Raw genomic sequence first — 55,674 nt, forward strand, 5'->3', positions numbered from 1 at the left:
CTTCCCAGCGCGGGGGGACACAAAAACGGATCCGTTTTGGCAACCCATACTCGGTTCAGGGTAAGGGAATTACATTCGACAACCCGCAACTTCAAGAAGTAGATTTTGGCGCCACGGTTAGATAGCGTGTGGGCTCACGGTACAATGTGGTGCGAATGCAAGCCAATGAGTGAACTCCCGGAGATATCGACTTTCGACAGTTCAATTCGATTCTTGATTCCCGTGGCCGATGGCGAGCCCACGAAGGCAACACCGTTCCAAGGCTTCTCCGTGAGCCTATGCCATAACGCGCGGCTCATTCGCGCGGCGTCGTTCCTTCCGTCTTCCATCTATGATCTAACCGAGGATGGTCTGCGGACCTTCGCGCCCCGGCGAATCTGCGGGGTAAATCCGATCAACTGGTTTCCGATGTCTCCACGGGCGATCCGTTCCGCGCCGTTGCCCGCTTATCTACCTTTCAACATCCTTTTGGTTGGCGAGATGCACGCTGCCGCCGACTTTCGTACCTGGGTGCAATCCTGCGCCATCACTCCCCTCGTCGTCGCAGATAAAGAGGGTGATTTGGCCTTATCGGACCTCACGATCAATGCGTTACAAGCCTATTGCCTACGCGCCTGCGATCGCCTGCCGCAATCGATCGACCCGGACCACGTTCGTGACGCCAGAGAAGCGCTCCAAGGATGGTCGCCTCCTCCTTCACGTCGTCTCAAATATAACATCCGAGGGCATGCGACCGTCGTCCCCAACTTGATGGCCCTGTCGGCCTTTGGGTTTGCAGATATGGTGGAAGGCCCCTTTGACGACATAGGCAACGGGATTGACCCATATGTCGAGCAAGTCGTGGCAACTACGAACAGCATCTACGCGGAGCGAGAAAAATCCGATGCTGGAGGTGCTAGCGACGCCTATCGCAGCTTCCCCGACCTGAACCTGTTTGCGCCGGCAATGTTCTCCCACGTGGCGACGATGGCTCCTCCCGCTGACATGGTGGGGCCGGAAAAGCAGCGGTTCTTAACGGTTAGGAACGCCCTTGTACGCCAAACTGGCTACGGGTACACCGCGAAAACACCGCATCAGGCAGAGGCTCTGTTCGGTGCGTCGCTGGAGGAGATAAAAGCAGGGCGAGCCAAACCGTCACCCCACCCGCTCTCGCGACTTCGCCAACTGGAGCTCGCCCTCGCGACCGAGGCGATCGCCGCCCTTTCAGCCTCGGATCTCTCGGCAACCATTCGTCTTCCAAACGCCATCAACACGACATCGGGGGCGGTACGGCAGTTCGCAGCGCATTATCGTAGCGACGGGGACGGATCAAAAAAGCGGCTACGAGCCTTTCAGCAGCTACAGGCAGCACTCGCCTCGGCCTTCCCCGCACGCTTTCTGCCGCTCGTGAAATCATCAAAAGACGGAGTTCGCATTGTTGCCGACGCGCATGTGGAATGGCTCGATGTCGATGGCCTTCCGCTTTGCCTGAGGAAGAACGTCTCAAGAATTCCTGTCACACCCGGGAACCTGTTCATCGACCAGCTGGCGCCGCTTCCTCTGATCAGGCTAATCCCCGAAAGTTTCCGCCGGATCCTCGTCATCAGTGCACTGAAACGCGAAGACCCAATTCGGCCGATGTTCGAAATCGCCTTTGATGCCTTCGGCAAGCACTGGCACGAAACGCTTCAAGTCAATTTCGTGGAGGTCTCAAATGCCCACGAGCTCGTTTCCGCCCTGAATGAGTTCGAAGGCCCCCTAGTAATCTTTGATGGACATGGCAGTCATCCAAAGGACGGGGTTGGGGTGTTGCACCTCAAGGACCAGGAGATTGACGTCTGGCAATTGCGCGACCGCGTTCCGCAACCGCCGCCGATCGTCATTTTGAGCGCCTGTGATACCCACGCGGCCGATAGAAACCATGCGACGGTCGCAAACGGTTTCCTGGCTTTGGGATGCCGATCCGTCCTCAGCTCTGTCTTTCCCCTCGACGCACGCGCGGCCGCTGCATTCGCTGCGCGATTGGTCTTCCGGATTTCCGACTTCATCCCGGCCGCGGTGGAGACATTCGGCCGGGCGCTGACCTGGACCGAGATCGTCTCGGGCATGTTGAGAATGCAGGTCCTGACGGACTTTTTGCGATTGCTTCAGCACAGAGAAATAATCGACGAGGCGACCTACGTGGCGGTCCATCAGAAAGGCAATTTTTCCATCAATGGCGGATCAAGTCGCCCGTTCGAGGATGTGCTCGATCTGCTCGAAGAGGACGGCCGCAGGAGAGAGCTACTGAAAACTTGCCTCGACACGGCGATCGCTAATTCGAGCGCGCTCGCCTACCTGAATCTCGGGCGTCCCGAAACAATCTTGCTGGACACGATAGAGAGGATGGCGAGAGACGATGACCATATCGTGGAAAGCGTTGCGTGAGCGCGGCTGCCGGCCGGGTCTTCATCAAAACAGTTCAGGGAAAAAGAGATGGTTGAGCTTCTAAGAACCGAAATCGATACCGAACATCGATACCGTCTCACCTCAACCGACCGAGGCTATCTCCTGTCATGCGCTCAGCGCGGAGAGATCGGTTTGATGATCGGACCATCGGAATGGCTCTATCGAACGAGAGAAGCTGCAGAGAAGGGGCTTACCCTCATCATGCTCATGAACGCCTGGTGGAGCGCCATGACACACGGTTATCCTGCCGGCGATCTTCCGAGCCGCTGCGAGATTGCAGGGGCCGAGCATGCCGAGGCGGTGGCGCGCCTCGACGACCAGCCCCTGGTCGGACGCGAGGTCAAAGATCTGCGAGAGTTAGAAGACGCGACTTTCAGCTAAGCCCACGCAGCGTTTGACAGACGGGCGACACTTTAGGAACGGCAGGTCCATGCGCGGGAAAGCAATCGAGTTCATCACGATCGAAGATGTCCGTCAGCTCATTGTGGACGGCGTGAGCGAGAGCCTCAACATCGAATTCAAACTGGATATCCCGGTGAGCCCGGAGGAGCAGAAGGCCCGGCGAGCGAAGGACCCGTCGCTTTCCGTTCCTCGCGGCTGGCAGGGCTCCGGGAGCATTTCGAATTTTGGACGCGATGCACTTGCCGAAGAGATTGTTGCCTTTGCCAATGCCGACGGCGGAACGCTCATTCTCGGAATGGAGGAGACCGAGGCAGCGCCGCCGAGAGCTTCGAGGCTGAACTTGCTTCCGAATGTCTTTGACCTCGAGAGGCGCCTGCGTGATGCGTTCAACGATTGCATCGAGCCCAGGCTTCCCTACCTTGCCGTACGCTCCCTGGTGACCGAGAATGATGGCTCGGGGATCGTGCTTATCGAAACCTCACCCTCATCGCTTGGTCCTCATTGGGTGAAGAAAAGCAGAAAACCGACCATTCGCAGAGAAGATCGATGTGATACTCTTTCAATGCCGGAGCTTCACGACATGTTGCTCAGACGCGCAAGATCGCTGGACGAGGCTGCCGCACGGCTGGTTGAGGAACGGAGTCGATTCCAGAAGCACTTCGCAGACCACCTCGTTCATCTGAAGCCTGCGAATTTTCTCGGCGGCCCGAATGACACCGGCGTTCCGGTATGGCTGAAGCAGACCGGTCAGGCGGCTTTAGGCCTGCAGGTCACAATCGTTCCACACTTTGGAATCGGTCTCCCACGGCTCGAAAGCTTCAATGGTCTGGTTCCCGATCCCGGTGCCATCGGCATTCTACAGGGCTCAGAGCGGCGACCTACGCATTGGATCGAGACCTACACCTACGTCGAAGGTTCGGGGCGCAAAATCCTCGGCGGGATGACGTCGCGCCAGGAGGGAGGGTTCGACAAGACCGTAACAGTCATGCGCGACGGTCTAGTCACAGTGTCCTTCGTTCAGGTCCGTCCGACGTCATACTGCACATGCACAGCGGATCTCGTTATCACTGCCGCGGGTTTCGCCGTCGGGCTATTCGACCGCTTGAGGCGCAAGAGCAGTTACCCTGCAGCGCCCGCCGACGTGAGCGTTGACATCCACACGATGGGCGAAGTCGGTATTGGCCGGTTCGATGGGTTCAATGGCGGGGCAGTGTTTGGCCGCTTGGCCTCCCGAACGGTGTTCCCGATTTACACTTTGGGCGACTCCCAGGATATTTCGGTGTTGTTGAACGAAATTAGTGGTGACTTGATGAACGCCGGCGGAGTGGACGCCACTTCCATCAACCCGGTAGCCTGGCTCGATGAAAGCTGACCAAGTGGAGCATGCGGGGACGTTCTTAAGTGAGGTGTAGAGGTGGCGGGTAATGTTTTGACGGTTCGAGAGACCGGCAGCGATGGGTCGCAGGGCCGGGAGATATCGATCACCGACGTAGAGTTTGCGCCGCTCGCTTTTGAGGCTCTGCGGGACGCAAAGCTCCACCAGCGTTTGGACATCCCGCTGAGAGGCCGCGGTCGGGTCCATTCGACCCAGGGTCTTGATATCCACCACGGAAAGATTGCGACTTTCAGCACGATCCTGGAGAGCCGCTTTACATCGAAAGCCATCGGACTTGTGCAGGGCGGATGGCTGCCTTCGGCTTTAGCACATATCGCAGATACAGTCGTGTTACCCGACCGCTGCGTGGTCGCCCAGCTCGCCTCAAGATTGAAGGATGGGATTACGAGAAACGGATCCGAACCGGACTTCATCGACCTCTTCGCAGCCAATCCTGTTCGAATCAACCCCTTACTTTTTGTGCTTGAGGGGGACCAGGGAAGCAATCCAACGCCCGACCAACTCCGCCGGCACTTGGCTGAAGCACGCACGAAGCTGCGGTCGGCCTTGCCGAACTGCGAGATAGTTGCCGGAGATGACCAAGGTCTTCGTGGCGTACTGGGGCTCATCGAAGACACTCGCGAGGGAGCGCAGCGCAAGCAGACATTCCTTCTTGAGATAAATCAATACGTCAAATCACCCGTGAGCCGCCAACGCCGCGACGTTGTTTGGAATCGCGTTGTTGATGCAGCGGCGCGTCACGGTCTTCCGACCGCTTCCCTCGTCGTCTTGGCTGCACTGAGTGCGGTCGTCTCGCCGCAAAAGAACAATCCCGCTAAAGGCCTGCTTAAGTTTGGCCAGGAGTACGCTTTGGCGGATGTCTACAACGCGCTCGCCGACATTCGGGCGCTGGAGATCCTGACAGCTCTCTTCGGGTTTTTTCCGCACGAACATCTTATGCTTTGCACTGCGGACAGGGACATGGCGCTGTTCTGGGTGGGCTTGGCGGCCTCGAACTTTCGAGCTCAAGACGGGCGCTGCACGTATGACATCAACCCGACACTACTACTTCCGAATATTTCGGCCACTCATTGGGGTTCGGTCTTCGGAACGAGCAACTAGTGCCTCAACATTCGCATGAACTCGCATAGGAAGGCAATCTTATCCGAGGTGATCGATCGATGGGCGAGCCTTTGGTTCGGCTCGGTCCTCGCGCGTCACGAGCAGAATCTTTAAACGGAATCAAATTTCTGCGCACGAAATTGACTTTTCGTGCGCTTGAACTATATTCTATGCGTTAACCAATTGAGGAGTGCAGAGAATGGCGTTCAGAGCTGATGAAGCCGCCATCAATGGTTTCGAACGAGCGAAAAGCTATCTGGTGTCGAGAAATTTCACTCCCGCTGAACGCTCGCGGAGCGAGCGTACGCTACTGGATATCATCGATGAGTGTGGACCAGTTGTTGAAGGCTATCCGACATGGCATCCATTGGTATCGCGTCACGATGAGCACAATCCTGAGACTTATCCCAGTGATCGTTGTGGCTATCAGGGGCTTGATCACACGGTCTATTTCGCGCACGGCTTTTTAACTTGCCCATATGTAAACGGCGAGAAAGTTGTCGCATCCGCTGACAGTCTCCCGCACCATCCTCGTGCAAAGATCACCGCTGAGATTCTTGACGTTCCCTTCTACAATACCGGTACCCAAGCGGTTCTTGTTCGCTGTGAATGGGATGCAATGCTTGAGCCGGGGAAGCTGGTGCCGAAATCGCTTGCTGTCCCGCTTATGCTTGAGCAGGAAATGCCGGTTTGGCGATGGTCATCCCGGGCGGAGAACTGGGAAACGATGCGGCCTTATCTTCTCGGCGCTCCACATGGAAGCAGATCATCGCTCTTCGTCAGCCAAGATACAGCACTGGCAATGAAAAAAATTTATCTCGCGATGGTTGAGAGTGGAATGTTCGGTCCCGTGAAGATGAGTTAATTGTGAAGCGAGCTCCGGCCTTGAATTCTGCGTAGACGACAACCGGCTTTGTCAGCTACTCATCAAACGATATGGATTGTTCGAAATGGCGCCAAAGCTGAAACCCGCAGGCTCCTCTCTTCGAGATAAAGTAGCTGGCCTCTTGAAGTGCATCCACGCTGACGTGGAGCTCGAAAAAGGTCTCGCAGTGACCACTGCAGACGTCTTCTTCATTGATGAAAGCAGTCAGCTTTTTCCGAAGAAAATCGCCGTTGAGTGCAAAGACTGGAAGAAAGGTCTCGCCTCTTCTGACATCGCGGAAATTTATAATCTCTACAGGCCGTCGCTCGACAGCGGTGAAATCGATAATTTATTGATCATCGGGGACAAGGAGCTTTCACAACAGCCATCAAGGTCGACTTCAGCATTGCGTGATGTGACGTACGTCTCATTTGAGCGGTTTGTCACGACGCTGATGAATTTTAGCTATGTTCTTCAGGACAACATTGCGGCTTATCACAATCACGATTCTTCGAAGAACTTCATCCACACCAACGTAAAAGGGCAAAACAAGAGCTTGGAGCAAGCAGCTCTCGATTGGCTCGCATCAGACGAGAATATCCTGCTCACTTACGGTGGATACGGCGTCGGGAAGACCAGTTTTAGCCTGTATTTCTGTAAATTGATGACCGAACGGCACCGATCGGGGGAATTCGATAGGATACCAATCCGACTGACGCTTGGGGACCTGTTCACCAAACAGGACCTCAAAGGTGTCATATGCTCAGCGTTGACCGGCGCCGATGGAGGCGCCGCCGTCCAAAACTTTTCCTACAATCTCTTCCTTCAGATGAACCGTGAGGGATATTTCCTTCTGATCTTGGACGGCTTCGACGAGATGCGCCACGCCATGACGCTCGACGATTTCAAGTTCATATTCGAGGATATGGCCCTTCTTTTCGAAGGCAATTCCAAAACTATTATACTTGGCAGACCCGACTCTTTCTTCTCGGCGGAGGAAGAAAATGCTGTCATCGACGCGATCTTAACGAATGTGCTCGGTGACTTGCGCCGCCTTCGAAAAGTGGAAGTTGACCTGTTGCGCAGGGACCAAGTAGCCACTTACCTCGACAACTTTCTTGCACGGAAAGCCGCTGATCCAAACATCAACCGCCTAAGGCAATTCAAAGACAGGGCGCTCGAAGACGAGCTCGACATTCTGTCGAGACCGGTCCAGTTGAATATGTTCACGACAATCATGAGCAGTGCCGCGGCGCCGGAGGGCAAATTCAGCCGATATGATCTCTATTTTCAATTCATTTACCGTTTTGTCCATCGTGAGCATTCGAAGGCGAGCCGCAAGCTAACTGTCGATCAGCTGGGCGATTCGTCCATCGGATACAGCGACCCCCGTACAATATTCATGCAGAGGTTGGCGTGGTGGCTTCTAACCGAGAAAAAGGAAAACCGTTTTAGAGCCAATGAAGTACCGGCCGATTTCGTCCCACAATCAATACGAAATTCGCGCAGCAGCGACGCCGCACTCAGAGAGATCATCGTCGGATCTGTGGTGGAGCACGTTGGCGAGCCCTCGGTACTTGGGACGAAAGGGCCGCGGATCTACTATTTCCCCCACAAGAGCTACGTCGAATTCCTGGTCGCAGAATTCTTCTGTCGAGAAAAATTCAGCATCGAAATGTACACTACCTTCTTCCGCTACATGAATAGCGAGATTCTGTCGTTCATTGCGGAAGGTCCAGCAGAGGCAGTTTCGAACATGCGCGCCGGGCTTGAGCACGCTAAAGGCACGATCAGTTCAGAAGTCCTCATGATTACCGCGCGGGACCCGGCGATCGAGCAGGAAGAGAAGACACTGGCGGAGGGCAATACCACGCCTGGCCGCCTGTACGTCTATTACCAGTACCTTTTGAAGAATGGGAGAGCTCGGCAGGAGATCGAAAGTTTCCTATTCAACACTTTCTCGAAGGCGACTCCCGTCAACCGAGTGGGCGTAGCTTACGCGCTATCCGCCGACTATCTGGGCCAAGCAAAATGCGAGCCTTTGTTAGAACGTCTCGTGGCTTTCATCTTGAACAAAGTTGGAATCTTCAAGCTCAAGGAGATGCTGACAGGTGGTTCCTCCATTTATTCCGTCGACGGGCCAGCCGCGCACATGGTCTTTCTTTCGACATGCGTGTCGATTGAACGAGGGGCAATCTCAGTGGATGTGCGCGAGATGAAGCGCTTCGCCCGAGATGCCTGCCAGAAAAGCCTGTATGTTAGCGGTTACGACGCAGCACCAAGCAAGGACACAAAAATTTACACCTTGAAAATCGGCTCCATTCGGGGGCTTTCAGTCGAGATAAAAGAATTTCTCCTCTCATTGCCACCCAAGTCATTGCACAGGTTCAGCGCACAGGTGCACGGCAGGTCTGACGAACTTTTGGCGGGTGCTTCAAACACGTTTCGACCGGCGAGAAACTAACCCCACCGGAGCATAATCTCGGTCCTCTGGTGTGGTTTTCCGTTGTTGGGATAGCACCGACATCGTTCTCAAAAGTTCGACTGCGCGAGGCGCGAGGCAAGGAACCGCTCGATCTTTTCACCAACCTCGGGAAACACAAATTTCAGAAATGGCAGTGTATCCTGATCAGGCAGATAGCGCTGATCACCGGCGCGGATTGCCTCCTTCAATAAGCGGGCGCGCTTCTCCCATTTCCTGCTCTTGTCTTGAGATACCAACAATTCTTCGCACCTGTATATGCGAAGCGCGAAGCCCATCGCCAACGCATGCTCGGGATAGCCGTCACATATTCGGTGTGCCACCTCGACGAGGTGCTTGAAGTCCCAGCCAACCGGCTGTTTCACGCGAGCGCTTAGAATTCCGTTCATGAGACCGGTTACTGCTCTATCATGTCTCTCGTTGGCCGGTAGCGTTACGCCCCGGGCCCACAATTCTCCAATCAGGCTGAGCCAAGCTTCCTCGGTCGACACGCCGCCAGGCGTATGGTGGTTCCTCCCGATCCAGAAGGAACAAATCCGTTCGCGCAAATCGTCGTCGCGACTCTCAGTGCTTTCCTTTTCCTGCTTTAGAAGCTGTTCCGACTGGCCTGAGTAGTCGAAGGCCCATGCCGTCTGTGTAGCAAGATTGGCGGTGAGATCCCGAAAGGCTATGATTTCTGACTTCCATCGGTCTTGTATGGCGCCCGAAACAATTTCCGGCACTCGAAAATGCGCCCGAAGATAAAATGTCCCGGTGCTTTCAGATAGAACCGTAGTTTCCTCATCGACCACAAGGATGTTCGAGTTGTTGGGAAACAACAGGTCATCCGTCGTTAGTCGGCGGTAATTAGGGTCGAATTCGGCCATTATCCAAACAAGCAGCGCTCCTTCGTCGCGGTAGAAGGTTCGCCGACCAGCGACGACGTCCAGAAAGGTTGTTGAGAGTTGTGCCTCGAACGCAACGCGCCCGTGCACGGTGATGGCTTGGACATCAGGTTGCCGGCGGCTTGCTGGTTCTCGTATGGAGCGCCAATGTTTTTCAACCAGGATCTTTTCGTTGGACGGGTCCGCGGATAGACTTCGCACGATCCGCTCCTTCACCACCCGATGGGCAAGGCTCTCCCGCTGGCCTCGATATTTCAGAGCTTTGATATCCTCCCGGCTCAATAGGGATCTGGTAACGGACGGACAGGACCCATCCTCACGACTGTGCCGGAAAAAGAAGCGTTTCTCTCGTGAAGCTACGAGATAGACCGGAGTCGCACACAGAGCGCACCCATACCTCGGTGTGTTGGCGAGACTCTCGCTAATCGACATCCTCTCGGAAATGAGTCGATCATATCGGCGCCCTGAGATAAACGAAACAACATCGAGGAAAGCGCCAGTTTCGAGATCGATAATCTCGCTGATTTCGGGATCCTTCACAGGCTCGGCGAAAGCGAGAGGATCGAACGTAACGTTTCCTTGCACTGCCATGACGTTCACCTTCGAATCTCTGCGAGCCTACTGAGATTCGGTTGCATTTTCGAACGCAAAATGAGCAAATCCAACGGTTGATTGCGTTGTTGCGGGGGGGAAATGGACCGAGCCTTTTCAGATAGACACGGCTACCGCGGGGCCGAGCCGGACATTTCCATTCGGGAAGATGCGCCCGACTTTCTCCGTTTCCAGGTCGCCAGCATCGCGGAAAAATGCGACCTCAGGCCTAGCGAAATTCGGTCCATCGTTTGCAACGTCCTCTTGGAGGTACCGGATCCCAGGAATTGGAGTGAATATCCGAACGTTTGGGACGAGGTTCTTGGGCTCCTCCAGCACTGCGATTGGTATAAAGTTTATGACATCGCCGAAGCTATCTGGCGGTCTCTCGATCGCCGACCTGATCAGCAAACTCGATTTGGAAGCGAACTAAACCGCGGCTTTCGTGAAAAAGGCATCGGGTGGGAGCTAAAGCATCCAGACGGTATCGTCTTTCGAGGCGGCCAAACGTTCAAAGTTGCCACCGAGGAGGCCGTTGCCACCTTTGCCAAGAGCGGAAGATATACGGCAGCAGGGGAGATCCGCGAAGCCTTAGAGGATATTTCACGCCGACCCGAACCTGATCGCACCGGCGCAATCCAGCATTCTATGGCGGCGCTTGAATGTGTCGCTCGTGACCTATCCAATGCGCCAAACATGAACCTGGGTCAGCTCATCAATGGTCTCGCCCTCACGCCCCCATTGGGCGACGCGTTACACAAGCTCTGGGGATATGCTTCGCAAAATGGCCGACATGTACAGGAAGGGCGCGATGCAAGTGCTGCCGAGGCTGAGCTCGTTGTCAGCGTTGCGTGCAGCATCGCCGTCTTTCTCCTGAACCGGTCGGTATAGCACGCTACCTTCAAAGGTACGCGGCCAAAAAGATTGGCAGCAACGGCTCGTCACGGTCCATCGAATTCGTATGCCTGCTGGCGATTCAAAAAGGGTTCCCGATGCATATCTCTCGCGTTCAGCTCGTTAACTATCGGAACTTCGAGCGCGCAAGTTTTCATTTCAACAAAGGCATAAACACCGTCATCGGTGAAAACGGATCAGGCAAGACCAATCTGTTCCGCGCGATGCGTCTGATGCTGGACGACGATTTCCTTCGCTGGGCCTATCGCATGGATGAAAGCGATTTTCATCGCGGGATCGGCAACTGGCGCGGCCATTGGATTATCATCAGCATAGAATTCGCGGAGGTGTCTCAGGACGAAGCCGTACAAGCACTTTTCCTACATGGGACCGGAGTTATTGAAGACGAAGCGATCGCTCGGGCAACCTACAATCTCATTTTCCGGCCGAATGCCGCGGTCCGGACGCGATTGGCGCAACTCGATCAAGACGACCAGGCGGGTTTGTCGGCGATCTTGAACGCAGTCACATTGGACGACTACGAGACCGTCTTCACCGGCAAAAGCACCGCGGACTTTTCTGATCCAGCCGTGTACCAGGAACTAGTCGGAAATTTCGAAACCGTGCATTTTCCGACAGAGCTTCATCCAGCGGCCCTCGGAGGAAGGGTTCCAGGCATAATGTCGGTCAGCAAGGAGGTTTGCTTCACCTTCATCCAAGCGCTTCGTGACGTAGTCAGTGAGTTCCAGGGCCAGAGAACAAATCCCCTTTTGACGCTCCTCCGCAGCAAAAGCGGGGATCTGGATCCGGCAGTGCTTGCCCCGATCACTGAGCGGGTGAACGAACTGAACAATGAAATCGAGGCGATTCCCGACGTCGGAGAAATCCGGGCCGACATTCGCCAAACGATCCGGGATGCTGCCGGCGAAACTTATTCGCCAGCGAGCCTCGCAGTGCGATCGGCTGTCCCGGGTGAAGCTGATCGGCTTTTTCAATCCCTAAAATTGTTTGTTGGGGAGACGGACGATCAATACGAGGGAGCCATCAACGAGTTGAGCCTCGGAGGCGCCAACCTCATATTTCTCACCCTGAAGCTTCTCGAGTTCAAGTACCAGAAAGCAAAGCAGGCCTGCGCCAACTTCTTAGTCGTTGAAGAACCTGAGGCGCATATTCACACCCATATTCAGAAGACCCTTTTCGACCGATTGAGCTATACCGACACTCAGGTGATATACTCGACGCACTCAACCCAGATTTCCGAAGTTAGCAACATTGAGAATGTCAACATCTTGGGCCGGAGCGGGTCGCGCTGCGAAGCATACCAGCCGAGCGCTGGCCTGGAAGCACCAAAAATCCGGAGCATCCAGCGCTATCTTGATGCCGTCCGCAGCAATCTTCTGTTCGCGAAAAGCGTGATTCTGGTTGAGGGCGACGCCGAAGAAATCCTCGTGCCGGTGCTGGTCAAAGAGGTGCTCGGTGTGAGCCTCGACGAACTGGGCATAAGCCTGATCAACATCCGCAGTACTGGCTTCGAGAACGTCGCTGTTTTGTTTCACGATGATCGCATTCGTCGACGTTGTGCAATCGTGACTGATCTCGACGCGATCTTTTTCAACACTGACCCGCATCCGGACGATTCTGATGCGTTGAAGATTGCCAAAGAGAAGGCGCTCGGCTCGCAGGCAGCTGGCGTCGCACGACGCACTCGTTTGACGGCCTTCAAGGACGGAAACGATTGGATTTCGGTTCACTACGCGCCGCGTACGTTCGAAGTCGACTTCGTTGCGGCGGGCAATGTCGAACTGACAGTTTCGGTGCTCAATTCTGTGTACAGCGACGCCGCAACCATTGTTGCGGCAACCGCGGAGCTGCGTTCCGGCGATGTGGCGATCTACGGAAAGCGGATCCTCGCAATGGCTAGCTACGCCAAGAAGGGTTGGCTGGCAATTCAGGTTGCCAAGTTGGTTACAGGAACGACGCGAATCCCCAGCTACTTGGTGGAAGCGATCTTTACCGCACACAAACCCCTGAGCCGACGAGTGCTAGCGAACATGATTGATCACCGGCTGAAGTTCCACACGGATCCGACCGTTATTTCCGAGGCGCAGGTTATGGCGTTGCGTACCCAGGTAGAAGCTTTCCGCGCCGGCGATCTGCAGATTGAACCACTTCGAGAAGCGATCATCGGCACGATGGCGGGAGACGTCATCATTGATGTTCTGGGATACGCTTGATGGTTTTTGTCTGGGAAGACGGCGACCTCAACGAAGAGCAGGTGGACGCCATCGAGCATGACGGAAGCGTGTACCTTGCCGCCTGCCCTGGGAGCGGCAAGACCAGAGCATTGACCTATAAAATCGCATTAGAGTTATCCAAGCTCGAAAGCGAACGTCATTGGGTTGTTGCCATCACGTACACGCACCGCGCCGCCGAGGAAATCGCCGAGCGGATCGAGCGGTTGGGCGTGGCAACAGACCGGCTATGGATCGGTACAATCCATTCGTTTTGCCTTGATTGGATCTTGCGGCCTTACTCCATCTATCACCAGAAGCTGCAGAATGGGTTTCGCGTGGTGGACCAGCATGAAACTGAAGCAATTCTGGACCAACTTTGCCATCAGTCACCGTATCAAGTTCGGGCATTCGATTGCAGATATTATTACTCGACAGCGGGGTGTCAGCTGGAGAATGCGAACCCGTACCGACGCTTAGCTGCGCTTTCCGTGTTGAACGGATACTGGCAGCATCTCGAGGAGAACCGGCTAATCGATTTTGAGATGATCTTGGGTTGCGCTTACGACCTTATCACCGCCCAACCCTCTATTTCACTCCTGCTCGGTAAGCTTTTCAAATACATCCTAATTGACGAGTATCAGGATACAAAGGAGATCCAGTATGCGATCGTCGCCGCGATACTCGGCGCGTCAGCTGGGAATACAAAGACATTCATCGTTGGCGATCCTAATCAGGCAATCTACGGATCGCTAGGCGGGTTCGCCATGAGCCGTTTGGACTTCGCCGCTCTGGCAGGCATTGCACTTGCCGATAAAAGCCTTGCAAGCAACTACCGTTCCTCGGACAGGGTTGTCGACTACTTTTCCAATTATTGCGTCGTTCCAGCGGTCATCGAAGCGGTTGGTCCTGACAAAGAATACCCGAGCGTTGTATCGTTCAATCAGGAGATCAATCAGCAGGAACTCGACGACGAAATCGTCCGGCTCATCCGTTACAATATCGAGACGCTCGGAATTCCTCCTCATGAAATTTGCGTGGTTGGACCACAGTGGATCCAGCTGGCTGCGGTCACTAGGCGTCTCGTTGCAGCACTTCCAGAGTATAGTTTCGATGGCCCCGGCATGGCGCCGTTCTCTCGTGACCAGGACAACATCTGGTTCAAGATCTCACGTATCGCCCTGACCCGTCCAGATCCACAGCTCTTCGTCCGGCGCACACGATGGGCCAAGGAAATCTTGGATCATCTTAGATCGGCGGGTGTCGACGTCTCAAAGATCTCGCCGCGTGACCTGCTGCGCCATTGCAACGGCATCGAGATTGCTGTGGAGGACGGGCTAGAATATTTGGAGTTGTTTTTTGCGGAACTGCTGTTGGCTCTCGACATCGAGATCGATCTTTTCCCACCGCTCCAGGAGCACCACGTCGCTTTTTTCGAACGGTCCCGACTTCAAATCCAACGGCTGGAAGATGCCGGCGTTCAAGGCGTATCGAGCATTGCCATGTTCAGACGTGTGTTCGCCACCCGAGCTGGCATAACGGTTTCGACGATTCACGGGGTGAAGGGAGCGGAGTTCGATACCGTGATCGCTTTTGCGCTCCTTGAGGGAATGGTTCCGCACTTCTCAGATCCGAACGCGGCAGAGAGCGCCAACAAACTGCTCTATGTCGTTGCCTCTCGCCCCAGAAAGAACCTGCACCTGATCGCTGAAACAGGTCGGATCAGCGGGATTGGCGTTCCATATGAAGCCACGCAGGTGCTCGCGGAGAGTAATTTTGCTTATGATCTTATGGATGATGCCGGGTAGCCAGAGGGAATCTGGCGTGAGCAAGGCCGCGCCTCTATCATAATACTCCCCACGCCCGAAACCTCCCCCTCCCCGTCATCTCCCTCAAACCCAACTCCAAAACGATCCGCCGCGCCGCCTGCGGCGTGACGTCGAGCGTTTTTGCTACCATTTTCGCCGACACCAGCGGTTTCGCCATGACGAGCTCGACCAGCTCCGGCAGTTTTGAAGATATCCGGCGCCCCTCCAGCTTCCGCTCCATCATCGTTTTCGCCAGTACCAGCCGGTCATGTTCCTTCAGGCCGATCTCGGCGGCCGCCAGAAATCCGTGGGCGATGGCGAGCAGCCGGGTTTCCAGGTCGCGATGCCGGCGCCGATCGACGGGAATGGTCTTGAGGCCGAGATTGATCGCGGCGAGATGGGCGCCGGTGGTGATGCCGGCCTGCCGCAGGATCGACGCGGCAAGTAGCCGTCCGAGCCAGGGCGCGTGCTGAAGGACGGAAAGCTCGTTCCAGGCATCGAGGGCGATAACGGCCTGCAGCGTCGCCGGCAAATTTTCGGCCTGACGGAGCACGGCGCGCCATTCGTCAAGCCGGGCATCCTCGTCCCAGTCGAGGTCATAGATCATCGGGTCTTTTTCGGGACGGCCGGCCGTCGAACGGCCGCCGACGTGGCCGGGCCGCCTGGCGTCCTCAATCGCCGCCTCCGATCGGGCCAGCAGCGCATCGATGGCGGCGTAGTCGACGCCGGACAGATTTCCCGCATCGACACCATCGTCCCCCTCCCCTTCCGGATTTTTTTCAGCGGCCGCGGGCCGAATGACGCCGGGCGACCCAAACGCCTCAGGGCCGGCGGCTGTGATCTCCGAAGTCTGCCGCAGTGTGCGAATGCCTTCCGGCGAGAGCGCCCAATCCGGGGACTGTGCGGCGATGCGCCGGCGGGTGCGCAGAACGTCCCGGGCGATGGTGAGTTCGTGGGTCGGAGTGCGGGTGTCTCGGAAGGCGTCGTGGAGGACGAGGTCTTCGAGATGGACGAGCTCGCCGTCGATCCACAGCGAGGCGCAGGCGTCGGCGAAGTTTTGCCGTTCGAGGAAGCCGGCGCCGACCGGCGAACGAGCAATGCGCTCGTCGAGACGGGCGATCGCGGTTCCTGCCGCGGATATGGGCTTGAGCAGTCTCAGGATAGGCAAATTAGCGAGATCGTAAGACATTGAAATCACGCTAAATGATTTGCTAAAGGAACTCTATAGGGGTATTGTGGTTCCTCACATGGTATGATGGCGGGTTGGGTTTGTAACCATCGATAAGTACTGCTTATCGATGGTAGTTGATCTCGAGTCGCAAATCGGAAAGAATCGGGGCAAATCACGGCCCTGAAGGCCGCCGAATACAGCGATTTTGGAGCGCGCGTGGCCAAAGCTAAACAGTCCCTGACCGCCGTCGAGCGCCGCGCCGAAGAACTCGACACCATTGCCGCCGTGTTGCCGATGGAGCGCCGCGACGAACTGGCGGAATTGCTTACCGACCAGGATGTCGAAACGCTCAAACATCTCGTCGAGCGCGGCATGGGCGACAATACCCTGCGGGCTCTCACCTCCGATCTCGCCTATCTCGAAGCCTGGGGGCTGGCCGCGACCGGCCACTCGCTGCCCTGGCCGGCGCCCGAGGCGCTGCTGCTGAAATTCGTCGCCCATCATCTGTGGGATCCTGAGAAGCGAGCGAACGACCCCGATCATGGCATGCCGGATGATGTCGACGACAAGCTCCGGCGCCAGGGGTTTCTAAAATCCATCGGCCCGCATGCGCCGGATACGGTGCGCCGGCGGATGGCCAGCTGGTCGACGCTGACAAAGTGGCGAGGACATTCTGGCGCCTTCGCCTCCCCTGCCCTTAAACAAGCGATCCGCCTGGCGGTGCGCGCCGTCCCGAGGCAGCGCCGTCGCAAGAGCGCGAAAGCCGTGACCGGCGATATTTTGGCAAAGCTTCTCGCCACCTGTGTGACCGACAGCCTGCGTGATGTCAGGGACCGCGCCATCCTGATGGTCGCCTTTGCCTCCGGCGGCCGCCGGCGCAGCGAAATCGCCGGACTGCGCGTCGAGCAGCTCTCGGTCGAGGCGCCCATCGAGGTGCCCGACGGCCCTCCCCTCCCCTCTTTGGCCATCCATCTCGGTCGCACCAAGACCACGACCGACGGGCAGGACGACCTCGTCTATCTCACCGGCCGACCAGTTGAGGCATTGAATGCCTGGCTGGTGGCGGCGAAGATCGACAGGGGTAGCGTGTTTCGGGCGATCGGGCGGTGGGGCACTGTCTCGCGGCGCCAGCTCGATCCGCAGTCGGTCAATGCGATCCTGAAGCAGCGGGCGGAGATGGCCGAGTTGGAGAGTGCGGAGTTTTCGGCGCACGGACTGCGGTCGGGGTATCTGACAGAAGCGGCCAATCGCGGCATCCCCCTCCCCGAAGCGATGGAGCAATCGAGGCACCGATCAGTTCAGCAGGCCTCGAGCTATTACAACAATGCGACCCGGAGGAGCGGCCGGGGCGCTCGAATGCTGTAGGGACCGCTCATCCTCGACGGCACCCTCTCTGTCAGATCTGCGAGGCCGGCGTCCCGACGCGTAGTGGTGCCAGAATGTGCTGCTCGACCAATTCAGGCGCCCATTGGACGTACTCCACCACGCTGCCGTCGGCATGCTTCATGTACATCATTCGTCCGGTCGGAATGTTTCCTACGTCGCGGATCACAGACGCGCCGTTTGCAAGGAGCTTGCTCTTGGCGCTGTCAATGTCCTCCACGATCCAAGGACCGAGGCTGCCGCGGATCGGCGCCAGCACCTCATCCGTTCCGCCAATCGCGAGCACGTCGCCAATACCGACGAGGGTCACGGGGTCATAGTTTAGCCAGAGATGGGGCTGGGTGCCGTGGACTGCCTTGAGCGTTGCCACGGTGGACTCAAGGTCTGTCGTGACGATGCGGGTGTATGTCTTGAGGATCATGAAGATGCCCTTCTGCGGTGGTGAAGGTCGAGGACGCTGCCAGCTCGCGGCTGGAGCGCTCAGCGTCCTCGTAGATAGAGAATGACAGGCTCAGGCTCTCTCAGCGCAGGAAACGCTCCGAGACCGCCAGCATGGTCACGGAATGTCCGGCCCGGGCGAGGAGTTCGTCGAATGCCGCCCGATCGGCGTCCACGCCGTCCTGGAACGCCGTCAGTGTGGGCCACCACAACTGACGGGCCCCTAGGAACGGTGGCTCGTCGCCATGCACCTCGACACTCGGTCGGTTCACCGCGTGGCCTAGCGCACCGATCCGCAGGCCGAGCGCGTCGTCGTCCGCGTCCGCCCAACCGGGATTGCCGTCACGGTGCACGAACTGAAGGAGATGAATGCTTGTCGGCCGCTCCAGCACGTCCCATTGGCGATCAACCGCGGCTCCGGCGCCAATTGGGGGCCGCGAAACGATGACCTCCTCCTCGGTAATGAAGAAGATGACCCTCGGCAGGTCCTGGAACAACGGCTCGTCGGGACGGATGTTATCGACGAACAAGGGTTCGTCGACCAGTGCGCCGGCGGCCTTTGGAGAGTCGAACGAGGGCATGGCGACACCGTCGTACTGGTCCTGCCCCGGGCCGAGGCGGTCGGTGTCAAACTGGTGCGCCTGGACATAGGTGAGCATCCCCGGGATCTGCCGGCCCAGGGTGCCGTGCGGGTGACGCCAGTGGTCGTGGAAGCGCTGGCGGTCGATGTCGGGGCGGCGGGGAAGGAGAGAGAAGAAGCGGATCACGAGAGGTCCTAACTAGTATAGTTTCATTTGTATCGGCGCGAATGTCACGCGTGCGGAAGTCGTAGGAGAGCCATTTCTCCCCAACTTGTGAGATAGGTATACGTCTGCTACTTAGTTGCAAGAACGCACTTACAGTCGCCTAGGTATCGCTGAGGAAACCCAATGTCCGTCTGCCAGCACTTCGATGAAAGCTGCCCCAGCCGCTCGCTGTTCGATAATATCGCCGACAAGTGGTCGATGATGGTGATCAGCGTGCTGGATGCGGGCCCGATGCGCTTCAACGGAATCAAGCGGCACATTGGGGGCGTGACGCAGAAGGCGCTGACACAATGCCTGCGGCGGCTGGAACGCAATGGACTTATTTCCCGCCGGATCATTCCGACCTCGCCGATCGGGGTCGAGTACACCATCACGCCGCTTGGCCGCTCGCTGCTGGGTCCATTTCAGGCGCTCCATGAATGGACCATTGAGCATGTCGATGATGTGGAGCAGGCGCGTCAAGCGTTTGACGGCCGTGCTGCGGAGTGAGCTGACGCGTCTTCGAGTTCACCGCCGCGGCTGGATTCGCCCCGCCCGACGAACCTCGCGCAGCAATTCCGCTCGGCGGATACCGGTCGAGAGGGGAGCCAACACGCGAACGGCCAGCGCTTCAACTGTGTGAGTTCAAGGGGATTGATTGCGCTTGATCAAGCCGATCGACACAGAAAAAGTGGCCTTCGTCGCAGCGCTCCAAAAGCCCATGGTTCAGCGTCGTCGCCTATGCAACGACCCTGTTTCTGCCGAGTGATTTCGCCTGATAGAGATTTTCGTCCGCGGCTTTCAGGCGCTCGGACGGGTCAAAACCAGGCGGGCATTGACACGCTCCTATGCTCGCCGATATCTGCACCCGCGAGCCGGAAGCCGCATGTAAAACGACGGCAGCAATTTCCGCTCGGATCTCTTCACATCGGGTGTGCATTTCTTCAAACGTTAGACCGCTTTGGAACAGACCGAATTCTTCACCGCCCAGGCGTCCGGCGACACTGATTGTCTCTGGTAGCGGGAGAGAATTCGGCCGGTCAGGCGGAGCGCCTCGTCACCCGTTGCATGACCATGACGGTCATTGATCATCTTGAAATGATCCAGGTCTAGAAACAGCAGGACCCCGGATACACCGCGATCACTCATACCCTCCAGTTCTTCCATGAAGGCGCTCCGTGTCAGGACTCCTGTCAGGCCATCGGTGCGGGATTGGAGACGAAGGGCCTCGTAGGCTTCTGCGAGCTGCTGTAGAACCTCCTTCGTCGCCGCTTCAGCCCGCCGAATCTTCTCGGACTGGGCAAAGTGAAACGCCGAGGCCGGAATCGATATCGCCAGCGGACAGAAGATGGTCATGAACAGCCCCGCTCCAACCACCTGCCCGCCCAGTAATGGCACGATCCAGAACGAGAGAGCCAGTGAGGCCAGCATCGAGCACAGGCCAGTCAAAAATGACTTTTCAATAATGCGACGCATCGACACCACCATGGAAAATGGAAGTGTCTTTGGACCTCAGGCACTTAAAGACGGCTGAACCACTTCGATAAAAGTCAGGCTATGCGCCCAATCTCGAGGGGCTGTATCAAGGGTCCATAATCTCTCGTTCGTTTGACGCGTCGTATTTCCGGATTTCCCCTCGCATTTTGCCGTTCCAGCGGCTGACAAACGCGATCGTATCAGCCGCCCGCAGATGAGCGCTGAGCGCAGCCTCATCCACCCAGCGTTCCGATATCAACAATCGGCCTGACTGGGGATCGTCAACGGCAGCATCATAGGCGATGGCGCCAGAACGCTTGCGCGTACTGACTGCGAGCAATTTGAGTTCTGCCACGAACTGCGCCAGGTCGGCCGGATTGACGTGCATGTAGCCTGTTACGACAAGCATGGGTATTCTCCTCTCCCAGACTGCAGGCTCTCGGCAATCTGGGGTGTTCATTCATCCGCAACGATCAGGCAGCGATCAGCACGATCTTGCCTTGGATGCTTCCTTCGGACGCGCGGCGGTGGGCTGCAGATGCGTCAGCAAGCGGATAGGTGCTGTCGATCACCACGCGAACGGTGCCGTCATCAAGGAGGCGGCCGGCCTCTACGAGTTGCGCGCCGTTCGAACGCACCTGCGTCGATGATACGATGATCTTTCGCTCGGCAGCTTGCCCATGGCCAGAAAAGCCCAAGGGATTGACGAGATACAAGGCGCCGTCCTGCTTTATGATGGGAAGGAAGCGTTCCATATTCGCGCCGCCGACGGCATCGAGTACCAGATCCACATCCTTCGCCACCGTTTCCGCAGCCACCTTGGTGTAGTCGATAAAACGATCGGCTCCGAGATCGCGGAGAAGCGCCTCGTGCTTGCCGGAAGCAACGGCAATCACCTTTGCCCCTTTCCATTTTGCGATTTGAACCGCGAGATGGCCGACACCGCCTCCAGCGCCATTCACCAGCACGGTCTTTCCATCCAGCGGAACCGGTGCATGCGAGAAGGCCTGGAATGGGTTCGGCGCATCATGGCCCAGATCCACCAGAAACTGCCAGGCGGTCAACAGCGACATCGGCGCACCGGCCGCCCGGATATGGTCGATCCCGGCGGGCTTCAGCGCCAGTTCCGATGCGGGGACTGAAACATATTCCGCATAGGCGTTGCTGCCCTTCATGAGGTCTTCCGGAAAACGAACCATCGCATAGACTTCGTCGCCGACGCGAAACCCAGACACGTTCTTGCCGACCGCCGATACGACGCCAGAGACGTCGGTGCCAAGGATCAGCGGGAAGGTTGGATTGGGTTGCCACTCCGGCGGAAGTGCCCGGTAGCCATCGCGCAGGTAAAGATCGGGCGGATTGATGCCCGCAGCATGGACCCGGACGAGAACGTCGTGATCGGTCATTTCCGGTTGGGGCGCGTCCTCACAAAGCAGAACGTCGGGACCGCCGAATTCATGCAGTCTTACAGCTTTCATTATCTCTGTCACCATTGCCTCCTTGGATATTGGCTTTGATTACAGAAGATATGCGCGTCGACGACGATTGATAATCGGTGTTGAATTCGCTTTACTAATGCCATGAAGGAACAAATCGGAATCGATAGACTGACGGGGCTAATCGCGTTTGCACGCGCCGGATCGCTCGGAAGCTACACCGCGGCGGCCCGCACCCTGTCCATCTCTCCCTCGGCGGTCAGCAAAAGTATCCAGCGGCTAGAGAAGCAACTTGGCGTTTCGCTCTTTACGCGCACGACCCGTTCCCTGACCTTGACGGACGAAGGACGCGACCTCCATGAGCGCGCGCTTCGGCTGCTGAGCGACGCGGAAGATATCGAGCAGGCGGCAAAGGCAGCGCGCACCGAGCCTGCCGGCACATTGCGGATAGCAGCATCTTTGCCGATCGGCCTGCACATTATCGCGCCCGCGCTTCCTCATTTTCGCAGACTCTATCCAAATGTGCACATAGATCTCCGTTTGAGCGATCACATAGTGGATCTGGTCGAAGGCGGCTTCGATCTGGCAGTTCGGATCGGCGATCTCTCCGACTCTCGCCTGCTCTCAAGGCGCCTATCGCCCCATCGACTATGCTGCTACGCCTCACCCGAATATCTTGACGGTTACCCCACACCTAAGCATCCGAACCAGTTGGAAGAGCACGAGACCGTCAATCTGCGCTACCAAAATAGTGGCCAGCTATTCCGCTGGCCCTTCCGTATCAGGGATCGGGAGGTGGAAGTCGTGCCATCCTCGGGTATCGTCGTCGATGCAAGCGAGGCCGTTCTTGCATTGATTGCCGCTGGCGCAGGTATCGGAATGGCAACCAGCTTCATGGCCAACTCCTGGGTGGAGCGCGAAGCGCTTGTTCCTGTTCTGGCAGACTATGCCGTCGACCGGCACAACATCACGGCGCTGTGGCCAGCGAGCCGTCGGTCCAACCCCGCTGTTCGCGCCTTCCTCGACACCTTGGTGGAGTTGTCATGACAACGGTATTTGTGGCCGATGGCCGACAGCCGGCTCATCCGCCTGCTGGCACCATGGTGCGCCCCTTCCCCGGTTATTATCTCTATTACCCTGATCTTCACGGGACTACAGCCCTCGAACTGTCCAAAGCAGCCTCTTCGAGAACCAAGAAATGAGCCCCGCTCCGCACCCGCTCGCGACGCCCTTTCCTTATCGAGCACAAGGGTTCGTAGGAGCCGCAGGGGCAGGAACTGATCAATTGGCTGAAAATTAGCTCGACCAGGGCGCGCCTCACCTGACGTGCAGCAGACTCAACGCTGTGCGAGCCGCCCGGCCGCGTAGTCGCGCGCAAGCGCGATAAAGGCCTGGAAGGCTGCGGAGGAATTGCGCCGATTATAATAGTAGAGGCACAGCGGTACGAGCGGCGGTGTCCAGTCTTCGAGAATGCGCACGAGTCGCCCTGCAGCAATATCTTCGCGGACATCGGCTTCCATGAGATATTCTATCCTCACGCCGTTCGTTACTGCGATCCGCGCTAGGGATGCACACCGCGTGTCAACGGCAAAAGCAGGTGTGTGATTGAACGTCGGGTCCGTTCCCGATCCATGCGCAAAGGATGCAACGGGCGATCAGCGGGCTGAATACTCATGTTTGACAGTGCACCGTTACGCTGCACGCAACAGTGGTTGGAACCGCTTCGCGTGGTGAGCTCATTCCGTAACGGAACGCATAGTCGGATAGGCCTGCTCAAACCTCCGGGTTACGGAGTCCCGTCGAGACATTCTTCAGTCCTGAGGCGGTCTCTCAACGTGGCTGCCGCGCCGAACGTCCTTGATGAGATCGACGAACCGCCGCAGTTTGGCGGGGATGTTTCGTCTTCCGGGATAATAGAGGCAGAGCCCCGGATAGGGTGGGGTCCAGTCGGCAAGAACCTGCTCCAGCCGTCCAGCAACGACGTCCTCTGATACCTGCCATTCATTCAGATAGGCGAGTCCGGCTCCGTCGCGGGCCGCCCGGAGCATCAGGTCGCTGTCATCGAGCGTGAGCTTGCCAGGAACGTCGAGCATGAAGCTCTCGCCTCGCTTTTCGAACTCCCAGCGATAGAGCGTGCCGCTCGCCATTCTGGCCCGAATGCACTCGTGGTTCTGAAGATCTGCCGGAACCTGCGGCTTTCCATGCTGCCGGAAATATTCGACCGAACCGATGATGGCCGGACGGACGCTGTCGCCGATCGGAACGACGACCATGTCGGGGGGAACGGCTTCCCGAATCCTGATCCCCACGTCAAAACCCTTGGCATTGACATCGACCAGCGCGCCCTCCGTGACAATCTCCACCGCCATCTGCGGGTTTCTCCGCATGTATTCCAGGATCAGCGGCGTCAGGATCATTCGGCTCGCACCGACCGACGTGTTGATGCGCAGGGTACCGGTGGCTTCCGCACGATGCTCGTCGACATGCTCAACGGCGTTGCGAATGGCCTCCAGCGCCGGGCCAACGCTCGCCACGAACTGCTCGCCCGCGGCGGAAAGGACCACGCTCCGCGTCGATCGGTTGAATAGTCTGACGCCCATGCGCGCTTCCAGCGCGGCGATCTGCTGGCTGAGCGAAGACGACGAGATCCCAAGCTCGCGCGCGGCGGCCCGAAACCCGCCACGGGAAGAGACCGCGAGAACTGCTTCGAGTTCGGCGAGCGAGCCACGCATCATTGTCCGTAACTCCTTATCAGCCTGAGCGCTTTTCGCGAGCTTATCAGGACAATGGAGAAATGCCAGATAAGCCTGACAGTCGAAAGGAGTTAGACATGCGCAACATCGACAAGATCTATATCGACGGTCAGTTCGTCACACCGAAGGGAACCGAAACGGGCGATCTTCATAATCCGTCCACTGAAGAGAAGATCGGTACGGTCCGGCTTGCCGGCGTAGAAGACGCACAGGAAGCCATCGCCGCGGCAAAACGCGCCTTCCCTGCGTTCTCACGCACGTCAAAGGCCGAACGCATCGATATGCTGAAGCGCTTGAACGCCGCGGTCGCCGCGCACGTTACCGATCTCACCGAAGCAATGGCGCTCGAATATGGCGCTCCGCAGACCTTCACGCGCTTTGCTATTCCTCATGCTGCTTCGAGCTTTCTCACCATGGCGTCCGTCCTGGAGGACTACGAATTCGAGCGCCAAATGGGCCGCGCGCGGGTGGTCATGCAGCCGTCTGGTGTTGCCGCGGCCATCACGCCCTGGAACAGCAATATCGGCTTCATCACCTCGAAGCTCGCAACCGCCATCGCCGCTGGTTCGAGCATCGTCATCAAGCCCAGCGAGATGAGCGCGATCCAGACGCAGATCTTGACGGAGTGCCTTCATGAAGCGGGTTTGCCGAAAGGCGTGTTCAACATCATCAATGGCTATGGCAATGTCGTCGGCGCGGAACTCAGCCGGCATCCTGATATCGCAAAAGTGACTTTCACCGGCTCCACCGCGGTCGGCCGGGAAATCCTACGCAACGCGGCTGATACCTTCAAGCGCGTAACCCTGGAACTTGGCGGCAAGGGTCCAAACATCATTCTCGACGATGCAGATCTGAATGTTGTCATTCCCGCCGTTTTGCGGATGGGCTTCATCAACAGTGGCCAGGCCTGCATTGCCGGTACTCGTATTCTGGTTCCGAACCAGTTGCTCGACGACGTCCTGGACAGGCTGAAACAGGAGATCGAGACGTTCAAGGTCGGCGCTCCGAGCGATCCGGACGCGATGATCGGACCGATGGTCAGCCGCAAGCAGTACGATCGCGTCCAGTCCTACATCGAACTGGGAACGCAGGAAGGCGCCCGTCTCCTGACGGGTGGCCTGGGCCGGCCCGCAGGTCTGGATCGTGGCTGGTTTACGAAGCCGACGATCTTTTTCGGCGTGGACAACCAGATGCGGATCGCACGCGAAGAGATCTTCGGACCGGTCCTCTCGGTCATCGCCTACCGCGACGAGGACGAAGCCGTGTCCATCGCAAACGACACCCCATACGGCCTCCAGGCCTATCTGCATGGCACCGACTCCGCACACATGCAGGCGCTTGCGGATCGATTGGACAGCGGGCGGGTGGTCATCAACGGCGCGCCGCATGAGCCGCTCGCGCCCTTTGGCGGCTTCAAGCAGTCAGGGATCGGTCGTGAATACGGCGTGTTCGGCCTCGAGGCGTTTCTGGAGCCGAAAGCCGTCATTGCGTGACGATCGCTAACTTGGACCGGCAATCGAACCGCTCGGGTCAGGCGTCTGAAAGTCGGACCAGGACCTTGCCGACAGCCTTGCCGCTCTCCTGGAACTCGTGCGCATCGGTCACTGCATCGAGGGCATATGTTTTCGCGATCTGCGGAACGTATGCCCCCGACGCGGCGCAGGCCGAAATCTCCTCAGTTGCGTGACGCATCGCCGCTTCCGGCATGGTGTACACGTAGACGAAACGGAATGAGAAACCTCCGAGCAGCGCCGGGAAAAACGGTATTGTAAGCTTAGCATCCGATGATTCCGTCGAATAGGCCGAGACGACGCCGTCGCGGGCCAGACAAAAGATTGCCACTTCGATATTGGCGGAGATATCGACATCCACGATACGGTCGACGCCGTGGCCGCCCGTGGCCGATCGTATGGCCTGCGGCACGTCTTCCTGGTGCCTGTTGATGACAAGATCGACCCCTGCGGCTCGCGCGACCTCCGCCTGCTGCTCGCGGCTCACTGTCGCCGCCACCCACGCGCCCGCCCATTTCGCAAGCAGGATCGCCGCGTTGCCGACCGCACCGGCACCACCCTGCACCAGAACCCGTTTGCCGCGCAGGTCACCATCGGCGAACAGGCAGCGATGCGCCGTCATCGCAGGAACGCCGAGCGATGCTCCGATCTCAAAGGGCACGTTCTCGGCCAGCCTGACGGCCTGCGCGGACGGCACGACGACGAATTCCGCAGCGGTCCCGAAGGCGCGGTTCCATTGCGCCATGTAGATCCACACGCGCTCTCCGATCCGTGTATCAGCAACGCCAGGGCCGACGGCGTCGATCACGCCCGCGCCGTCCTGATGCGGTACGATCCGTCCGAATGGCATGGCCTTGCCGCCGAAGCCGGTTCTCGTCTTGATGTCGGAAGGATTAATACCGGAGGCGATCACCCTCACCCGGACCTCACCGGCGCGGGGCTGTGGATCGGGCAAGTCGGCGACAACAAGCACCTCTCTCGCAGCTCCTTGTTTCTCGTAAAACGCAGCGCGCATGACACACCTCCAATCAACTCGCTCCAACTAGGCGCGCCACAGGCGATCTTGCAAGTAGGCAACAGTTCCGCCTATAGGGATAGAAAGTACACCATTGGAGACCAGGATGAGCCTTGGCCAGAAGTGTCCCGTCGAGACCACCGTCGATGTGACGGGCGGCAAGTGGAAGCCGATGATCATTTACCGGCTGCTGGACGGGCCGCGCCGGTTTGGCGAACTGCGCCGCCTGGTTGGCGATCCGAGCCAGCGATCTCTGACGATGCAGCTCCGGGAGCTTGAGGCCGACGGGATTGTTTTCCGTGAAGTCTTCGCTGAAGTCCCGCCGCGCGTGGAGTATTCGCTTACACCGTTCGGCCAGACACTCGCGCCCGTGTTGATGGCCATGCGCGACTGGGGCGTCGCGTTTCAGGAGCGTCGGCTCTCCGCATGAGGTTAGGACGCATCCCGTGCGGCGCTCGCCGAGAACCGTGCGACAAAGAAATCGATCAGCACCCTGACCTTTCGGGACACGTGCGATCCCGGCGGCCGCACAATATAGACGCCGATCTCCGGCAGGCTGTATTCCGCCATGATCGGCACTAGCGCGCCCGCAGTCACGTAGCTTTGCGCGATCACGACAGGAAGGGCCGCAACGCCCAGCCCGGCCGCCGTCCCTTCGGCGATCCCCACAGCGCTGTCCGCCTTGAACCTTCCCTGCCCGTTGACGACGACCGTTCGGCTGCCGTCTGATACCTTCCAGCTTTCAGTCCCTTGCAGGATGGCCTGGTGTTCAAGCAGGTCCGAGGGCTTTTTCGGGATGCCGTGGGCACTCAGGTAGTCTGGATTGGCGAACAATCCGGCCGCAAAGGCACCGATCTTGCGTGCGGTCAAATTTGAATCCTGAAGATAGCCGACCCGTATCCCGCAATCGAACCCTTCTGCCACCAGATCAACGTACCGGTCGCTGTAATGCGCGTGAAGCTGCAGGAGCGGATGGAGGCGGGCAAGCTCGGCCAGCGCCGGCGCGAAATGTCCGGGACCGAAGGATGAAGGAACCGCCACGCGCAATCGTCCCCGCAGCTCCCCGGTCGGCAGCATTTCCTCGCGCGCCACGTCCATTTCCAGGCACATGCGGGCAGCATGCTCGCGGAAGGAAACACCGGCTTCCGTGAGTGATGCGCCTCTCGTCGTGCGCGCCAGAAGCTGAACGCCAAGTTCGCTCTCGAGGCGCACAAGCCGGCGGCTGACGATCGACTTCGGCAGTCCGAGACGCCGGGCCGCGACGGTAATCCCGCCGCCGTCTGCGACCTCGACGAAGGTCTGCATATCCTCGAAGCTGATCATTTTGCGTTCCATTTTCCGTTCTACAGAGTGGCTCAATATAGAGCTACCGTACCATTCATCGCAACGCTAAATTCCAGTCATCGAGCGGATCAAAACGAACTTTACCAACTCGCCGCCGACAAGGAAAAGGAACACGACAATGCACAGCCAAGCATTCACCCCGGAAAATTCCGCCATGCTGCTGATCGACCATCAGATCGGCACGATGGCCTGGACGCACTCGCACGACATAAACCTGGTCAAGCAGAACGCGCTGAAGCTCGCCCGCATCGCCAAGGCTGCCAACATCCCGACCATCCTGACATCAAGCATGGAAGACCAGATCCAGGGGCCGCTGCTGCCCGAACTCAAGGAAATCCTCCCCGAAGCCTTCGAGGCCCGTATCAAGCGCCCCGGCATCGTCAACGCAATGCACCACGACGGCTTCAACCAGGCGGTCAAGGCAACCGGCCGCAAGAAGCTGTTCGTCGCCGGCGTGACAACGGAAATCTGCGTCACCTTCCCGGTCCTGCAGATGCTCGACGAAGGCTACGAGGTGCAGGTCTCGGCTGACGCTTCCGCCTCCTACACGAAGTACGGCGACGACCTTGCTCTGCGCCGCATGGAAAAGGCGGGAGCGGTCATCACCACCGTCGACCAGATCATCTCCGAGCTTGCCGTCGACTGGACGAGCCCGCTCGGGCAGAAGCTGGTGGGCATCCTCAACTATCATTGACCGCGCATTGGTCCCGTTCGGCGCGGGCCTTGGAGCCCGCGCCCAAAATGGAAGGAAACACTTCAATGACGATCACCAAGATCTCCGCAGGCCGGATGCGCGGGAACTTCGTTCAAAGTTTCGGCGTCGAAATCCTTTATCCCGGTCTCACCCTGACGGCCGATGATAGCGGGATCGGTCCGATCGGCAGGATCGATCGCGCCCAGGTGCAACCCGGTCACCTCATCGGCATGCACCCCCACAAGGACGACGAGATCCTGACCTATATACGCGGCGGCGAGATGCTTCACCGCGATACCGTCGGAAACGAGAAGACGCTCGACAAAACGCATTTCATGATGATGAATGCAGGCCACACCTTCCAGCACGAAGAACTGATGCTCGGGAACAGTCCGGTTCGAGCGCTACAGATCTTCCTGCGGCCCAACGCTCCCGATCTTGAGCCGATGGTGCAGTTTCATGATTTCGTTGACGAAAGCCGTGACAACGAGTGGCGATTGATTGCCGGGCCACAGGAGGCGCCGCTGACCGTGCGATCCGACGTCAGTGTCTTCGATGCGCGCATCACGAGGGGCTTCCGGCTACGCTTGCCTGCCGCGGCCGATTCCGGGACGGCTTTTTTGCTCTATGTCTTCGACGGGGCGATAGATTTCGGCGACGTCACGATCACAACCGGCGAGAGCGCGTTTACTCGCTCATTTGATCACCAGCTCATTGCCAGTGCGGGCTCAGACGTCGTTCTATTCGCGTTCGACCCTGAAGCCGAGGTATTTCGTGGCGGCATGTTCAGCGGCAAAAAGATACGCATCGGTTGAACGGGAGATGCCACATTTAGGACCGTGGCGTGGAGGTGTGAACGTTATGTTCCTCCTCGCCTTGAAAGGAACCCACAACATAGTCGGCAGCTATCAGCTGCCTGCTCATCTGCCATGCATTGATCTTCCTGCTGCGGGGAGCCTCAATTCCAACGCGGCGGTGTTCCGACATGATTCTTGAGCGCCTCGGTGAATGCTTTGATCTTCGCAGATGGCACCTGAAGCGCACGAAGAAGATAGATCCCGGAAGGCCGTTCATTCCATGCTTCGCCCAATAGTGAAAGGCGGACGAGATCACCCGTCTGGACGGACGGCCCCGAGACCCAGCTCGGTAGGAACGCCACCCCCATCCCGGCGATCGCAGCGCCGTTCAGCGCTTCAAAATCGTCAGACCGGAATACAACGCGCTCGCACGCCTCCCCTGTTGGCACGCCGAGAATATTCGACCAACCGAGAAGATCGTTGCCGTGCAGCTTATCGAGGACACGATGTTGGCGAAGCGCATCTGCACTTTCCGGCACGCCGTAGTGCTCAAGATAGGCGGGGCTCGCCACGATGATGTGATCGTGAGGCGCCAGCCTGGTTGCAATCAACGTGCTGTCCTGAAGCTCGCCCATCCTTACCACCAGATCGAGCCGCTCTGCGACCGGGTCGGCCAATCGCTCGGTGAGATCCAGTTCGACGTGCAGGCTTGGATATTCCCGCGCGAGAGATGCCAGGACGGGGATGACGTAGCGCTTTCCGAATGTCGGGAAACAGGCGATCCGCAGCATGCCACTGACCGCGCCATCGAAAGCGGCAACCTCGGCATAGGTATCGGCGAGATCGTCAAGCAAGCGCTGGGCGCGTTCAAAAAGGTGACGTCCCGCATCCGTCAAAGACAGCGCCCGTGTCGAGCGAACAAGGAGAGCAACGCCCAGGTCTTGTTCCAGCGCATCAATCTGTCGAACGACAGCCGAGGGCGTAACGGCCCGGCGCCGAGACGCTGCCGAGAAGCTCCCCGTGCGGACGACATCGACGTAAACCGCGAGATGTTCGGCGAAGCGTGGGTCCCTCATCTTTGCCTACGACGCAAAACCGTTTCGACCATTCAGTTCGTTATCATCTGCAGGCATTCGGGGCACTTTCCTTCTCGTCAACGGGCGGTCGCCCAACAAACAGAAGGAACACTACGATGGTCAAGGTCCTCGATACAATTCTCTCTCAGTCCGCCTATTCCGCGGAGATCGACGTTCCCCTTGAAAAAATCGACATAGCGGACTGGCTCTTCAACCTGCCAGAGGCCGAATATCTTCGCTGCTGTCCGCCCGATCATATCGCCGCCGGCATCACCTGGACCGATGACGGACGCCGGATGTCGATCAATGTCGAGCAGATCGGTTCGGGCCTGGTCGTGCAGCACTATGTGGCCGAAGTCGCCGAGCCGGCCTATTGCCGCATGAACTCCATCTCGGACGTGTTCACGGCCAATGGGCGGACCCAGGTCAATGTCGTCTGGGAATTGATGGCCGAGAAGATCGACGACGGCAGGACGCGCTACACCAACAAGGTCACAGCCCATCCGACGGATGCGTTCATGCGCTTCATCGAAGAGCACGGTGTCAGTTACGAAGAGGCCGCGGCAGCCCGTCAGTCCGCCGGCGGCGACCACAACAGCCGCGAGACGCCGCTGTTTGCTGCCAGCATCGCCCGTCGGGCACTGTCTAAGTAAGGAGCCGTTGCGATGAAAGCGATCATATTCGATGACTTCGGAAGCGCGGATGTCCTGCGGCTTGGCGAAGCTCCCATGCCCAACGTCCGCCCCAACGACCTTCTGGTCAAGGTCATGGCGGCTGGCGTCAACCGAGCCGACCTCCTTCAACGGGAGGGTGTCTACGGTTCGCAGAGCTACGGCGACAGCACCATCCTCGGGCTTGAGGTCGCTGGAGACGTCGTTGACATAGGGGATGCAGTGACCGGCTTTGCCGTCGGAGACCGTGTCATGGGCATTGTCGGGGGCGGCGCCTATGCGCAATATGCGCGCCTGGACTACGGGATGGCCGCTGCCATCCCGGCCGGCATGTCCTTCACCGACGCAGCCGCGATCATGGAAAGTTTCGTCACGGCCTGGGAGGCGCTTTCAAATCTCGGGAGGGTCGCAAAAGGTGAGACGGTCCTCGTCCACGCTGCGGCAGGCGGAATCGGATCGGCTGCCGTCAAGCTCGCAAAGGCAGCAGGAACGACTGTGCTGGCCACGGCATCTGCGAACAACATCGAAAACGTGCTGTCACTCGGCGCGGATGCGGTCTTCGATTACAGGCAGGCCGACTTCGAGGCAGAGATCGTCGATACGACCGCCTCTCGCGGTGTCGATCTGATCATCGACTTTGTCGGTGGGTCCTACCTCGCCCGCAACATTCGTGGTCTTGCGCCTGGTGGCCGGCTTGTCCAGGTCGGCCTGCTCGGCCGCGATAACAACGCCATCATTCCCCTCGACATCGTTCTTCACAACCACCTGCAATTGATGGGCACGGTGATGAAATCAAGGTCGCGGTCAGAAAAACGAGCGATGATCGGGCGGTTCAGGGAACAGGTACTCCCGAGGGTTGGGCGCGAGCTGAAGCCGGTCATTGGAGCGACGTATTCGCTTGCGGCTGTATCGGATGCACATCGCCGGATGGAGGCCGGCGGGTTGTTCGGCAAGGTCGTTCTAACGGGTTTTCATGAATGACGCGGGTATAGGGTATGGTCGACTACGCCTTGAAGGGATGTGAACCTGGGACCCGTCGGTCAATGGAAGCTAAAATATTGAAATGATAAGACAATGTGACTGTCCGCCCTTGCTGGCGTCTCGTGTGAAATCGCTGTGGGTAAATTTTCGTTCGCTCGACCGACAACGACTTGCCTAGCATTCAACGTGAGGCCCTACATGCGGGAAGGTGTGCCAGCCACGCAAGGCTATCTAGTGCTTATCGGAACTGATATGGTTTATGGTAGACCAACGCATGCCTATCTTGAGGGAAAACATCGGCCGCGGGAGAAACCCAATGGCAGTCAGCGTTAAAGTAGCAGAGGCAAAAACCCATCTTTCCGAGCTACTCGCACAGGTCGAAGCGGGTGAAGAGGTCATCATTTCCCGGGGCAACACACCCATAGCACGGCTCTCTCGCATCCGACGAGAAACCGACGTCGACGCGGTGATCAGCGAGATCAAGGCTCAACGTGCGGGCTTGCCGTTCACCACTCAAGAGGAAATCCGCGCCTGGCGTGACGAAGGTCGTCGCTACTGATGCCATTCATACTCGATGCATCCGTTGCCGCGGCATGGTTTCTGCAGTGGCGAGCGCGGCGCGCAACGAGGGAATTGTCCTTCTGGGTCCGCTGGAAAATGATCACTAAGCCCGAAGGCAGAGATAAGACCGACGTTGCGCATCGCGCCGAAGACCTCGATAGCATTGCCGCTGTCCTGCCAATCGAGCGCCGTGACGAGCTCGTCGAGCTGCTGACCGACCAGGACGTCGAAACCCTGCGGCATCTGGTCAACAAGGGCACGGGCGATAATACGCTGCGGGCTCTGACCTCCGACTTGCCTATCTGCAGGCCTGGTCGCTTTCCGCCACCGGCTCTTCCCTGCCCTGGCCCGCGCCAGAGGCGCTGCTCCTGAAATTCGTCGCCCATCATCTGTGGGACCCGAAAAAGCGAGACACCGATCCGCACCACGGCATGCCAGCCAATGTCCAACAAGGGCTTCGCGACCGGGGCTTTCTCAGATCGACCGGTCCGCATGCACCCGATACCGTTCGCCGGCGTCTCGCCAGTTGGTCGACGCTGACGAAATGGCGTGGTCTGACCGGTGCCTTCGCCTCCCCTGCCCTGAAATCGGCCATTCGTCTCGCCGTGCGCGCCGTGCCGCGGGCGCGAAAGCGCAAGAGCGCCAAGGCAATCACCGGTAACGTGCTGGCGAAGTTGCTGGCGACCTGCGGTGGCGGCGACCTGCGCGACGTCCGCGACCGCGCCATCCTGATGGTCGCCTTCGCCTCCGGCGGCTGCCGGCGCAGCGAAGTCGCCAGCCTGCGCAAGGAGCAGCTGACAATCGAGCCGCCGGTAACAGCCGAGGACGGAAGCCCCCTCCCCTCGCTCTCCATCCGTCTTGGCCGGACGAAGAATTCCGGCGCCAGCCAGGACGAGGTCGTCTATCTGACCGGCCGGCCGGTGGAGGCATTGAACGCCTGGCTGACCGCCGCCAAGATCGACAGCGGCAGCGTGTTTCGGGCGATCGACCGCTGGGGCAATGTGTCCCGCCGAACGCTTGATCCGAAGGCGGTCGATGACATCGTCAAGCGGCGGGTGGCGATGGCTGGGCTCGAGGCGGGGGAGTTTTCGGCGCATGGATTGCGCTCTGGCTATCTGACGGAGGCAGCCAATCGCGGCATCCCGCTCCCCGAAGCAATGGAGCAGTCTCGCCATCGATCCGTCCAGCAGGCGTCGAGCTACTACAACAGTGCGACGACGCGGAGGGGCCGGGCTGCCCGCATGCTATAAACGTCCCACTCGGCTGCGTTCTGTGTCAGAGCGGTGAACGCTCAAGCCAGAAACGTTGTTCAATGTCTCAGGATCCTGCTTCCATCGATCGTCTGAGCAGCGCTCGCAGGGCCTCATGTTCAGGCCCAATGGGTTTTAGATTAAGGAAGGCGTCGACGGATCTGCGTCTCTCGGTCCCGCCCGACGCCAGATTGGCGCGATGCAGGACGAAGGCGGCGTCGCCCTTGCTCTGGCAGCACAGAAACCAGCGGTCGCCGTTGGAGCTCACGGCGAATTCCATCTGCTCTTCCGTATCGAACCCCTCCCGCGTACGGTTCATTTCGTTCTGGGAACTTGCCTGCTCGCCCCCCGCTTGCGCGTCGCCTGTGCTCGTAGACGCGGGATAATCCTCGGGAGCGATCATGCCGGCCCGGATCTGCTCGATGAGAGTGGTCTCCGCCGCGTGGTCCGCTCCCGCCTCGGGCTTCAGGTCAAGCGTGGCATAGTCCGCTCTCTTAAGAAGCCTGCGCAAAAGAGACTGCTTCATGCCGGTTATGTTCACCACATCCAGCCCTCCGTGATCAAGAATAGAACAAAAACAAAGCTGATCACGGCGACGATTGTTGGAGCGGCGCTGGAATAGCTTGGCGAAACAGTTTTGTGAGTGGGAGGCATATCCTCTCCTTCCGTTAACATGTCGGTCCGACTTGCGAGATCATCCCGCTGGCAAGTTCCTCGTCACGCTGCCGCGGATAGTGGTGGCTTTCGGCGTCGTGTCGGACGGACCGGTTTCAGCTCGATCGGCCGGGCTTCGCGCAGCTGGCGCAGGCGCGCGGTTTTGCGGGTCCGGTCAGCCGCTTCCGTTTCAATGATCTGCCGCGCGACGTCACTCGTGGTCGAAGCCTTGTCTCGCGCGGAAACCTTTTCGGGCTTGAAAAATGCCGGCTTGGTCATGGTCATGATGATCGTCTTTCGGTCTGCGGCTTGGATGTATCCAAGCGGTCGACGGTTGATACAGGCCGGAAAAGGCCGACCAGAAAACAAAAGGCCGGGCGCTAGCCCGACCTTCCACAGTCACTCAGCTCTGCTGCCAGTACATCCGTGGTCAGCGCAGCGAATGAAATCCCTAAGCTGCCCGAAGATTTTCGGCCGAGCTTTTGCCGGACTTGCGGTCCTGGACAACCTCGTAGGAGATCTTCTGGCCATCCGAGAGCGAACGCATTCCGGCGCGCTCGACAGCAGACGCATGCACGAAAACGTCCGTGCTACCGTCGTCAGGCTGGATGAAGCCGAAGCCCTTGGTGGAGTTGAACCATTTTACGGTACCAGTAGTCATGACGATTTCCTTTCAGAGCAATCGTTGTGGTTCCCGCGATGCCTTGCGGGATAAGATCGATGATTTGAGGAAATCCGGCGGGAGCGAAGCTGCGGCCAACATCACAAGCAATGGTCGATAATCCATATATGGGTACAAGTCAGGATTTTACAAGAGACGCGCCGGATTAAACTCAGCTTCACTGCGGAGAACAATGTTTAGACCTGCGTTCACGCTTCATCAGGCAGTGAAGGAGATGTCCACGGCAACGTCCATCGACATGAAGGCATCTGCCGAACCGATGAACGTTCCCGACACGGGGAAGAGCTGGATAATATCGCGCGCGACTGCTACGGGAATCAGGTTGGCGCTGCCCATACTCCTGTTTGTCGGATCGAACGCGACCCATCCTGCACCGGGAAGGAACACCTCAACCCACGCATGGGTCGAGCCGCCCGGCGACGAACCGATGAGGGTGAACGCCGGATCATAAAGATATCCGGACACGATCCTCGCCCCGATGCCAAGCACCCGCACGCTTTCGACAAGGACCATCGCAAGATCCCGGCAGCTCCCCGACCGTAGGCCAAGGGTCTGCAGCGGAGGTTGTGTTCCCTCTGTATCGCGTGCCTGATAGGCAACGCCGTTCGAAACACCTGCACTGAGATCCTTCAACAGCGAGAGCGTATCGGTCGGCTCCGCCATGACGAAGCCCCTGACCCACTGGTGAAATTCGCCGGAAGGATCGGAATACTGAACGTCCCTTAGGGCGCCCAGGTCCTTCCAATCCTGATCATCGTATCGGAACGGGTAACTCGCGGCTGACGCAGCGATGTCGAACACCGGCCAGGCTTCCGATGTCAGGTCGACATCCGCACGGCTTGTGATCTCGAGCCGTTGCGTCGCTTCCGAGAACGTCACGGTCGCAATCGCGTTTCCGAAAACATCGGTTGTCCAGGAAACCCTGCCTTCGGGCGAAAAGGCTATGTCGTGACTTAGCAGCAGGATTTCCGGTCCCTCGCGCGGTCGCAGCAATAGTCGGTAAGGAGAGAGCTGAACCGGAGATCGGTAGCTGTAGGTCGTCCGGTGGCATATGGAAAGTTTTGGCATTGCCGCTCCTCGCACAGAACAAACCCAGGGGGATATGGTCAGGTATCGCCAGTTCTTCGCGCCGCTAACAAGCTCAGCCAGGATTGGGACGGTGCAGATCCGATAAGAACGTGCAGCTCGCGACCGTCCGGCTGGCCGTTGGTCGCCAGGGATGCGTCATTTCATGAGCCCGGCAGACCGCAGCGCACTCTCTATGACGTCCTGGACGTTATTCGTGATCTTGCGATCAGACTTCGCTCCCCCGGTGGGCCTTTCGCGCGCGGCCTCGGGATGCGCATGACGCTCAAAGGATGGTGTGAGACCCCAGTTGCGGGCGATGTGCTCCGTCGACGAGATGCCAACGTCGAGCATGTACGGTGCTTGCGAGCCGTAGCCGCTTGAAGTGTCGATAGGAGTGCCGTGTCCCATGCCGCCGATGCGGTAGAGTTCAATGGCGTCCGAGCCAGTCTTGTCTGTCCAGACGTGGTGTTCGTGCCCGTCGATGACGTCAAACCGCGAAGGTCGATCGATAACCTCGTGTATGGCTTTCCACTGATCAATAATGGCCTGGGCGTTGATCTCGTCCACGGTCTTGTCATTCGTACCATGCCAGACGGATATGCTCGGCCAGGGTCCAGCATGCGCTGACGCCGAACGAAGTTGCTGCTGAAGTCGTTCACGAGGGGGTAGACCGTGGCCGCGCATCCGGTCGAACGCCTCTGGGATGCTTGAGGCAACGCCATAGGGCAGGCCCGCAATGATCGCTCCTCCGGCAAACGCTTCCGGATAGGCGGCAAGCATGGCATTCGCCATGGCGCCGCCAGCCGACAGTCCCGTGATGAACACCCTCGTAGGGTCGATGCCGTGGTTGGAGATCATCACGCCGATCATCTCACGGACCGAGCGGACCTCGCCACCGTCGCGCCGGATATCGTCGTCGGAAAACCAGTTGAAACAGAGATTGGGGTTGTTCTGGCGGGTTTGCTCCGGAAACAGGACAGCAAAGCCAAATTCGTCGGCCAGCTTCGACCATCCCGACCCGGCATCGTATCCGGCAGCCGTCTGGGTGCAACCGTGTAAGACGACTACAAGCGGGATTGGATGTGATGCATCTGCGGATCCGGGAACACGATACCACCCCAGGAGATCGCCGGGATTAGCCGTTTGGTTCTGCAGCTTCTCCAACCGGCTTGAACCCGTGGGCATGGTCGGCGGGGTGCGAAACCGTTGCAGGCGCTGCAAAGTATCCGAAAGATTTCTCATAGGGGCTTCCTCGCTGCTCGCGGAAAGCCAACTGACATCCCGGATTTCCTAGGTAATGCTGCGGTGCACAATTGCAAGACCCGTAGTGATGGAAGCAAGCCGTTTGCTCAACGTGGGCAACAGCGACAAGAGCGGCAACCAGGCCAGCAAAAGGCTATCATCATACGCTCATCTCCATCTCTTCGAAGGAAATCAGTCGCTGCCTCTTCTCGTCCCAGAGAACAAATTTGACGCAGGCCAGGCTGTCGCGAATGCTGATGCGGCCGACATCTGCAAGCTCGGGATGGTCTCGAAGCACCTCAGGCAGCCGATAGAACGGCACCCGGCTGGAGAGATGATGAATATGATGCATGCCGATGTTACCGCTCATCCACCGCAAGGGGCGCGGCAGATCATAGTGTGAGGCTCCATGCATGGCAGCGTAAGGGAAAGCCCAGTCTGGTGGTCTCGACCAGTGCGTATCCTCGAACTGATGCTGGACGTAGAACAGCCAGACGCCTGCGGATCCGGCAATGAGGACGATCGACAGATGGATCAAGAGGAACGGGATAATCCCGACGCTCCAGATTAATAACGCCGTCAACACGGTAACGGCCACGTTCGTTGCCATGGTCGAGACCCAGGGCAGTGCGCCCGAGCGCATCATCCCAAACGGTAGCCTCTGCTTGAGGAGAAACAGAAAGGCGGGGCCGATCCCGAACATTACGAACGGATTGCGATACAAGCGATAGCCAAGCTGTCCCATCGGGGTCAGATTGCGATACTCTGATACCGTGAGGGTCGTTATGTCGCCAACGCCGCGCTCATCCAGGTTCCCGGCAGAGGCATGATGTTCGTTGTGCGCGCGTCGCCAGTAGTCGTAGGGTGTGAGCGTCAGGATTCCGAGCACGCGGCCGGTCCAATCGTCCAGGCGTCGTTTGCCAAAGAACGAACCGTGCCCGCAGTCATGCTGCAGCATGAAGATGCGTAGCAAAAAGCCAGCCGCGGGAATGACCAGGAGTAGGCCAATCCAGTATCCGAACTGCAGCGCGATCGCCGCAGTCGCCCACAGAAGCACGAACGGGATGAGGGTCACGGCAAGCTCGTACAGGCTTCGCGCCAACACGGGCTTGCGGTAGCCGGCGATGATCTTGAGCCAAGCCGATTCGGGATCAGCGCCTGGGCTGACCGGCGGTTTAATTGAGGTCAAACTATACCTATTGCGTTCTTGGGATAAGCGCCGCATGTAGCAAGAGCCGGGAGACGGGGGATTACTTGATGCGGCGTACCAGCGGATACGCCGGCGCGTCGTAAAGTGCCCGGATCTGTCTATGGTCGAACCGCGCCTCATCAACTTCGAGGAGAGAACCCAGTTGCTGTGCGCCGGGCATGTCTTCAATCGCGAAACGCAGAGCCTCGGCGGCCGTCTCAAAACGCCGGTAGCGTGGCCCCCTGCTCCCGCGGAGAGATTTACCCGAATACAGGCCTGCCACGCCGGTGTAGTCGAACTGGGTCAAGGGGTTGTCCTCCACGTTGCAGAAGGAGACTGAGCATTGACCCGGCTGGCTTCCCTGACGGTGCGCTCTGTTTCTCGCAGCTCGCGCTGTCGTAGCTGCATTCCCTTTCGCAGAGTCGTGAGTTTTTCCGCGTTTGAGCCTGCCTCGGCAGCGCGAAAAAGCTTGTCCGCAGATTGGCGGAATTTAGAGTTCATTATGATTCCTTCGTGGTGAGCAAAAGCTATGGCAACAAATCGCCTAACCGCCGCTCGATTATTTCTGGGGGATCCCAGTTACAGCTTGCTGCGCTCTGACTTCCCCTGTTGAGAGGAGGTTGCGCATTCCGGCATGATTTATGCCGTCGTCGGCGCTCGGGCTTTCCACTGATACGTGAAAAAGGGGCTCATGCTCGCCAGAGGCAGCTTTCGCACGACGACCGTCTTTAACATGCAGTCACCAATCATTGTTTGTTCATGATAGCCGGATGCACTTGTTCGCACGAGGTTTTGCGACACACACGCAGGATACTGATTGGAAGACATCTTGTCCTCCTTCTGTTTGGGGTAAGGCCCCTAATAAGGAAAATGACGCTCACGGGAACGGCTAAACCCGTCGTGTCCCCGGCACTTGCCAGACAGATCGATCATTTGAAAGGAAATCGGGATGGAGCCATGCTCCGGCTCGATATGACAATCATTGGTCGATTATAGATATATGGGTACAATTTCCGCTTTAACAAGAGCCTCAGTTACGTCGGCTCGTTTGAAGAGGGCGACGTTAAAGCTCCGACAGGCCGTCGAAGCAATCTTCGAAGCACCGGCAACCATGGCGCCTCCCTAATTGACGCGCCGCCTGCGCGATCGCCCTTCTCTTCAACTTGTTGATGGGCCAATCACTCGCCTGGCGCTGCAGCCCTGCGCCGACGGAAGGAGCCCGCAAAAGGGGTGCTTTGCGGGCTCCAAAGAGCTCAGAGGTCGGTCCCCAGGAACGGGCCGCACCGGGCAATCACCACCTGCTCACATATCCAGAACATTAGCGAATCAATTCGGCTGACCGTCCCCGGATCAATCACGAAGCTTACCCTGTCGAAACGCTTGCAAAGGCGGGTAACCCGGGCGGCGCGACCTCGTGCGTTCGCGTACAAACCTTTCGGTCCGCTTGCGCTTTCTCGCGGGGTCTCCATAATCCGGAACAGTCACAACTTCCAAGGCAGTGGCGGCTGAGGGTTACCAAGTGCTCCCGCCTGGACGACAGAGGAGCGCCTTGAGGGCTAACGCTTCCAAAACCATTCACGCTTCTACTCGCTCGGATGGGTCGAACGTTTCCGGATTTCGTCGACACGCGCGAACCGGCTCGCAAGGCTCCTGCAACACCTTGATGAAGCAGAATGGCGCAGCACCCCTAGACACGCCGGGCTGAAGACAGCATTCGAAGCTCAGGACCAGGGCTTGATCGAATCCAGGGGCGAGATCCGCTCTCAGACCTAGCGTCTGACGGCGGCAGGGCGAATGTTTGCGGAACCCCTTCCCGCTGCCCAGCAACCACAGGGCGGAGGAGATCGGCCCGGTTTCCTCTCAAAAAGCATGATGGTCCTGCCGCTGCCGTCCCTCCACAACGGGACGCTTTGCTCGCATCCCTGGTTTGATCGGCGCGACCCAAGCGAAACCGTGATCGCTAGCGTTTTCGCGGTTGGTGATGAACTGCGCTTGCCGTTGCCGGCGCCTCTTCTCCTGAGGGAGTGAGCCTTTGTTGGCTACTGGGTCATGATTGGACTGCGGATGAGCCGTGGTGGCCAGGCCTGCTTGGGTTTATTTAGTACTAAATATGCCCGGTCTCAGCATCAGGAAAGTCGTGACGGTGAGGCCTGCTCCTGAATTTTTGAGCACAGCGTAAAAATATAAAATGCCCTCCGCGCCCTTGCGCAATGTAACATTGAGATTATGTATGGGTTATCGAATTTGCTTTTAGAGCTTTGCTTTGCGCTTGAGCGCATCTGGCGGGTCTTTTCTTTCAGACATCGATCAAATGACTGTCGGCGGCTCTCGCCGGACAGCGACTAATCGTGCGATTGAAAGGATAATCGTCATAAACACCGGCATCGTAAAGTTTTTCAACACCACCAAAGGCTTCGGCTTTATCCAGCCGACCGACGGCTCCAAGGACATCTTTGTTCATATCTCCGCAGTCGAACGCGCCGGGATGAGCTTCATCTCAGAGGGCCAGAAATTGAGCTACGACATCGTCGCCGATGGCAGCTCAGGCAAAAGCGCTGCCGAAAATCTTCAGGCAGCCTGACCGATAATCGGTCCTTGACCACGGATGTACTGGCATTGACCGCATGTCGAAAGGTCGAGGGATGCCCTCGGCCTTCTTTTTGTTGAAAAGGAATCTCACATGAAAAAGACCAGCGCCGAACAGCAGATTCAGAGGGCAGTGCGCCAGGTGAAGAACACCAGTGGCGGCGGCCATCTTGGCGGCACAAACTTTGGCCAGGCTTATGATGCCAAGACGTCGTCGGCAAAGGGCAAGGCCGATAGCAGCCGTCGGGGTTCTCGAAAAAGCTGACAGCCCGGAAATCGCAACAGCAAATGGAGGTCAACATCGGGTGGCTAAGTTCGCATGACCGAATCTGCTGCAGCACTTGCCAAGTTGCGAGCCAACTAAGCGATGTACAAGGAAGCCTCGCGCCAGCTGCGCAGGCTGCCGTTGTTCGCTGTAGAAAAAGCTGAATGAGACGGAAGACACAGCGACAACGACTTCTCCGCCTGACCTGAGACACACCCGATTATCCCGTACCTGAACGCTACCGCTCGAATCGCCTGTCCTGGTAATCCGCCAGGTAGTTGGATTGGATCGGATCAAGCCACTTCTCCGTCTTCGTGTATCCGATTGCCGTTGACGGTATCCCTCCCCCGACCGGCGCGACTGCGGCAGGACTGCGAAAGCTGGATTTGTTATCGACATCTTCCACTTCGTCGAGAACTTGAAGCCGATCTTCGTCGATGTCGAACAACCGCGAACACGCAGCCCCTCGCCCGGGCGGTCGAGCATCATCGGGCCGTAGAACGAGCCGGCAATATAAAGAGGATACGGTTCGACTGTCTCTACGTCGCCGACGTATCGAGCCCCACCAAGACCCTTGTTGAAGAGCGGAAAGCCGCGTTTGAGGGTGCCGTAGATGAATACCTTCATCATAAAGAGCCGGGCCGAGAGGATACTGCGGGTGCCTGCAATGGAACGTCGCCATCAGACTGAGCGCGCGGATCGCGACATCTTAGGCAAGGAGGGTGTCTTTGCTGGACGAGAGTTTGCTCGCGGCAGACAAGAGAGCCCGTCCCATCGAAGCGAGGACCAGTTCCAGTGCGTGGTCTCCTTCGTCAGCCGCCCACTTTGCGGTTGGCTCCAGCGTGACAGCAATGGGTTCCAGAACAGTCTGTCGTTCGCGCTCGCCGAGTTCTCGTAGTTTTCGGACTTCAGTGCAACTTCATTCTCCGCAATGGGGCGTCACGGGAAATACTTCGTTTTCACGGTTTCGATCTGAGGCTAGCGCCGACACGGTTTAGCGCCGGCAGCTCGACAGCGATGTGAAGGCCCCGGTCCCGCCACTCCCGGCTTATTTTCCCGCCAAGTTGCTTCTCCAGCACTGCACCCAGCAGAATGGTACCGAAGCCCTTCCGTGGCTCAGCGTTGCGTTTACTGACGCCCTGCTCGTCCCACTCGATGATTAGCCCGTCGTCTTCTGCCTGTCGCCAGGTGATCGTAAGGCTGCCTTCAGAGTGAGAGAGCGCGCCATGGACCGCCGCATTTGCGGCAAGCTCATGCATTGCCAGTCCAAGCGGCTGGACGGATGGCGCGGGAATCGTGACCGACGGGCCGCTAATCTCGACGGTTCTGTTGCCGTAGATGCTGACTTGCAGGGATATGATGTCGCGGAGCGAGGCCTCCTGCCAGCCGTTTTCTGCCAGCAGCATGTGCGTTCTGGCAAGCGCCTGCACTCGTTGCTGTACGGATGCGGCATACGTCGCGGCGTTGTCGGAGCGGGTCAGGCGTACAATGCTGTCAACAATCGCCAGAACGTTCTTCGTTCTGTGGTCCACCTCCAGCAGCAAACGGTGCTCCGCCTCTTCGAGCGTCTGCACCTTCCGGTATTCGGTAACGTCGATCTGCGACGCGAAATAATAGACCAGGCGTCCATCGTCGTCCCGGATTGGGCTGAGATGAAGCTGGTTCCAGAAGGCACTTCCGTCCTTGCGGTAGTTGAGGATCTCGACAGTACCCTCGCGCTCTGCGTCGATAATGGCACGGATCGCGGCGACTGCTTCCCTCGATGTATCCCCTCCCTGTAGAAGCCGGCAGTTCCGCCCAACGAGTTCTTCCGCGGAATAACCGGTCAGGTGCAGGAAAGCGTCGTTTGCGAGGACAATCGGGAAGTCGGGCTGGCGGGCATCGGCGACCACGATCGGCATTCGGGTCCGCTGAAACGAGAAGGCGGCGAGTTCCTTGTGATCGACCATCCCTTGTGTCGACGCCACGGCTGGCTTGTCCCCATGAATGTCTGACGGCTTGGCTTCAATCACGGCTCACCTTGTTTTGCTGGCTGATTTTTCAAAACGTCGATTACTGACAAATGTTTCGTCGACCCGCGACCAGGATCTCACAGACATGCTGAAGGGGCTGATCAACGAGCGTCCTCATGCCCTCGCAGTATCGGCCACTGCCGCTGCGAGTTGTCGCATGTCGGTGGGTTTGCCAAGGTTGCGGACGCCTGCCAGGACGGCGTTTTGGGCAAGAACGGCCTGGTCAGCGGCGCTTGCGAGTACGAACGGAACGCCGATGGCTTTAAGCTGTATTGCCACCGGTGTTATCCGCTCGCCGGCCAGATCACCGCATTGGTGGTAAATTCGTGAACCAGCAGTGCAAGGCTCGTGACCCTGTCAGCGCTGATCTGCGCGTCCTCGCCATGTAGTCGCCATCGCCCGCCTTCCTTATCTTCGAAGGGTGAAAGCAAGCTGGAGAGGAGAGTGAAGAGGGTCGTTGACTGCTCCACGAACGCTTCGCCGCCGTGAAGCTTGGCAAGGTCATCTCGTGCGCCTTCGACAGAGCGACGAGCCGGTCCTTCATGCTGATAGCGAGCTCGGTCGGCGTCTGCGCCGTTCGTGCCGCAAGAGCGATGATGCTGCCGGTAATGGCGAAAAGGTTCTTCACGCGATGGTGCATCTCGCGCAACAGGAGATCCTGATGTTCTGCCGCCCGTTTCCGGTCCGAAATATCACGGGCGATCTTGGATGCGCCGATGATCTTGCCCTCGCTGTTTCGGATAGGCGAGATCGTCAGGGAAATATCGATGAAGGCGCCGTCCTTGCGACAGCGGATCGTCTCGAAATGGTCGACCCTCTCGCCGGCGTTAATCCGCGCCAGGATCGCCGGCTCTTCGTCCAGTCGATCCCCCGGGATCAGCATGGTGATCGGTCGTCCTACCGCTTCGTCAGCCGTATAGCCGAAAACGCGCTCGGCACTCTTGTTCCAGGTGGTGATGATGCCCTGGAGCGACTTGCTGATGATGGCGTCATCCGAGGATTGACGATCGCCGCAAAGAAAGCCGCTGCATCATGTCCTGGCTGCGCACCCCTACCACCCGGTTCCAGTTGCTGAAGACGGTCTTCGGTTTTGTCGCCGCTACCCGCATAGTTTCTTTCTGCCATTGACGTTCACGTACCCCAGGATGTGAGTCAAAAAGAGCTTGAACGAGAGGGTTTCGCGCCCTTCGACAGACCATAGCTTCTAGACGCGGGAAATACAGCGCCGCCGGTCTCCAATGTACGGCTTCTGACGGGCCGCCGATGAAAGGCGAGGAGGTTTACGTGCCGGCTCCCTTATGCTCGCGACGGCGATAGCTTTGCAGTCGCCTCACCCAGAATCAACTTCAAAGTCGCAGCGCTGCCAGGGCTCAGCTGTGAGGTTCGACCGCAGCGAGAAGTACAGGTTATCGATAGTGAGGGATTTCGAATAGGAAAACATCGGTTCGGCAGCCCCTCCATTGCCAGATGGATCTTGAAACTAGCGCATATCGATTGAAATACTGACATCATTGCCTTATATGCAATCAATGATGACTGGAGGCGGTTCAGTATGGCCAGTATGACCATTCGCAACATCGACGATCGGTTGAAACAGAGGCTGCGCATCCGCGCTGCCACCCACGGGAGATCGATGGAAGACGAGGCACGGGACATCCTGAAAATGGCGTTAGCTCAACAGGAAACATCCGCTGAAAACCTCGCCGCGACCATCCGTGCGCGGCTGCAGCCGCTCGGCGGCGTGGAACTGGAACTTCCGACGCGTGAACCGATCCGTGAGGCTCTGGATTTTTCGGCTTCATGATCGTCCTCGACACCAACATCATATCTGAACTGCTCTTGCCGGTTCCACAGCCCGCAGTTGTCGACTGGCTCGCGGATCAGTCTCCCGCTGCCATTTTCACGACGACCGTTACCGAAGCGGAGATCCTCTACGGGCTACGCCTGCTCCCAGACGGTCGCCGCCGGCGCGAACTTGAGGCGGCTATCCTACCGATCTTCACCCAAGATCTCGCCGGTCGTGTGCTGCCGTTCGATAGGGAGGCCGCAGACGTCTACGGTTCAATTGCAACGGAAAGACGCAAGGCAGGTCGCCCGATCAGCCAATTCGATGCCCAGATTGCGTCCATCACGATTTCTCGCGGCGCCGCGCTGGCAACTCGAAACGTTGCCGACTTCGAGGGCGTCGGCCTGGTGATAGTAAACCCATGGCAGTAAGGCCTTAAATCACGTGACGCTAATTTCATCGCCGCGAAGTAGGTCGCGTCCGATCACATCGCATGAGGCCGCATCGCGGCAGTCGGGCTCAAGGCGATATTGACCGGCTGCTCGCGTGCCGCAGCCACCACATATCCTCGTTACGTGCAACGTCAAGGACTTTGAAGCGACCGACGCACCTGTGATTGGTCCCTTGGGAGGATGGCAGTTGGAAGCAGAGCTTGCAGCTCGGAAGGAGGCCAAGCAGCAGCAAGCCAGCATTATCGGTAGGCTTCTTGTTTGTTCGGGCCACCACCGTTTCGGGTTCGATCGCGCCACGGCCAACGTCCGTTCATGGCTAGGCTATCCGCCTGCGTGGTCGCTGCCACCGTGCGCTGCGATGAACATGGTGACGGCCGATCGGCAATAGGATTCGATTTCGTTATCGTCCTCTGCTCTCGCCTCATCGAAACGCGCGATAATTAGGAGATCGGATCCTTTGAAAAGGGCGGCAAACAAGCGGGCGGACCGGAGAGGATCGGGCACGTTCACAAGCGCCTTCGCATGCAACTGACGCAACAGGGCCTCGATTTGGGCGATGATATGGACGGGGCCAGCTTCGTAATGGATCTTGCTTAGCGACTTTTGGTTCGGCGTGTCGGCCGTGACCATTGCTTCCACGTTGCGGACGTCTGGGCGCAGCAGTGTGCGAAGCAGCGATGATCCCACCGCCATGAGTTGATCCTCGGCCGAACCGCCGACGCCTTCAAAAAGCGCCTGTGGTATTAACTGCTGGCAGCGGGCCGCAAACGCCGCGCCAAACAGCGCCTCCTTGTTCTCGAAGTGCCTGTAGATGCTGAGCTTGGATATCTTCGCTCGCTGGGCGACCTTGTCCAATGTCGTCGCTTGAAAACCCAATTCCGCAAACAGTTCGCCCGCGGCGTCGACTATGGTTTGGCCAAGCGCCTCATTGGCGGGCCGGCCGCGCCGTGCGCGGACGTTTTCTTCGGGCACGATAATTACAGTCCTTGACAGTATCTTTATTCTCGAATTACGATACTACACAGTTTCATAATTTCCAAGAGTGGATTTTATCATGTCCGCCAAATCAGGTTTCCTTGGCCGCCCATCGAGTGCGCATCGCTGGATGAAATTGCGCCAGACTCAGCCCAACCTCTTGCATACACAACACGGAGCTTATCACCATGGATGACGTCATCATCATCGGCGGCAGCTTTGCCGGCCTCGCCGCCGCCCTGCAACTCGGCCGCGCCCGACGCAAGGTCACCGTTCTCGATACCGGCCTGCCGCGCAATCGCTTTGCCGGCCACTCGCATGGTCTACTCGGCCACGATCATAAGCCGCCGCTGGAAATCCTGGCCGAGGCGCGGCGGCAACTGACGCGTTATCCCACGGTCAATTTGGTCAATGCCCGGGCCGACAGCATCTCCGGCCCCATCGACAACTTCTCTGTCCTCACTGGCGATGGCGAAAGCCTCGATGCGCGCCGCCTCATCCTAAGCTACGGCGTCGCTGATCAGATGCCTGATGTTCCTGGCTTTGCCGAAAGCTGGGGCACCTCGATCGTGCCCTGCCCCTACTGCGATGGCTTTGAAGTCGCCAACCAGCATTGGGGCCTCGTGTGGTCAGGACCGCCGTCGCACAATTACGTCAGGCTGTACCATGACTGGACCGACACATTGACCGTCTTTGCCGATGGTCACGACATTTCACCCGATATCCGTGCCGATCTGGCGCGCCGCAACATACCTGTCGTCGATGGCCGGATCGCCGAAATCGGCCATCACCGGGGCCATATCACCACCGTTAATCTCGAGAGTGGCCGCAATGCCGGCGTAGATATCCTGTTCGCGCATCCGCGCAACAAGCCGTCCTCAAGCCTGCATGAGCCATTGGGCCTCGCCACGGTCAATACGCCCTTCGGCATCGCCCTTAAGGTCGATGAGCGTCGCGAGACCAGCATGCCGGGCATCTACGCCGCCGGCGATCTCGCAAATCCGGCCATGAACTCGGTCACTACGGCAATATCGCAGGGCGCGACGGCAGGGATTTCCGCCCAGCAGTCGATGCTGGCTTGAGAGCGCAGATACCTTTCTTCGGGCGGTGGGCTATTGCCGGGAAACCGCAGGCTGCCGAGGCCCACGCGATAGACGCCCTCGCAGAGCTGCTAACCGACCAAGACGTGGAGACCCTGAAGCCCGTCGAACGAGGCGTGGGCGACAATACATCTAGAGCGCTCACGTCCGATCTCGCTCACCTCAAAGCATAAGGACTGGCCGCTCGCACACCATCTGTGCAACCGGAGAAACGTGCGGCCGATCCGGATCACGACCTGCCCGATTATTTCGACGGAACCTTCGGGCCACGGCGGTTCGTAAAGGTTCAAAAGTCGAAGTGCTCTCGCCTCAGGAAAATCGATTTCCGAGCCGACACCCAGGCCCGGTCTAGCGGGTTCGGAGGCTGCAACCAAAAATGTCAGCGTGCCAAGGCATCCCTCGGAAACCCGGCAGCCAGGCTGTCGATGAACTTGCGCACCGCCGGCGGAAGACCCCGGCGTGTCGTGAACACAAGGTGGACGAGTCCCTTCATGCCACGCCAGGCCGGCAGCACATGAACGAGCTTTCCCTCGTCGATGGCCTGGCGGCAGGTATGGTCGGGCAGGAGTGCGACCCCAAGCCCGGCAATCGCTGCGGCCCTGACGGCAGTGAAGTCCGCGCACCCCATGCGCGGTTCGTGGCGTAGCGTATGCGTGCGTCCATCGTCCGTTTCGAGAAACCAGTTGACCTCCCCCCGGTCATCGGTCGTTGAGAGCGTCGATTGATCGGCGAGCCCGGCGATGTCGCCGATGCGGCTTGCTATCTGTGGGCTTGCGACAAGAATGCGAACCGAATTTCCCAGCGAGCGCATCGTCAGTGATGCGTCGCCATCGAGCGACGTTCGCACACGCAGCGCAACATCTATGCGTTCTTCGATCAGATCCACCAGACGGTCGATCGCGACAAGCTGAAGGCGTACCCTCGGATGTTGCGCCAGAAACTGCGTGACCAGACCAGAGATCGGTTCGACGAGGCCGGTCGGACAACTCATCCGGATCAGGCCATGCGGCTCTGACTGAGCCTCTGCAACCAGGGCTTCGGCGCGCTCTGCCTCTGCCAGCATCGCCTTGCAGCGCTCGTAAAAGGATTGCCCGACATCGGTTACACGAAAGCGCCGGCTCGAGCGCTCGATCAATCGGACACCAAGGCGTGCCTCAAGGCCCGCGATCCGCCGGCTGAGCTTCGATTTCGGCTCGCGCAGCGCCCGCCCGCCGCGGCCAAGCCGTCCTGCCCTTCGAAGCGCAGCCTTGTAAAAACGCCCGTTGAGGCACCGGTCTCCGGGATAATCCAATTGCATCAAGGCAGTCCCTGGCCCCTGGCCCCTGGTAGAAGAGCGCAGCGCCATGATCGGCAATCGTCCACTCCCGAACTTGCGAATATGCGATCAAACGGAAGCGGCTGGCAGCAGAGTTGCGTCCCGCGATTGAACAGACATGGGAACCATCAGCTGCCAAAGAACGTTTGCAGAACAAATTGAAGGAGATCGTAATGAGTGGCAACCCGAAAACCGATATGTCGTCCAACGCGCAGAAGGACCCGGACGAATGGGTCAGCGGCGACGAGCCGATGACTGGTGCGCAGCGCTCTTATCTGAAGACCCTATCGGAACAGGCGCATCAACCGGACGCTTACGGCGAGGATCTGACGAAAGCGGAAGCCTCCAAGCGCATTGACGAACTCAAGCAGTCGCTAGACCTGGCGTGACGCATCCATAGCATCGCGCATCATCAGGTGGCAATTGCATCTGCCGACCGATGCGCTGCGCCAGATAGATCCTATCCCTGCTATATTCGTATCCATGAAGCGCCGCGTCTCGGAAAAATCCACGAAGTCGTGGCGTTTCCACCTTCTTTGGCCACCGAAATCAACTAAATGGCTAGACAGGCTAGCTCGCTCGGAGAACAACCATGGAATGGCAGCTACAGGACGCGAAAAACCAGTTTTCAAAAGTGGTGCAAAAGGCGCGATTTGAAGGTCCGCAGGAAATCACAGTCCGTGGAGAAAGAACCGCTGTTGTATTGTCTACGCGGGACTATGACACCTTGCGCGCAGGCCGCCCCACACTCGTTGACGATCTACTCGGCGGTCCGGCGTGGGACGACGAGCTCGTTGATGCGGTCGAGGCGCGCGCCAAGAGCTCCAGCCGCGACGTGGCCTTCTGATGTACCTGCTGGAGACCAATATTGTCTCGGAAGCGCGACGCGGCACCCGCAGGCAGTCTCTTGGTTACGATCGGTAGATCCGCTTAGCGTCCACGTAAGCGCCTTGACTCTAGGCGAAATCATGCGCGGCATCGCGCTGAACAAAAGTCTGACCCGAGAGCCGCCTCTCAAGTGGCTGCGCAAGCTACGCCGGAACCACGGCGATCGTATCCTGCCGGTGACTGACCAGATCGCCGTGGAAAGGGGTCGGATCGCAGCGATCCGTCCGCGGGGCGATATTGATGGGCTGCTCGCCGCGACCGCGATCATCCACGACCTGATCCTCGTCACACGCAACGTCAAGGACTTCGAGGACACCGACGCAACTGTGATCAATCCCTGGGATATGTCGGCGTAGGACAAGATCGTCCTTCAAAAGCCGCTCGATTACAGCGCGGTTATTAGCGCGCTGCTCCGTCGCCGCAACGACGGCGACGTCAGCCCAGAGGAGGCGTCAAGAATGCGATCCTCCACAACAGCGCAGTGCCGTGATCGGCAATCGTCCACTCCCGAGCTTGCGAACGCGCGATTAAACGGAAGCGGCTGGCAGCAGAGTTGTGCCTCCGATTGAACAGACACGGAACCTATTCGGTCGCCATGTCTGCCCCGTTAAGGCTTGAGAACGACTTTGACGCAGCCATCCTTCTTCTCGAGGAAAGTCTTGTAGAGATCCGGCCCGTCTTCCAGACCCCCCGTATGCGTTATGATGAAGGATGGATCGATCTCGCCCTTCTGGACCCGCTCCATCAGGAGCGGCAGGTAGCGCTGGACAGGGGTCTGGGCCATTTTGAAGGTCAGGCCGCGGTTGATTGCCGATCCCATCGGGATCTTGTCGAGGAAGCCGCCATAAACACCGACGATCGATACCGTGCCGAAGTTGCGGCAACAATGGATGGCCTGGCGCAGCACATGGGGCCGATCGGTGCCCATGAAGGTCGCCACCTTGATACGGTCCAGTCGGGCATCCCAGCTTGCGGAAGGATCGGACTCGGTGCCAACCGCATCGATACAGGCATCGGCGCCGCGACCGTGTGTCAGTTCCATGATGCGGTCATAGATATCTTCCTCGAGATAATCGAGCGTCATGGCGCCAGACTTTTGGGCAAGCGCCAGCCGCTCCGGCACGCTGTCGATTGCAATGACACGCTCAGCTCCGAGGATGAACGCGGACTTGATTGCCATCTGGCCCACCGGCCCGCAACCCCAGATCGCGATCGTATCACCCGGCTGAATGTCGCAGAAATCGGCCGCCATATAGCCGGTTGGGAAAATATCCGACAGGAACAGCACCTGCTCGTCGGTCAGGCCGTCCGGCACCTTGATCGGGCCGACATCGGCATAAGGCACCCGCAGGTATTCCGCCTGCCCGCCGCTGAACCCGCCAAGCAGATGGGTATAACCGAACAGGCCGGCCGGCGAGTTGCCCCACATCTTGGTGACTTTCTCCGGGTTCGGGTTGGACCGCTCGCAGCCGGAAAAGAAGCCGCGCTTGCAAAAGAAGCATTCGCCGCAGGAAATGGTGAAGGGCACGACGACGCGGTCACCCACCTTCAGCTTGCTGTTGTCCTTGCCGACCTCGACCACCTCGCCCATGGTCTCGTGGCCCATGACGTCGCCGCTATGCATGTCGGGCATCACCCCGTTGTAAAGATGCAGATCCGATCCGCAGATCGCGCAGGCGGTTACCTTGATAATTGCGTCGCGGCCATCCTCGATGACCGGATCGGGAACGCTTTCGCAGCGAATGTCGTGCTTGCCGTGCCAGGTCAAAGCTTTCATGTCATGTCATCCTCTTCCAGGAGTAATATCTCTTGTCCCGCGTCTCTCAGGGCTGGCCACTTCCGCCGGCCGAGCCGTAGACTTGTCCCGTCGCATAGGACGCCGACGGATCTGCCAACTGCACATAGATCGACGCCAGTTCGGCCGGCTGTCCCGGACGGCCCATCGGCGTCTTGCCGCCGAACTGTTCCAGCTTCTCCATGGTCGCCCCACCAGAAACCTGCAGCGGCGTCCAGATCGGCCCCGGCGCCACGCCGTTGACGCGGATGCCCTTCGGACCGAGCTGCTTTGCCATCGATTTGGTGAAGTTCATGCCGGCAGCCTTGGTCATTGCGTAGTCGACCAGATCCTCGGAGGGATCGTAGGCCTGCTCCGACGTCGTGATGATGATGTTCGATCCCGGCTTGAGATGCTTGAGCGCGGCCTTCGTCAGCCAGAACATGGCGTAGATGTTGGTCTTCATGGTGGCATCGAACGCTTCGCTCGTTATGTCGGAGAGCGCGCCGGCCTGTTGCTGTCGTCCCGCATTGCTGACGAGGACGTCGAGACCGCCGAGCGCGGCCGCAGCATCCTCGACAAGCTTGGTGCAGAATGCCTCCTCACGAAGATCGCCGGGCAATGCAACGGCTTTGCGTCCTTCCTTCTCGATCAGGGCGATGACCTCTTTGGCATCGGGCTCCTCGTCGGGAAGGTAATTGATCGCAACATCGGCGCCCTCTCGGGCGTAAGCGATCGCGGCGGCCCGGCCCATGCCGGAATCGCCACCCGTGATCAGCGCCTTGCGACCGGCCAGACGACCCGATCCCTTGTAGGCGTTCTCGCCATGGTCGGGCTTCGGGTTCATCTTGCCCGCCAGGCCCGGGAACGGCTGCTTCTGTTTTTCGAACGGCGGCTTAGGATACTTGGACGTCGGATCCTGCAACATAATCGGCTCCTTTGATCGATTGGCGCTTGATTGGGCAAATGCTGGAAAGACGGATGACGCCAAAGCCGCGGAGGCGGCCGCGAGCACCGAGCGGCGTCTAATCTTCATGGTCATGGGACATCCTTGGCAGGAAGATGCGTTGATCGTGCGAGACGATAGTTGCTGCATTCGTCCCGTGTCGTGACGGTCGGGGAAGTCGGATTGTCATCATCGTCTCCGGTCGATGGGTCTTGCTGAACTTCGCTTCAACGCCAATGTTCCAAGCAACGAGCATTTCAAGGAACCAACCGATGCTGATCGTGTTGGTCGAGCAAAGGAGATCCCGATGCCCCACCTCGACACAGACGACCTGCGCATAACGTTCAAAGAGACGGGCGCTCGGTCCGGAAAACCGGTACTTCTGCTTCACGGCTGGCCTGATGACGCAACGACCTGGGAAGCGGTCGTGGATCTTCTGAAGGACCGCCATCTTCGTCTTGTCATTCCATATCTGCGCGGCTTTGGGCCGACGACGTTTCTAAACGACAAAGCGCCCAGAACGGCGAATGGCGGGATCCTCGCCATGGATGCGATCGCCTTGATGGATGGACTTGGCATCGAAAAATTCGCGGTCGTCGGCCACGACTGGGGATCGCATATCGCCGAATGCCTGGCGATCGGATGGCAAGACAGGGTCGATCGCATTGCCCTGCTTTCGTCCACGCCGCGCATGGGCGGACTGCCGACGCCGGCCTTCAGCCAAGCTCAGCTTTATTGGTACCAATGGTTCACGGCGACCAAGCGCGGTGCTGCGGCCATCGACAATGATCGGAAGGGATATGCCCGTCTGCAGTGGCAGAACTGGGCGCCGGACGGATGGTTCGACGACGCGACGTTCGATCGTGTGGCGAAATCCTTCGAGAACCCGGACTGGCTCGGCGTCACTCTGCACGGTTATCGTGTCCGCTGGGAGGAGGCGGAGCCTGATGCGCGCAGCCTATGGCTCGAGGAAAAGGTAAAGGCGACGAGATCATTGTCGCTTCCCGCGATTTTCATTCATGGGACTGAGGACGGCGTTACTCCACTGTCGACGTCTGAGACCGTGCACGAGAAGTTCACAGGAGCGTTCGAACGGATCCTGCTGCAAAATGTCGGCCATTTCCCTCAGCGGGAGGATCCGGAGGCAGTGGCGCGGGAACTTGCAGTGTTTCTCGCAGCCTGAGGGCAGCCGGTCCGGAACTTCGTCGGTTCCCAGAACTTTAGCTGGAGCCCCCTGGATGTCCAGGCAGCCCGATACCTGCCATACCAAAGGCCCGCCCGATGCAACAAACGCCAGCCGATCTCGAACCCCGCAAAGGAAGCCCGAGCCCGCGCATCGACGAGGACGAGTTCAAGAGGCGCTTTCGTAACCAGTTTCAAGATCCTGCCTTCGAGCCTCTGAAGGCGGAGCTCGAGAAGGTCACGGCGGCAGCCTGGGACGCATACGAGCACTCGCGCAAGAGCCCTCGCACGCAAAAGGCCGGGCCGGAGTTCGCAGATCCTTCCTACGAGCTTGCGACAGACTGGCTGGCGGCGCGCGACGCTATTTGCGAAGCGCAGCACCGCCATGACGATGCGAACGGCCCCCGCCGTTTCCTGCTGATAAACGGGTCGTCGCGCAGCGAACATACCTGTCCTGGCGAAATATCGAAAAGCTTTCGCATGGTCGAGATTGCCAGGAAGGTTTTGGAGCAGAACCCGCAAAGCAGTGTCGAGGTGCTCGATCTGAGCCGGATCACATCGGAATACGGTCGCCAGATCCATCCCTGCAAGGCCTGCTTCTCGACGTCGGCCGCACTCTGTCACTGGCCTTGTTCCTGCTATCCCAATTACTCGCTCGGGCAGATCCATGACTGGATGAACGACATCTATCCGATGTGGGTCGAAGCCCATGGCATCATGATCGTCACCCCGGTGAACTGGTACCAGACCTCCTCGCCTCTGAAGCTGATGATCGACCAGCTGGTGTGTGCGGACGGGGGAAACCCTGATCCGACCACGACGCATGGAAAGCATGCAAAAGAAGCCAAGGAGATCGAGATGAAGGGATGGGACTATCCCAGGCATCTCGAAGGGCGTCTCTTTTCCGTGATTGTCCATGGCGACACCGAAGGCGTCGAAAATGTCCGACGCGGCGTCTCGGACTGGCTGAAATCAATGGAACTGGAACCGGCCGGGACACTGGCGGAAGTCGATCGCTATATCGGCTATTGGGAACCCTACGCGACCAGCCATCCGGCCTTCGATAAGGACCAGTCGATGAAGGAGGAAGTCCGAAATGCCGCCCGCGCGTTGCAAGAGGCCGTTCTTGCAAAGC

The 55,674-nt window shown here is 58.5% G+C and carries 58 protein-coding genes and 2 pseudogenes (1 of these 60 cut by a window edge); 32 read left to right on the forward strand and 28 right to left on the reverse strand.

Annotation, left to right across the window (positions count from 1 at the left end):
- Nucleotides 1-165: 165 nt before the first annotated feature.
- From FHX06_RS28050 to FHX06_RS28075, 6 genes are all read left to right on the forward strand, one after another.
- Nucleotides 166-2,406 (forward strand): CHAT domain-containing protein, encoded by a 2,241-nt coding sequence (locus FHX06_RS28050; protein WP_162709994.1) that lies wholly within the window; start codon nt 166-168, stop codon nt 2,404-2,406.
- 48 nt (nt 2,407-2,454) lie between these two features.
- Nucleotides 2,455-2,808: a hypothetical protein gene (locus FHX06_RS28055; protein WP_112542253.1), complete on the forward strand. Its 354-nt coding sequence runs from the start codon at nt 2,455-2,457 to the stop codon at nt 2,806-2,808.
- A gap of 49 nt (nt 2,809-2,857) precedes the next feature.
- Entirely contained in the window at nt 2,858-4,201 is a 1,344-nt protein-coding gene (locus FHX06_RS28060; RefSeq protein WP_112542254.1) for a helix-turn-helix domain-containing protein, read from the forward strand.
- Between the two features lie 42 nt (nt 4,202-4,243).
- Nucleotides 4,244-5,326, forward strand: a complete 1,083-nt coding sequence (locus FHX06_RS28065) for a hypothetical protein (protein ID WP_112542255.1) — start codon at nt 4,244-4,246, stop codon at nt 5,324-5,326.
- A gap of 199 nt (nt 5,327-5,525) precedes the next feature.
- Nucleotides 5,526-6,191: a hypothetical protein gene (locus tag FHX06_RS28070; protein WP_112542256.1), complete on the forward strand. Its 666-nt coding sequence runs from the start codon at nt 5,526-5,528 to the stop codon at nt 6,189-6,191.
- 85 nt (nt 6,192-6,276) lie between these two features.
- Nucleotides 6,277-8,655 (forward strand): NACHT domain-containing protein, encoded by a 2,379-nt coding sequence (locus FHX06_RS28075; protein ID WP_112542257.1) that lies wholly within the window; start codon nt 6,277-6,279, stop codon nt 8,653-8,655.
- A 68-nt stretch (nt 8,656-8,723) separates the two neighbouring features.
- Here FHX06_RS28075 and FHX06_RS28080 read toward each other — a convergent pair whose 3' ends face one another.
- Nucleotides 8,724-10,148 carry a DUF6035 family protein gene (locus tag FHX06_RS28080; protein ID WP_112542258.1) on the reverse strand — a complete coding sequence of 475 codons (1,425 nt, stop codon included), beginning with the start codon at nt 10,146-10,148 and terminating at the stop codon, nt 8,724-8,726.
- 102 nt (nt 10,149-10,250) lie between these two features.
- On the opposite strand from FHX06_RS28080, the gene FHX06_RS28085 reads away from it, so the two are divergent.
- The 3 genes from FHX06_RS28085 to FHX06_RS28095 are packed head-to-tail and all read left to right on the forward strand — an operon-like array spanning nt 10,251 to nt 15,081.
- On the forward strand, nt 10,251-11,039 hold the full coding sequence (locus tag FHX06_RS28085; protein WP_183881648.1) for an AbiJ-NTD4 domain-containing protein: 789 nt from the start codon (nt 10,251-10,253) through the stop codon (nt 11,037-11,039).
- Entirely contained in the window at nt 11,000-13,276 is a 2,277-nt protein-coding gene (locus FHX06_RS28090; protein ID WP_312866598.1) for an ATP-dependent nuclease, read from the forward strand. The genes FHX06_RS28085 and FHX06_RS28090 overlap by 40 nt, the downstream gene beginning before the upstream one ends.
- Nucleotides 13,276-15,081: a UvrD-helicase domain-containing protein gene (locus FHX06_RS28095; protein ID WP_112542261.1), complete on the forward strand. Its 1,806-nt coding sequence runs from the start codon at nt 13,276-13,278 to the stop codon at nt 15,079-15,081. The genes FHX06_RS28090 and FHX06_RS28095 overlap by 1 nt, the downstream gene beginning before the upstream one ends.
- Nucleotides 15,082-15,118: 37 nt before the next feature.
- Here the strand turns inward: FHX06_RS28095 and FHX06_RS28100 are convergent, their stop codons facing one another.
- Nucleotides 15,119-16,270 carry an RHE_PE00001 family protein gene (locus FHX06_RS28100; protein WP_183881651.1) on the reverse strand — a complete coding sequence of 384 codons (1,152 nt, stop codon included), beginning with the start codon at nt 16,268-16,270 and terminating at the stop codon, nt 15,119-15,121.
- Between the two features lie 198 nt (nt 16,271-16,468).
- Between FHX06_RS28100 and FHX06_RS28105 the strand changes: the two genes are divergently transcribed.
- Nucleotides 16,469-17,617 carry a site-specific integrase gene (locus FHX06_RS28105; protein WP_183881653.1) on the forward strand — a complete coding sequence of 383 codons (1,149 nt, stop codon included), beginning with the start codon at nt 16,469-16,471 and terminating at the stop codon, nt 17,615-17,617.
- Between the two features lie 31 nt (nt 17,618-17,648).
- Here FHX06_RS28105 and FHX06_RS28110 read toward each other — a convergent pair whose 3' ends face one another.
- Together FHX06_RS28110 and FHX06_RS28115 are read right to left on the reverse strand one after the other, a co-directional pair.
- Entirely contained in the window at nt 17,649-18,056 is a 408-nt protein-coding gene (locus FHX06_RS28110; protein WP_112542209.1) for a VOC family protein, read from the reverse strand.
- A 100-nt stretch (nt 18,057-18,156) separates the two neighbouring features.
- Entirely contained in the window at nt 18,157-18,840 is a 684-nt protein-coding gene (locus FHX06_RS28115) for an EthD domain-containing protein (protein ID WP_112542208.1), read from the reverse strand.
- Nucleotides 18,841-19,002: 162 nt separating this feature from the next.
- On the opposite strand from FHX06_RS28115, the gene FHX06_RS28120 reads away from it, so the two are divergent.
- Complete coding sequence (locus tag FHX06_RS28120; protein WP_112542207.1) at nt 19,003-19,368, forward strand: winged helix-turn-helix transcriptional regulator; 366 nt, start codon at nt 19,003-19,005, stop codon at nt 19,366-19,368.
- 229 nt (nt 19,369-19,597) lie between these two features.
- Here the strand turns inward: FHX06_RS28120 and FHX06_RS36095 are convergent, their stop codons facing one another.
- The 4 genes from FHX06_RS36095 to FHX06_RS28135 form a co-directional block, all read right to left on the reverse strand.
- A complete protein-coding gene (locus FHX06_RS36095; protein WP_312866600.1) occupies nt 19,598-19,867 on the reverse strand; it encodes a GGDEF domain-containing protein in 270 nt (89 codons plus the stop codon).
- Entirely contained in the window at nt 19,810-20,334 is a 525-nt protein-coding gene (locus FHX06_RS36100) for a GGDEF domain-containing protein (RefSeq protein ID WP_281413456.1), read from the reverse strand. Before FHX06_RS36100 ends, FHX06_RS36095 begins: the two co-directional genes overlap by 58 nt.
- A 106-nt stretch (nt 20,335-20,440) precedes the next feature.
- The gene (locus FHX06_RS28130; RefSeq protein WP_112542206.1) at nt 20,441-20,743 is read right to left on the reverse strand and encodes a putative quinol monooxygenase; all 303 of its coding nucleotides are present in this window, start codon (nt 20,741-20,743) and stop codon (nt 20,441-20,443) included.
- Nucleotides 20,744-20,807: 64 nt separating this feature from the next.
- Nucleotides 20,808-21,824, reverse strand: coding sequence for an NADP-dependent oxidoreductase (locus tag FHX06_RS28135; protein WP_112542221.1), 1,017 nt, complete (start codon nt 21,822-21,824; stop codon nt 20,808-20,810).
- 90 nt (nt 21,825-21,914) lie between these two features.
- Between FHX06_RS28135 and FHX06_RS28140 the strand changes: the two genes are divergently transcribed.
- Together FHX06_RS28140 and FHX06_RS28145 are read left to right on the forward strand one after the other, a co-directional pair.
- On the forward strand, nt 21,915-22,817 hold the full coding sequence (locus tag FHX06_RS28140; protein WP_112542205.1) for a LysR family transcriptional regulator: 903 nt from the start codon (nt 21,915-21,917) through the stop codon (nt 22,815-22,817).
- A complete protein-coding gene (locus tag FHX06_RS28145) occupies nt 22,814-22,972 on the forward strand; it encodes a hypothetical protein (RefSeq protein WP_162709978.1) in 159 nt (52 codons plus the stop codon). The genes FHX06_RS28140 and FHX06_RS28145 overlap by 4 nt, the downstream gene beginning before the upstream one ends.
- 135 nt (nt 22,973-23,107) lie before the next feature.
- Here the strand turns inward: FHX06_RS28145 and FHX06_RS28150 are convergent, their stop codons facing one another.
- Both FHX06_RS28150 and FHX06_RS28155 read right to left on the reverse strand, forming a co-directional pair.
- The gene (locus tag FHX06_RS28150) at nt 23,108-23,326 is read right to left on the reverse strand and encodes a LysR substrate-binding domain-containing protein (protein ID WP_348649799.1); all 219 of its coding nucleotides are present in this window, start codon (nt 23,324-23,326) and stop codon (nt 23,108-23,110) included.
- Nucleotides 23,327-23,581: 255 nt separating this feature from the next.
- On the reverse strand, nt 23,582-24,502 hold the full coding sequence (locus FHX06_RS28155; RefSeq protein WP_210300657.1) for a LysR family transcriptional regulator: 921 nt from the start codon (nt 24,500-24,502) through the stop codon (nt 23,582-23,584).
- A gap of 98 nt (nt 24,503-24,600) precedes the next feature.
- Between FHX06_RS28155 and FHX06_RS28160 the strand changes: the two genes are divergently transcribed.
- Nucleotides 24,601-26,016 (forward strand): aldehyde dehydrogenase family protein, encoded by a 1,416-nt coding sequence (locus FHX06_RS28160; protein WP_112542203.1) that lies wholly within the window; start codon nt 24,601-24,603, stop codon nt 26,014-26,016.
- Between the two features lie 37 nt (nt 26,017-26,053).
- Here the strand turns inward: FHX06_RS28160 and FHX06_RS28165 are convergent, their stop codons facing one another.
- Nucleotides 26,054-27,049, reverse strand: a complete 996-nt coding sequence (locus FHX06_RS28165) for an NADPH:quinone reductase (protein ID WP_112542202.1) — start codon at nt 27,047-27,049, stop codon at nt 26,054-26,056.
- A 106-nt stretch (nt 27,050-27,155) separates the two neighbouring features.
- Between FHX06_RS28165 and FHX06_RS28170 the strand changes: the two genes are divergently transcribed.
- On the forward strand, nt 27,156-27,479 hold the full coding sequence (locus tag FHX06_RS28170; RefSeq protein ID WP_112542201.1) for a winged helix-turn-helix transcriptional regulator: 324 nt from the start codon (nt 27,156-27,158) through the stop codon (nt 27,477-27,479).
- A 2-nt stretch (nt 27,480-27,481) separates the two neighbouring features.
- On the opposite strand, the gene FHX06_RS28175 is transcribed toward FHX06_RS28170, so the two are convergent.
- Nucleotides 27,482-28,372 (reverse strand): LysR family transcriptional regulator, encoded by an 891-nt coding sequence (locus tag FHX06_RS28175; protein ID WP_112542200.1) that lies wholly within the window; start codon nt 28,370-28,372, stop codon nt 27,482-27,484.
- Between the two features lie 139 nt (nt 28,373-28,511).
- Here FHX06_RS28175 and FHX06_RS28180 point away from each other — a divergent pair, with 139 nt between their 5' ends.
- Nucleotides 28,512-29,087 carry an isochorismatase family protein gene (locus tag FHX06_RS28180; protein WP_112542199.1) on the forward strand — a complete coding sequence of 192 codons (576 nt, stop codon included), beginning with the start codon at nt 28,512-28,514 and terminating at the stop codon, nt 29,085-29,087.
- Between the two features lie 65 nt (nt 29,088-29,152).
- The gene (locus tag FHX06_RS28185; protein WP_112542198.1) at nt 29,153-29,902 is read left to right on the forward strand and encodes a pirin family protein; all 750 of its coding nucleotides are present in this window, start codon (nt 29,153-29,155) and stop codon (nt 29,900-29,902) included.
- Between the two features lie 143 nt (nt 29,903-30,045).
- Here the strand turns inward: FHX06_RS28185 and FHX06_RS28190 are convergent, their stop codons facing one another.
- Nucleotides 30,046-30,960, reverse strand: coding sequence for a LysR family transcriptional regulator (locus FHX06_RS28190; RefSeq protein ID WP_112542197.1), 915 nt, complete (start codon nt 30,958-30,960; stop codon nt 30,046-30,048).
- 116 nt (nt 30,961-31,076) lie between these two features.
- Here FHX06_RS28190 and FHX06_RS28195 point away from each other — a divergent pair, with 116 nt between their 5' ends.
- From FHX06_RS28195 to FHX06_RS28210, 4 genes and pseudogenes are all read left to right on the forward strand, one after another.
- Nucleotides 31,077-31,613, forward strand: a complete 537-nt coding sequence (locus FHX06_RS28195; RefSeq protein ID WP_112542196.1) for a hypothetical protein — start codon at nt 31,077-31,079, stop codon at nt 31,611-31,613.
- A gap of 12 nt (nt 31,614-31,625) precedes the next feature.
- Nucleotides 31,626-32,612 carry an NAD(P)H-quinone oxidoreductase gene (locus FHX06_RS28200; protein ID WP_183881655.1) on the forward strand — a complete coding sequence of 329 codons (987 nt, stop codon included), beginning with the start codon at nt 31,626-31,628 and terminating at the stop codon, nt 32,610-32,612.
- Nucleotides 32,613-32,928: 316 nt separating this feature from the next.
- A complete protein-coding gene (locus tag FHX06_RS28205; protein WP_112542194.1) occupies nt 32,929-33,171 on the forward strand; it encodes a type II toxin-antitoxin system Phd/YefM family antitoxin in 243 nt (80 codons plus the stop codon).
- A 98-nt stretch (nt 33,172-33,269) separates the two neighbouring features.
- Nucleotides 33,270-34,423 (forward strand): annotated as a pseudogene (locus tag FHX06_RS28210) (site-specific integrase).
- 67 nt (nt 34,424-34,490) lie between these two features.
- On the opposite strand, the gene FHX06_RS28215 reads toward FHX06_RS28210, so the two are convergent.
- From FHX06_RS28215 to FHX06_RS28245, 7 genes are all read right to left on the reverse strand, one after another.
- Entirely contained in the window at nt 34,491-34,967 is a 477-nt protein-coding gene (locus tag FHX06_RS28215; RefSeq protein ID WP_183881657.1) for a hypothetical protein, read from the reverse strand.
- Nucleotides 34,968-35,140: 173 nt separating this feature from the next.
- Nucleotides 35,141-35,362 carry a hypothetical protein gene (locus FHX06_RS28220; protein ID WP_029616376.1) on the reverse strand — a complete coding sequence of 74 codons (222 nt, stop codon included), beginning with the start codon at nt 35,360-35,362 and terminating at the stop codon, nt 35,141-35,143.
- Nucleotides 35,363-35,528: 166 nt separating this feature from the next.
- Nucleotides 35,529-35,738 carry a cold-shock protein gene (locus FHX06_RS28225; RefSeq protein WP_018114567.1) on the reverse strand — a complete coding sequence of 70 codons (210 nt, stop codon included), beginning with the start codon at nt 35,736-35,738 and terminating at the stop codon, nt 35,529-35,531.
- A 219-nt stretch (nt 35,739-35,957) separates the two neighbouring features.
- A complete protein-coding gene (locus FHX06_RS28230) occupies nt 35,958-36,827 on the reverse strand; it encodes a transglutaminase N-terminal domain-containing protein (protein ID WP_049800879.1) in 870 nt (289 codons plus the stop codon).
- A gap of 156 nt (nt 36,828-36,983) precedes the next feature.
- The gene (locus FHX06_RS28235; protein WP_112542193.1) at nt 36,984-38,069 is read right to left on the reverse strand and encodes an alpha/beta hydrolase family esterase; all 1,086 of its coding nucleotides are present in this window, start codon (nt 38,067-38,069) and stop codon (nt 36,984-36,986) included.
- Between the two features lie 160 nt (nt 38,070-38,229).
- The gene (locus FHX06_RS28240; RefSeq protein WP_246715661.1) at nt 38,230-39,258 is read right to left on the reverse strand and encodes a fatty acid desaturase; all 1,029 of its coding nucleotides are present in this window, start codon (nt 39,256-39,258) and stop codon (nt 38,230-38,232) included.
- Between the two features lie 61 nt (nt 39,259-39,319).
- Nucleotides 39,320-39,565, reverse strand: coding sequence for a hypothetical protein (locus tag FHX06_RS28245; RefSeq protein WP_112542191.1), 246 nt, complete (start codon nt 39,563-39,565; stop codon nt 39,320-39,322).
- Nucleotides 39,566-41,629: 2,064 nt separating this feature from the next.
- Here FHX06_RS28245 and FHX06_RS28250 point away from each other — a divergent pair.
- Together FHX06_RS28250 and FHX06_RS28255 are read left to right on the forward strand one after the other, a co-directional pair.
- Nucleotides 41,630-41,839: a cold-shock protein gene (locus tag FHX06_RS28250; RefSeq protein WP_112542220.1), complete on the forward strand. Its 210-nt coding sequence runs from the start codon at nt 41,630-41,632 to the stop codon at nt 41,837-41,839.
- A gap of 99 nt (nt 41,840-41,938) precedes the next feature.
- On the forward strand, nt 41,939-42,109 hold the full coding sequence (locus FHX06_RS28255; protein ID WP_018114003.1) for a hypothetical protein: 171 nt from the start codon (nt 41,939-41,941) through the stop codon (nt 42,107-42,109).
- 30 nt (nt 42,110-42,139) lie between these two features.
- On the opposite strand, the gene FHX06_RS36330 is transcribed toward FHX06_RS28255, so the two are convergent.
- A complete protein-coding gene (locus FHX06_RS36330) occupies nt 42,140-42,739 on the reverse strand; it encodes a gamma-glutamylcyclotransferase family protein (protein WP_112542190.1) in 600 nt (199 codons plus the stop codon).
- Between FHX06_RS36330 and FHX06_RS28265 the strand changes: the two genes are divergently transcribed.
- Nucleotides 42,723-43,007, forward strand: coding sequence for a hypothetical protein (locus tag FHX06_RS28265; protein WP_112542189.1), 285 nt, complete (start codon nt 42,723-42,725; stop codon nt 43,005-43,007). The genes FHX06_RS36330 and FHX06_RS28265 overlap by 17 nt on opposite strands.
- A gap of 61 nt (nt 43,008-43,068) precedes the next feature.
- On the opposite strand, the gene FHX06_RS28270 is transcribed toward FHX06_RS28265, so the two are convergent.
- From FHX06_RS28270 to FHX06_RS28280, 3 genes are all read right to left on the reverse strand, one after another.
- Complete coding sequence (locus FHX06_RS28270) at nt 43,069-44,121, reverse strand: PAS domain-containing protein (RefSeq protein WP_112542188.1); 1,053 nt, start codon at nt 44,119-44,121, stop codon at nt 43,069-43,071.
- 114 nt (nt 44,122-44,235) lie between these two features.
- Nucleotides 44,236-44,400, reverse strand: coding sequence for a hypothetical protein (locus tag FHX06_RS28275; RefSeq protein ID WP_162709976.1), 165 nt, complete (start codon nt 44,398-44,400; stop codon nt 44,236-44,238).
- Between the two features lie 25 nt (nt 44,401-44,425).
- Nucleotides 44,426-45,106: a PAS domain S-box protein gene (locus FHX06_RS28280; protein WP_409564440.1), complete on the reverse strand. Its 681-nt coding sequence runs from the start codon at nt 45,104-45,106 to the stop codon at nt 44,426-44,428.
- 567 nt (nt 45,107-45,673) lie between these two features.
- On the opposite strand from FHX06_RS28280, the gene FHX06_RS28285 reads away from it, so the two are divergent.
- Nucleotides 45,674-45,925: a FitA-like ribbon-helix-helix domain-containing protein gene (locus FHX06_RS28285; RefSeq protein WP_112542187.1), complete on the forward strand. Its 252-nt coding sequence runs from the start codon at nt 45,674-45,676 to the stop codon at nt 45,923-45,925.
- Nucleotides 45,922-46,338: a type II toxin-antitoxin system VapC family toxin gene (locus tag FHX06_RS28290; RefSeq protein WP_112542186.1), complete on the forward strand. Its 417-nt coding sequence runs from the start codon at nt 45,922-45,924 to the stop codon at nt 46,336-46,338. Before FHX06_RS28285 ends, FHX06_RS28290 begins: the two co-directional genes overlap by 4 nt.
- Nucleotides 46,339-46,680: 342 nt before the next feature.
- On the opposite strand, the gene FHX06_RS28295 is transcribed toward FHX06_RS28290, so the two are convergent.
- Nucleotides 46,681-47,331 carry a TetR/AcrR family transcriptional regulator gene (locus tag FHX06_RS28295; protein ID WP_112542185.1) on the reverse strand — a complete coding sequence of 217 codons (651 nt, stop codon included), beginning with the start codon at nt 47,329-47,331 and terminating at the stop codon, nt 46,681-46,683.
- 191 nt (nt 47,332-47,522) lie between these two features.
- Between FHX06_RS28295 and FHX06_RS28300 the strand changes: the two genes are divergently transcribed.
- Complete coding sequence (locus FHX06_RS28300; protein ID WP_112542184.1) at nt 47,523-48,416, forward strand: NAD(P)/FAD-dependent oxidoreductase; 894 nt, start codon at nt 47,523-47,525, stop codon at nt 48,414-48,416.
- A 397-nt stretch (nt 48,417-48,813) separates the two neighbouring features.
- Here the strand turns inward: FHX06_RS28300 and FHX06_RS28305 are convergent, their stop codons facing one another.
- Nucleotides 48,814-49,731 carry a LysR substrate-binding domain-containing protein gene (locus FHX06_RS28305; RefSeq protein WP_183881661.1) on the reverse strand — a complete coding sequence of 306 codons (918 nt, stop codon included), beginning with the start codon at nt 49,729-49,731 and terminating at the stop codon, nt 48,814-48,816.
- Nucleotides 49,732-49,922: 191 nt separating this feature from the next.
- Here FHX06_RS28305 and FHX06_RS28310 point away from each other — a divergent pair, with 191 nt between their 5' ends.
- The 3 genes and pseudogenes from FHX06_RS28310 (at nt 49,923) to FHX06_RS28320 (ending at nt 50,993) form a co-directional block, all read left to right on the forward strand.
- Entirely contained in the window at nt 49,923-50,138 is a 216-nt protein-coding gene (locus FHX06_RS28310; RefSeq protein ID WP_183881663.1) for a DUF3072 domain-containing protein, read from the forward strand.
- Nucleotides 50,139-50,341: 203 nt separating this feature from the next.
- Nucleotides 50,342-50,596 carry a type II toxin-antitoxin system Phd/YefM family antitoxin gene (locus FHX06_RS28315; protein ID WP_183881665.1) on the forward strand — a complete coding sequence of 85 codons (255 nt, stop codon included), beginning with the start codon at nt 50,342-50,344 and terminating at the stop codon, nt 50,594-50,596.
- A pseudogene (locus tag FHX06_RS28320) lies at nt 50,596-50,993 on the forward strand (type II toxin-antitoxin system VapC family toxin). Before FHX06_RS28315 ends, FHX06_RS28320 begins: the two are co-directional and overlap by 1 nt.
- Before the next feature lie 251 nt (nt 50,994-51,244).
- Here FHX06_RS28320 and FHX06_RS28325 read toward each other — a convergent pair.
- Together FHX06_RS28325 and FHX06_RS28330 are read right to left on the reverse strand one after the other, a co-directional pair.
- The gene (locus FHX06_RS28325; protein WP_112543661.1) at nt 51,245-52,414 is read right to left on the reverse strand and encodes a zinc-dependent alcohol dehydrogenase; all 1,170 of its coding nucleotides are present in this window, start codon (nt 52,412-52,414) and stop codon (nt 51,245-51,247) included.
- 46 nt (nt 52,415-52,460) lie between these two features.
- A complete protein-coding gene (locus FHX06_RS28330) occupies nt 52,461-53,339 on the reverse strand; it encodes an SDR family oxidoreductase (RefSeq protein WP_246715662.1) in 879 nt (292 codons plus the stop codon).
- A 325-nt stretch (nt 53,340-53,664) separates the two neighbouring features.
- Here FHX06_RS28330 and FHX06_RS28335 point away from each other — a divergent pair, with 325 nt between their 5' ends.
- Both FHX06_RS28335 and FHX06_RS28340 read left to right on the forward strand, forming a co-directional pair.
- A complete protein-coding gene (locus FHX06_RS28335; protein WP_112543818.1) occupies nt 53,665-54,540 on the forward strand; it encodes an alpha/beta fold hydrolase in 876 nt (291 codons plus the stop codon).
- Between the two features lie 98 nt (nt 54,541-54,638).
- Nucleotides 54,639-55,674, forward strand: the 5' portion of a protein-coding gene (locus FHX06_RS28340) for a flavodoxin family protein (protein ID WP_183881667.1). It continues 56 nt past the right edge of the window; 1,036 of the gene's 1,092 nt are visible here — the first part of the coding sequence; its start codon is at nt 54,639-54,641; its stop codon lies beyond the right edge, outside the window.

Origin of the sequence: Rhizobium sp. BK512 (genome assembly GCF_014194915.1) — a bacterium.
Classification (GTDB): Bacteria; Pseudomonadota; Alphaproteobacteria; order Rhizobiales; family Rhizobiaceae; genus Rhizobium.

Coding starts and splice junctions, on each gene's coding strand:
- FHX06_RS28050 (WP_162709994.1), top strand. CDS start 166: ATGAGTGAACTCCCGGAGATATCGACTTTCGACAGTTCAATTCGATTC.
- FHX06_RS28055 (WP_112542253.1), top strand. CDS start 2,455: ATGGTTGAGCTTCTAAGAACCGAAATCGATACCGAACATCGATACCGT.
- FHX06_RS28060 (WP_112542254.1), top strand. CDS start 2,858: ATGCGCGGGAAAGCAATCGAGTTCATCACGATCGAAGATGTCCGTCAG.
- FHX06_RS28070 (WP_112542256.1), top strand. CDS start 5,526: ATGGCGTTCAGAGCTGATGAAGCCGCCATCAATGGTTTCGAACGAGCG.
- FHX06_RS28075 (WP_112542257.1), top strand. CDS start 6,277: ATGGCGCCAAAGCTGAAACCCGCAGGCTCCTCTCTTCGAGATAAAGTA.
- FHX06_RS28080 (WP_112542258.1), bottom strand. CDS start 10,148: ATGGCAGTGCAAGGAAACGTTACGTTCGATCCTCTCGCTTTCGCCGAG.
- FHX06_RS28085 (WP_183881648.1), top strand. CDS start 10,251: ATGGACCGAGCCTTTTCAGATAGACACGGCTACCGCGGGGCCGAGCCG.
- FHX06_RS28095 (WP_112542261.1), top strand. CDS start 13,276: ATGGTTTTTGTCTGGGAAGACGGCGACCTCAACGAAGAGCAGGTGGAC.
- FHX06_RS28100 (WP_183881651.1), bottom strand. CDS start 16,270: ATGTCTTACGATCTCGCTAATTTGCCTATCCTGAGACTGCTCAAGCCC.
- FHX06_RS28110 (WP_112542209.1), bottom strand. CDS start 18,056: ATGATCCTCAAGACATACACCCGCATCGTCACGACAGACCTTGAGTCC.
- FHX06_RS28120 (WP_112542207.1), top strand. CDS start 19,003: ATGTCCGTCTGCCAGCACTTCGATGAAAGCTGCCCCAGCCGCTCGCTG.
- FHX06_RS36100 (WP_281413456.1), bottom strand. CDS start 20,334: ATGCGTCGCATTATTGAAAAGTCATTTTTGACTGGCCTGTGCTCGATG.
- FHX06_RS28130 (WP_112542206.1), bottom strand. CDS start 20,743: ATGCTTGTCGTAACAGGCTACATGCACGTCAATCCGGCCGACCTGGCG.
- FHX06_RS28140 (WP_112542205.1), top strand. CDS start 21,915: ATGAAGGAACAAATCGGAATCGATAGACTGACGGGGCTAATCGCGTTT.
- FHX06_RS28145 (WP_162709978.1), top strand. CDS start 22,814: ATGACAACGGTATTTGTGGCCGATGGCCGACAGCCGGCTCATCCGCCT.
- FHX06_RS28155 (WP_210300657.1), bottom strand. CDS start 24,502: ATGCGTGGCTCGCTCGCCGAACTCGAAGCAGTTCTCGCGGTCTCTTCC.
- FHX06_RS28160 (WP_112542203.1), top strand. CDS start 24,601: ATGCGCAACATCGACAAGATCTATATCGACGGTCAGTTCGTCACACCG.
- FHX06_RS28165 (WP_112542202.1), bottom strand. CDS start 27,049: ATGCGCGCTGCGTTTTACGAGAAACAAGGAGCTGCGAGAGAGGTGCTT.
- FHX06_RS28170 (WP_112542201.1), top strand. CDS start 27,156: ATGAGCCTTGGCCAGAAGTGTCCCGTCGAGACCACCGTCGATGTGACG.
- FHX06_RS28175 (WP_112542200.1), bottom strand. CDS start 28,372: ATGATCAGCTTCGAGGATATGCAGACCTTCGTCGAGGTCGCAGACGGC.
- FHX06_RS28180 (WP_112542199.1), top strand. CDS start 28,512: ATGCACAGCCAAGCATTCACCCCGGAAAATTCCGCCATGCTGCTGATC.
- FHX06_RS28185 (WP_112542198.1), top strand. CDS start 29,153: ATGACGATCACCAAGATCTCCGCAGGCCGGATGCGCGGGAACTTCGTT.
- FHX06_RS28190 (WP_112542197.1), bottom strand. CDS start 30,960: ATGAGGGACCCACGCTTCGCCGAACATCTCGCGGTTTACGTCGATGTC.
- FHX06_RS28195 (WP_112542196.1), top strand. CDS start 31,077: ATGGTCAAGGTCCTCGATACAATTCTCTCTCAGTCCGCCTATTCCGCG.
- FHX06_RS28200 (WP_183881655.1), top strand. CDS start 31,626: ATGAAAGCGATCATATTCGATGACTTCGGAAGCGCGGATGTCCTGCGG.
- FHX06_RS28205 (WP_112542194.1), top strand. CDS start 32,929: ATGGCAGTCAGCGTTAAAGTAGCAGAGGCAAAAACCCATCTTTCCGAG.
- FHX06_RS28220 (WP_029616376.1), bottom strand. CDS start 35,362: ATGACCATGACCAAGCCGGCATTTTTCAAGCCCGAAAAGGTTTCCGCG.
- FHX06_RS28225 (WP_018114567.1), bottom strand. CDS start 35,738: ATGACTACTGGTACCGTAAAATGGTTCAACTCCACCAAGGGCTTCGGC.
- FHX06_RS28230 (WP_049800879.1), bottom strand. CDS start 36,827: ATGCCAAAACTTTCCATATGCCACCGGACGACCTACAGCTACCGATCT.
- FHX06_RS28235 (WP_112542193.1), bottom strand. CDS start 38,069: ATGAGAAATCTTTCGGATACTTTGCAGCGCCTGCAACGGTTTCGCACC.
- FHX06_RS28255 (WP_018114003.1), top strand. CDS start 41,939: ATGAAAAAGACCAGCGCCGAACAGCAGATTCAGAGGGCAGTGCGCCAG.
- FHX06_RS28265 (WP_112542189.1), top strand. CDS start 42,723: ATGAATACCTTCATCATAAAGAGCCGGGCCGAGAGGATACTGCGGGTG.
- FHX06_RS36330 (WP_112542190.1), bottom strand. CDS start 42,739: ATGATGAAGGTATTCATCTACGGCACCCTCAAACGCGGCTTTCCGCTC.
- FHX06_RS28285 (WP_112542187.1), top strand. CDS start 45,674: ATGGCCAGTATGACCATTCGCAACATCGACGATCGGTTGAAACAGAGG.
- FHX06_RS28290 (WP_112542186.1), top strand. CDS start 45,922: ATGATCGTCCTCGACACCAACATCATATCTGAACTGCTCTTGCCGGTT.
- FHX06_RS28300 (WP_112542184.1), top strand. CDS start 47,523: ATGGATGACGTCATCATCATCGGCGGCAGCTTTGCCGGCCTCGCCGCC.
- FHX06_RS28305 (WP_183881661.1), bottom strand. CDS start 49,731: ATGCAATTGGATTATCCCGGAGACCGGTGCCTCAACGGGCGTTTTTAC.
- FHX06_RS28310 (WP_183881663.1), top strand. CDS start 49,923: ATGAGTGGCAACCCGAAAACCGATATGTCGTCCAACGCGCAGAAGGAC.
- FHX06_RS28315 (WP_183881665.1), top strand. CDS start 50,342: ATGGAATGGCAGCTACAGGACGCGAAAAACCAGTTTTCAAAAGTGGTG.
- FHX06_RS28325 (WP_112543661.1), bottom strand. CDS start 52,414: ATGAAAGCTTTGACCTGGCACGGCAAGCACGACATTCGCTGCGAAAGC.
- FHX06_RS28330 (WP_246715662.1), bottom strand. CDS start 53,339: ATGTTGCAGGATCCGACGTCCAAGTATCCTAAGCCGCCGTTCGAAAAA.
- FHX06_RS28335 (WP_112543818.1), top strand. CDS start 53,665: ATGCCCCACCTCGACACAGACGACCTGCGCATAACGTTCAAAGAGACG.